Raw genomic sequence first — 55,960 nt, forward strand, 5'->3', positions numbered from 1 at the left:
GTTCTCGTTCGTCTATTCGCGCCGCCCCGGCACGCCGGCGGCCGACCTGGCCGACGATACGCCGCAGGCCGTCAAGCTGGCGCGCCTGCAGCGCCTGCAGGCGCTGATCAACGACCAGGCCGCGGCCATCAGCCAGGGCATGGTCGGCACCACGCAGCGGGTCATCGTCGAAGGCCCGTCGCGCAAGGATCCCAACGAACTGATGGGCCGCACCGAGAACAACCGCATCGTGAACTTCCCCGCACCCGCGCGGCTGGTCGGCCAGGTGGCCGATATCCGCATCACCACGGCGCTGTCGCACACGCTGCGCGGCGAGGTCGTGACGCGCGAGACGGCCGGGGGTGTGCCCGCATGACGGCCGCCTCCCGCGCTTCCCACCGCCGCGCCGCGCCGGTCGTCGTATCGCTGGGCGACGACAACGCCCGGCTGTCGAATCTTTGCGGCCCGCTGGACGAGAACCTGCGCCAGCTGGCCGCCGCCTATGGCGTCGAACTGGCGCGCCGCGGCCACCGCATCACGCTGGAAGGCGAACGCGCCGACGCGGCCTCGGCGGCGCTGCAATACCTGTATGAGCACGCGGACCAGCCGCTGTCGGTGGACCAATTGCAGTTGAACCTGGTCGAGCTGGGCGCGATGACCGCCGCCCACGACACCGACGAGGACACGCCGCCGCAGGGCGCCCCGGGCGAGGCCGAGGTGGTGCTGCGCCTGCCGCGCCGGCAGGACCTGCGCGGCCGCACCCCGCGCCAGCGCGACTACCTGCGCAACATCCTGGCGCACGACATCTCGTTCGGCATGGGCCCGGCCGGCACCGGCAAGACCTATCTGGCGGTGGCCTGCGCGGTCGACGCGCTGGAGCGCGAGTCGGTGCGCCGCATCGTGCTGACGCGGCCGGCGGTCGAGGCGGGCGAGCGGCTGGGCTTTTTGCCGGGCGACCTGACGCAGAAGGTCGACCCCTACCTGCGTCCGCTGTACGACGCGCTGTACGACCTGATCGGTTTCGAACGCGTGACCAAGCTGTTCGAGAAGCAGACGATAGAGATCGCGCCGCTGGCCTACATGCGCGGGCGCACGCTGAACCACGCCTTCGTCATCCTGGACGAGGCGCAGAACACCACGCCCGAGCAGATGAAGATGTTCCTGACGCGCATCGGCTTCGGCAGCAAGGCGGTCATCACCGGCGATCCGTCGCAGGTGGACCTGCCCAAGGGCCAGCGCAGCGGCCTGCTGGACGCCTCGCAGGTGCTGGCCTCGGTGCAGGGCATTTCGTTCACCCAGTTCACCAGCGGCGACGTGGTGCGGCACCCGCTGGTGGCGCGCATCGTCGACGCCTACGAGAAGCATGGCCAGCAGAACGCCCCGGGCCGCTAGCGCGCCCGCCGCCGGGCCGGCGCTGTCCCTGGCCGTCCAGTACGGGCAGGAAGAGGCCAGGCTGCCGCGCTGGCGGCTGCGGCGCTGGGTGGCCCAGGCCCTGCGGGCCCCGGAACTGGCCCATGTGGCGGGGGTCGCCCTGACGCTGCGGCTGGTGGGCGCCGCCGAGGGCCGGCGGCTGAATCGCGATTTCCGCCAGCGCGACTACGCCACCAACGTGCTGACCTTCGAATACGGCGCGGACCCGGAGGGCGTGGTGGGCGGCGACATCGTGCTGTGCCTGCCGGTGCTGGCGTCCGAGGCCCGGGCGCAGAAAAAGCCGTTTTTGCATCACGCCGCCCACCTGGTGATCCACGGCGTACTGCATTCCCTGGGCTACGACCACCTGAACGATCGCGACGCCCGGCGCATGGAGGCCCTGGAGACTCGTATCCTGGCCGAGATGGCAATACCCGACCCGTATCGGGTATCCTAAACTTTTGCAACACTTGTCCTATTGGACGATGTCAGACACCTCGCCTAGTCCGGCGTACGTTTCGCGTACGCCCAAACACCCACCCAGAACCTTCTTCGAACGGCTTTCGGCGCTGATCCACCGCGAACCGGAAGACCGCGAGGACCTCAAGGCCGTGCTCGAGGCGGCCTACAGCCGCGACCTGCTCGACGCCGAGGCGCTGTCCATGATCGAGGGCGTGCTGGCCGTTTCCGAGCTCACCGCGGGCGACATCATGATCCCGCGCTCGCGCATGGACATGCTGGAAGTCCTGCAGCCCATCGACGTCCTGCTGCCCACCATCATCGAGACCGCCCACTCGCGCTTCCCGGTATACGAGGACAGCCGCGACAACGTCATCGGCATCCTGCTGGCCAAGGACCTGCTGCGCTACATGATCGACCGCGAACTGGACCTGCGCACGCTGCTGCGGCCGGCGGTCTTCATCCCCGAATCCAAGCGCCTGAACGTGCTGCTGCGCGAATTCCGCAGCAACCGCAACCACATCGCCATCGTCGTCGACGAACATGGCGGCACCGCCGGCCTGATCACCATCGAGGACGTGCTCGAGCAGATCGTGGGCGAGATCGAGGACGAGTTCGACGACGCCGCCGTCGAGCAGTCCATCTTCCCCGACGGCAAGAACCGCTGGCGGGTCATGGCGCTGACCAACATCCGCCGCTTCAACGAGACCTTCGGCTCGTCGCTGGACGACGACGAATACGACACCGTGGGCGGGTGGATGGCCGGCACCCTGGGCCGCATTCCCCGGCGCGGCGACCGCATCGAACGCGACGACCTGCGCATAGACGTGATCCGCGCCGACGCCCGCCGCGCGCTGTGGCTGCGCGTCTCCCGCCTGGCGGCTGGCGCCGCGCCCGCGGCCCCGCTTCCCAACCAAGGCTGAGCCCGCCCGTGCCCATGCCCTATGCCGCGCTGGCCGGAGCGCTGATCCTCGGCATGCTGCAGGGGCTGGCCTTCGCGCCCACCCCGTTTCCCGCCTGGTTCCTTCCAGTGCTGCAGCTGTCCACCTTCGGCGGCATGAGCTGGCTGACCTGGCGCGCCGAGGGCCTGCGGGGCGCCATCTGGACCGGCGCGGCCTTCGGCGCCGGCACCTTCCTGGTCGGCGTGTCCTGGATCTACATCAGCCTGCACGTCTACGCCTTCATGGCGGCGCCGCTGGCCGCGCTGGGCGTCGGCCTCCTGGCCGCCTATCTGTCGCTGTATCCCGCGCTGGCCACCGGCGTGGCGTGGTGGCTGTCGCAACGGCCGGCCACCGCGGGCCGCCCCGCCCGGCTGGCCTCGCCGCTGACCTGCGTGCTGGCGATGGCGGCGGCCTGGACCGGCTCGGAATGGCTGCGCGGCATCCTGTTCACCGGCTTCCCCTGGCTCAACATCGGCTATGCCCACGTCGACGGCCCGCTGCAAGGCTGGGCTCCGCTGCTGGGCGTCTACGGCGTCGCCTTCGCCGCCGCGCTGACCGCCTCCGGGCTGGTCTGGGCGGCCAGCGCCGTGGCCGAACGCGGCACCGCCGGCGTCGCGACCGCGCTGCGCCCGGGCTGGCGCGCGCCCGCGGCGGCACTGGCCGCGCTGGCCGTCGGCATGGCGGGCGCCGCCTGGAACTGGGTGCAACCCTACGGCGCGCCGCTGACCGTCCGGCTGGTCCAGGCCAATATCCCGCTGTCCGACAAGTTCGACCCGGCGCAGATCTGGCAGGGCATGGACCGGCACCGCGACCTGGCCGAGCCCCCGCGGGCCGACGGCAAGCCCATCGCCCTGACGCTGCTGCCCGAGACCGCCGTGCCGGTGTTCCAGGACCAGCTCAGCGCCGAGGCCTGGAAGGAATGGGTGGACAGCGCCGCGCTGCGGGGCGGCACGTTCGCGCTGGGCGTGGCCATGCGCGACATCCATCCCGACCGCGACTACTACTACAACAGCGTCATCTCGCTGGATGGCCGCAGCTCGCCCGAACAACTGGTCGCCGGCCGCGTCGCGCACCGCTACGACAAGCGCCATCTGGTCCCCTTCGGCGAATTCGTGCCGCCCGGCTTCCGCTGGTTCGTGGACGAGATGGTCATGCCGCTGGGCGACTTCGACCGGGGCCGGGAACGGCAGAAACCGTTCGACATCGGCGGCCAGTACATCGCGATGAACATCTGCTACGAGGACGTGTTCGGCGAGGAACTGCTGCCCGCGGTCCGGCCCGGGCCGGCCGACCCGGGGGCCACCATCCTCGCCAACGTCAGCAACCTGGCCTGGTTCGGCAATTCGCTGGCGCTGCCCCAGCACCTGCAGATGTCCCGCATGCGGGTGCGCGAGACCGGTCGCCCCATGCTGCGCGCCACCAACACCGGCATGACGGCGGTGGTGGACGAGCGGGCGCAGGTGGTGGGCGAACTGGCGCCGCACACCGCCGGCGCGCTGGACGCCACGGTGCAGGGCACCACGGGGCTCACGCCTTACGCCCGCACCGGCAACGTGCCCATCCTGTTCATCGTCGCGGCCCTGCTGGCGGTGCTGGGCTGGCTGCGGGTCCGGCGCGTGGACTGACCCCGCCGCGGCACCGTCCGTCCGTATTTCGCCCGGGCCAGTTAAAATCCAGGGTTTGGCCGTGCCGCAAGGCCGCCCGCGGCCGCATCTACTCCAACACCATGCTGACATTTCAACAAATCATTCTCCGACTCCAGGAATACTGGAGCCAGCAAGGCTGCGCCCTCCTGCAGTCCTACGACATGGAAGTCGGTGCCGGCACGTCGCACACCGCCACCTTCCTGCGGGCGCTCGGCCCCGAGCCCTGGCGCGCGGCCTACGTCCAGCCCTCGCGCCGCCCCAAGGACGGCCGCTATGGCGAGAACCCCAACCGCCTGCAACACTACTACCAGTACCAGGTGGTGCTCAAGCCCTCGCCCCCGAACATCCTCGACCTGTACATCGGTTCGCTGCAGGCGCTGGGCATCGATCCCCAGGAACACGACATCCGCTTCGTCGAGGACGACTGGGAAAACCCCACGCTGGGCGCCTGGGGCCTGGGCTGGGAGGTCTGGCTCAACGGCATGGAAGTGACGCAGTTCACCTACTTCCAGCAGGTCGGCGGCATCGACTGCAAGCCCATCATGGGCGAGATCACGTATGGCCTGGAGCGCCTGGCCATGTACCTGCAAGGCGTGGAAAGCGTCTACGACCTGGTCTGGACCGAAGCGCCGGACGGCACGCGCGTCACCTACGGCGACGTCTACCACCAGAACGAAGTCGAGCAGTCCACCTACAACTTCGAGCATTCGTCGGCCGAGACCCTGTTCCGCCATTTCAACGACTACGAGGCCCAGGCCAAGCGCCTGGTGGAAGTGCCGCTGGCGCTGCCGGCCTACGAGATGGTGCTCAAGGCGGCCCACACCTTCAACCTGCTCGATGCCCGCGGCGCCATCAGCGTCACCGAGCGCGCCGCCTACATCGGCCGCATCCGCAACCTGTCGCGCGCCATCGCGCAGGCGTACTACGAATCACGAGAACGACTGGGCTTTCCCATGCTTGCACGCAAGGAGGCCGCGTAAATGCCGGCCGCTCAACCCCTCCTGCTGGAACTGTTCACCGAGGAACTCCCGCCCAAGGCGCTCAACCGCCTGGGACAGGCCTTCGCCGAAGGCATCGCCGCCGGCCTGAAGAGCCGGGGTCTGTTGGCCGAGGGCAGCACCGCCACCGCCTATGCCACGCCGCGGCGGCTGGCCGTACGCCTGTCGGCCGTGCTGCCGCAAGCGGCCGACAGCGAATTCTCCGAAAAGCTCATGCCCGTGAGCGTGGGGCTGGACGCCACTGGCCAGCCCACCCCCGCGCTGCTGAAGAAGCTCGCGGCCAAGGGCCTGGAAGGCGTGGACGTCTCCGGGCTGGCGCGTGAGTCGGACGGCAAGAACGAACAGCTCGTGTACCGCGGCATCGCCAAGGGCGCGGCGCTGGCGCCCGCCTTGCAGGCGGCGCTGGAAGATACGCTGGGCAAGCTGCCCATCCCCAAGGTCATGAGCTACCAGTTGGCCGACGGCGTCACCACCGTCCGCTTCGTGCGCCCCGCGCACGGCCTGGTCGCGCTGCACGGCGACACGGTGGTCGACATCTCCGCGCTGGGCCTGCGCGCCGGCCGCAACACGCGCGGCCACCGCTTCCAGTCGCAGGCGACGATCGAACTGCCCTCGGCCGACGCCTACGAGGCGCTGCTGCACGAGCCGGGCCGCGTGATCGCCTCGTTCGAACAGCGTCGCGCCGCCATCGAGCGCCAGCTGCGCGACCAGGCCGCGCGCCTGCAGTCGTCGCTGGGCGACGAGGCCGACGTGGCCTCGCTGCTGGACGAGGTATGCGCGCTGGTCGAGTACCCCACGGTCTACGTGGGCGAGTTCGAATCCGAATTCCTTGCCGTGCCCCAGGAATGCCTGATCCTGACGATGCGGCTGAACCAGAAGTACTTCCCGCTGTTCGACGCCGCCACCGGCAAGCTGACGCATCGCTTCCTGATCGTCAGCAACATGGCGCTGGCCAACCCGTCCAACATCGTCGAAGGCAACCAGCGGGTCGTGCGGCCGCGCCTGGCCGACGCGCGCTTCTTCTTCGAGACCGACAAGAAGGTGCCCCTGGCCCAGCGGGTCGAGCAACTCGCCACCGTCGTCTATCACAACAAGCTCGGCACCCAGCTCGAACGCGCGCAGCGCGTGCGCGCGCTGGCGCGCTGGGTGGCCGGCGCGATCGGCGCCGACCCCGAACGCGCGGACCGCGCCGCCCTGCTGGCCAAGGCCGACCTCGTCACCGGCATGGTGGGCGAGTTCCCGGAACTGCAGGGCGTCATGGGCGCCTACTACGCGGCGGCGGACGGCGAAGCCCCCGACGTGGTCGAGGCCATCCGCCAGCAGTACCGCATCCGGCTGGACCGGCCCGTCGACGCCGACGGCGCCACGGCGGCCGCGCTGTTCGTGGCCGAACGCGCGGAAACGCTGCTGGGCATCTGGAGCATCGGCCTGGTGCCCACCGGCGACAAGGACCCCTACGGCCTGCGCCGCGCGGCGCTGGGACTGATCAGCGCGTTCGAGCAGCTCGATGCGGGTGGGCGCCTGCCCGCCGACGGCAGCGGACTCACGCTGGACGGCCTGCTGGCGCGGGCGGCGGAAACCTTCGCCACGCCGCCCACGGCGGCCCAGATCGACGAGGTCCGCGCCTTCGTGTTCGAACGCTACCGCAACCAGCTGGCCGGCCAGTTCGACCGTGCCGCGGTCGATGCCGTGGTCGCCGTGACGCCGCCGCTGGCCCAGGTGCCGGCGCGGGTGCGCGCGGTGGTCGCCTTCTCGGCGCTGCCCGAGGCCGCCGCGCTGGCGGCCGCCAACAAGCGCATCGGCAACCTGCTCAAGAAGGTCGAGGGCGAACCCGGCGCGGTCGACGAAGCCCTGCTCAAGGAGCCGGCCGAACAGGCGCTGGCGCAGGCCGTGCGCACGCTGCGGCCGCAGGCCGAAGGCAAGTTCGCGCAGGGCGACTTCGGCGGCGCCCTGACGGTGCTGTCGCAGGCCCGCGAACCGGTCGACGCCTTCTTCGCCGACGTCATGGTCATGGCCGAGGATCCCGCCGTGCGGGCCAACCGCCTGGCGCTGCTGGCCGAACTGCATCGCACGATGAACCACGTGGCCGATCTGTCCCGTTTGGCAACCGCCTGACATGATGAGCCCCCCGCTACGCGCTGACGCGCGCCCCCCAGGGGGCGACGCAGGCGGACCGGCAAAGCCGGATCCGCTGCGTCCCGGATCGAGTCGCGCTCGTTTCATGCGATGCGCATCGTGCCACACCATGGATACCTGACATGCCCACCACTCCTGCCCGCCCCAAGCTGGTGGTCCTGGACCGCGACGGCGTCATCAACCAGGACAGCCCCGACTTCGTGAAGTCGCCGGACGAGTGGATTCCGCTGCCCGGCGCGCTCGAGGCCATCGCCCGGATCAACCAGGCCGGCTATCGCGTCGTGGTCGCCACCAACCAGTCGGGCCTGGGCCGAGGCCTGTTCGATGCGGCCACGCTGAACGCGATCCACGCCAAGCTGCGGGCGTCGCTGGCCAAGCATGGCGGCGCCATCGACGCCATCTTCGTCTGTCCGCATGCGCCGGATGAAGGCTGCGACTGCCGCAAGCCGCTGCCCGGCCTGTACCGCGAAATCGCCCGGCGCTTCGAGGCCGACCTGCACGGCGTGCCCTCGGTGGGCGACTCGGCCCGCGACCTGGAAGCCGCGGCGGCCGCGGGATGCACGCCCTGGCTGGTACTGACCGGCAACGGCCCCAAGACCCTCGCCAAGGGGCAATTGCCGGCCGGCACCGTGGTCTGGAACGACCTGGGCGAGGTGGCCGACGCGCTCGAAGCCGCGGCCCAGGCCGAGGAGCACTGATGCGCTGGCTCCGGTCGCTGCTGTTCTCGGTTTTCTTCATCGCCACGGTCATTCCCTACGCCATCGCCTGCGTGCTGTGGCTGCCGCTGCCCCTGCGGTGGCGCTACCGGCTCACGATAGGCTGGCCGCGCCTGATGATCTGGGGTGCCCGCTGGATCGTCGGCATACGGTGGCGCGTCAAGGGCTGGGAAAACCTGCCCGATCAACCGGCCATCCTGCTGCCCAAGCACCAGTCGACCTGGGAAACCATGTTCCTGGCCGGCTGGATGCCGCGCGAGATCTGCTACGTGTACAAGCGCGAACTGAACTGGGTGCCGTTCTTCGGCTGGGGCCTGGCGGGGCTGCGCATGATCGCCATCGACCGCAAGAAAGGCAGCGACGCCTTCGAGCAGGTGGTGGCGCAGGGCCGCGAGCGCCTGGCCGCGGGCCGCTGGATGGTGATGTTCCCGGAAGGCACCCGCATCGCTCCGGGCAAGAAAGGCAAGTACAAGAGCGGCGGCGCTCGCCTGGCCGCCCGAACCGGCGCCCTGGTGGTGCCCATCGCCCACAACGCGGGCGAATGCTGGCCGCGCAAGGCCTTCGTCAAGCGCCCCGGCCTGGTCACCGTTTCCATCGGCCCGCCTATCGATCCGCAGGGTCTGACCGCCGACGAGATCAACCGCCGCGTCGAGGACTGGATCGAAGCCGAGATGCGCCAGCTCAACCCCGAGCGCTATCCGGAGGCCCGGGGCGCCGAACGCGCCGCCGGTTGACCGCCATGGCCACACGTCCCGCTACCGATCCCGGCGCGCCTCCGGCTCCGCAGCGAGAGACCGCTCCACAGTCCGCGCAGCTCGACCTGTTCGCCGAGCCTCCCCCCCAGGCCGTGGCCGCGCCCGCGGCGGCCGCGCCCGCCGTCCTCGCGCCCGCCGCGCCGGCGCCCGCCTCCCCGGCCATCCAGTTGCCGCCCGGCGCGCGCTGGCACGAAGTGGTGGCCGAGGGACAGCGGATACGATTCGTCCTGCAACGCTCGCGCCGCCGCACCATAGGTTTCCTGATCGGCGACGACGGCCTGCGCGTGACGGCGCCACGCTGGGTCGGCCTGGCAGAAATCGACGGCGCGGTCCGCGAGAAGGCGCGCTGGATCCTGTCCAAGCTGCACGAGTGGCAGCAGCGCCGGGAACGGCTCGCGCTGAACCAGACGCGCTGGGAAGAAGGAGGCGACCTGCCCTACCTGGGCCGCCGCATCGTCATGCGCCTGGACGCGCAACGCGACACCGGGCTGGCTACGGCCGACCTCGACGCGCCGGCCGATGGCGACGTGCTTTGGCTGGGCCTGCCGCCCGACGCGACGGCGGCCCGCATCCGCGATACCGTCCAGGCCTGGCTGCAAGGCCGTGCCCGCGTCCTGTTCGACGTCCGCCTGCGCGACTTCCTGGCCCGCACCGGGCTTTCCATCAGCCGCTGGCGCCTGTCGTCGGCCGCCACGCGCTGGGGATCGTGCACCAGCGAGGGCAGCATCCTGCTGAACTGGCGCCTGATCCATTTCCCGGTCGACATCATCGACTACGTCATCGCGCACGAGCTGGCGCACCTGCGCGAGATGAACCATGGCCCGGGCTTCTGGGCCGAGGTCGGCCAGCTGATGCCCGGTTTCGAGAACGCCCGCGACGCCCTGCGGCGCCACGATCCAGGCAGCCTGCCGCGGTTCGACTAGGCCTGTTTACACTAAGGGGCCGGATTCCCCTTCCCACGATTAGCGAGGTCATCCATGCGACTACTCCACACCATGCTCCGGGTCGGCGACATGCAACGTTCGATCGACTTCTACACCAAGGTCCTGGGCATGCGCCTGCTGCGCAGCAAGGACTATCCCGACGGCAAGTTCACGCTGGCCTTCGTCGGCTACCAGGACGAGAAGGACGGCGCGGTGATCGAACTCACGCACAACTGGGGCGTGGACAAGTACGACCTGGGCACCGGCTACGGCCACATCGCCGTGGCGGTCGACGATGCCTATGCCGCCTGTGACCGGGTGCGCGAACTGGGCGGCAAGGTCACGCGCGAGGCCGGCCCCATGAAGCACGGCTCCACGGTCATCGCCTTCGTCGAGGACCCGGACGGCTACAAGATCGAGTTCATCCAGACCAACACCCACAAGGACTGACGCGCGGCCGCGCGGCGCGCCGCTATCGGCCCGCCGTGCGCAGGCGCTCCAGTTCGGCGAAAAAGCCGTCCACCTTCGCCTGCCCTTCCCGTCGCAGTGCCTCGTCGCGGCGCGCGCAGCCTTCGGCGTCCTCCAGCGCGCCCGCCTGTCCCACCTGCCGCGAGACCTCCTGCACCAGCCGGCACATGGGATGGCGGCGGCGGCCGAACGCCAGCAAGGCCTGGTCCAGCGTCCCTTCCGATCCCAGCGACTCGGCCAGCACCACCGCATCCTCGAGCGCCATCGCACCGCCCTGCCCCATGAAGGGCGTCGAGGCATGCGCGGCATCGCCGATCAGCAGCACCCGCCCGCGGTGCCAGGGCAAGGGCGCGATCACCTCCTCCACGCCGGTGTACAGCACCTCGGCCCCCTCGCCCAGCTGATCCAGGAAGGGCGCCGCCGGCCCCCCGAACTCGGCGAAGCGCTCGCGCATCAGTGCCGGCCACGCCGCGCGCTCGTACCAGCAGTCCCGGGGTTCGAGCATGACGCCGAACAGATAGAGCTTCTCGTCGCTGATGGGCATGATGCCCAGGCGCTTGCCCGTGCCCATCATCATGATCTTGGCGTCGAGCTCCCGCGGACGATCGTGCACGCTGCGCCAGACGCCAAAGCCCGAATAGGTCGGCGCCAGCTCCGGGAATGCCTCGGCCCGTACCTGGGATCGAATGCCGTCGGCGCCGATGACCAGGTCGCAGGCGGCTCGCGTGCCGTCGGACAGGACCACGCGCACCGGACCGTCGTCCTGGGCGGACGACAGGCTGGCCAGCGTCGTGCCGAGCTTGAGCGCGATGCCCAGCTCCTGGATGCGGCCGGCCAGGATGCGATGGAGTTCGGCACGCTTGATGCCGAGGATGGCAGGCAGTCCCTCCGGCGAGGGATAGACCGTCTCGACGATGAACGAGCCGTCCGGGCCGAAATAGCGGTTGCGCCCGCCCGGCACGGCAAAACCCGCCTGCAGGATCTGCGCAAGCACGCCGATTTCCCGCAACGCCCGCAGGCCATTGCTGTAGATGAACAGCCCGGAACTCTGGAACTGCCAGGCCTGCTGCTTTTCCACCAGGGTCACCCGCGTGCCTTGCTGCGCGAGCGCGATCGCCGCCGAGCAACCGGCGATGCCGGCGCCGACGATCAGGGCGTGGTCGATTCGAGGCATGATAATCTCCGTGTCGATTCCATGAGTGTCGATGCCGGCGGCTCCCGCCTCAACCCTCGAGACGCCGGATCCGGGCACCAAGCGTCCGGAAATCCGCCACGCGGCGCGTCCCGACTTCCGATTCCGCATGCACGCTTCCGGAGACCTTCTGAGCCGCCTGCTCGCCCACTGGCGATCCGATCGCGCGGTGACGGCCCGTTTCGCGCTGTCCGCGCCCTGGGCCTTGCGGTCCGATGGCGTCGAGGGCGCGCTGATCAGGATGGCGACCGGGACTCCCTACTGGATCGCCGTCGGCCAGGACGAACCGCAAAGGATCGAGGCCGGCGACATCCTGATGCTGCCCCACGGCGACACGCATACCATCTCGTCCACGCCCGGGCTGCCCGCGCGTCCGTTCCAGCCGCTGATCGCGGCGCACCAGGTCGGCGCCCACGGCGAACGGCCCATCGTGTTCTCGCACGGCGGCGACGGCGCGGTCACGGGCATGTTCTCGCTCCACCTGTGGATGCCGGAGAGCGGCGTGGGCACGCTGGTCGACACCCTGCCCCGGCTGATCGTGATCCGCCGGAGCGAGGCGCCGATGACCGCCGCGCTGGCGCAGACGATGGAGTCGCTGGTCGACCAATCGCTGCTGCAGCCCCCGGGATGGCAGCTGGCGACGGCCCGCATGGCCGACCTGTTGCTGGCGCACATCCTGGGGGAACACCTGCGAGCCTCGGCCGAACGGGGCGCCGGCATGCTGCGCGGCATGGCGGACCAGGGCATCGCGCGCGCCATGCTGGCCATCCATGACCATCCCGGGCGCCCCTGGACCGTGGCCACGCTGGCCTCGGCCTGCCATCTCTCGCGCACGGTGTTCAGCGAACGCTTCCGGCACCTGGTGGGCATGACGCCCATGCAGTACCTGGCCTCGTACCGCATGGCCGTCGCCGCCGAGAAACTCAAGGATCCCGCCCTGACCCTGGACGACATCGCCGCCGCCGTGGGCTACGAATCGGACAAGGCGTTCGCGCGCGCCTTCCGGCGCTGGAACGGCATGACGCCCGCGGCCTACGCCCGCCGCCGCTGACCGGCAGCCGGACGAATCGCTACAATCAGCGGGATTTGCCGCGCTTCCCGGGCCGGCGCCTTGTCCTCTACTCCTGTCGCGCATGCTGAACAAACTCTGGCTGGGATTTTTCATCGCCGCGGCAGCCGCCGCCCTGGCGCGCTGGGGCATCGCCCACGATCCGACGGTCTTCCAGGCCATGGTCGCCTCGCTGTTCGCGATGGCCAAGCTGTCGGTGGAAGTCATGGTGCTGCTGTTCGGCACCATCGCGCTGTGGCTGGGTTTCCTGAAGATCGCCGAACAGGCCGGGCTGGTCGACGCGCTGGCGCGGATCCTGGGACCGCTGTTCGCGCGGCTCATGCCCGAGGTACCGCGCGGCCATCCCGCCATCGGCCTGATCACGCTGAACTTCGCCGCCAACGTGCTGGGCCTGGACAACGCCGCCACGCCCATCGGCCTGCGGGCGATGAAGTCGCTGCAGACGCTCAACCCCAGCGGCACCACGGCCAGCAACGCGCAGATCCTGTTCCTGGTCCTCAACGCCTCGTCGCTGACGCTGCTGCCGGTCACCATCTTCATGTACCGCGCGCAGCAGGGCGCGGCCGACCCCACCCTGGTGTTCCTGCCCATCCTGCTGGCGACCAGCGCCTCGACGCTGGCCGGCTTCCTGTGCGTGGCCGCGGTGCAGCGACTGCGGGTCTGGGATCCCGTGGTGCTGGCCTGGGTGGGCGGCACCGCGCTGCTGCTGGGCGGCTTCATGGCCTTCCTGTCCACGCTTTCGGTGGCGGCGCTGGGCGCGCTGTCCTCGCTGCTGGGCAACCTGACGCTGTTCGCGCTGATCCTGTTCTTCCTGGTCGTGGCCGCGATCCGCAAGGTTCCTGTCTACGAAAGCTTCATCGAGGGCGCCAAGGACGGCTTCGACGTGGCCAAGGGGTTGCTGCCCTATCTGGTCGCCATGCTGTGCGCGATCGGCGTGCTGCGGGCCTCGGGCGCGCTCGACTTCGCGCTGGACGGGCTGCGCCTGGCCATCCAGTGGCTGGGTTTCGACACCCGTTTCGTGGACGCCCTGCCCACCGCGCTGGTCAAGCCTTTCTCCGGCAGCGCGGCCCGCGCGCTGATGATAGAGACCATGCAGAACCACGGCGTGGACAGCTTCCCCGCGCTGCTGTCGGCCACCATACAGGGCAGCACCGAAACCACTTTCTACGTGGTGGCCGTGTACTTCGGCGCGGTCGGCATCCAGCGCACGCGGCATGCCGTGGGCTGCGCGCTGCTGGCCGACCTGGCCGGCGTGCTGGCCGCCATAGGCGTGTGCTACTGGTTCTTCGGCTGACCCGCCGGCGCGGCGATCGGCCGCGCGCCTTTGGCCTGCGCGAAGGCCCGCAGCGAATCGAGCATGAGCGCCAGCATGTGCGCCGCCGCCGGCGACAACGACCGGCCCTCGCCATGCAGCACGCCGACACGGCGCTCGATGCGCGGCGCCGCCAACGGCACGAACGCCAGGTCGTGCTCGACCGCCGGCCGCGCCAGCGTCGGCAGCACGGTAATTCCCAGGCCCGCCTTCACGGCGGCGATCAGCGACGTCCGGTTCTTGATGACCAGGTGGGGCCGTTGGAGCAGCGCCGCCACGCGATGCCCGCGCAGCGCATGGAAAGTGGTGTTCTCGATGATGGGTTCGCCTTCCAGGATCCGCCACGGCACCGGTCTCCCGCGCCCGGCGATGGGATGGTCGCGGCGGCAGACGACGCCGAACGTGTCCTGGGCCACGGGCATGCAGCGCAGGCCCGCGAGGTCCGCGCCCACTCCGGCGATGCCGAGCTGGGCCTCGCCGCTGGCCACCATGGGGCCGACCTGCGGCGAGGACACGTCGGCGATTTTCAGGCTGACGCCGGGATGATCCGCGGCGAACCGCCGCAGCACCCGTGGCAGCCATTCCTCCGCCAGCGACGGCATGACGGCCAGGGCGATCGACCCCTGCTCGCCCGACGCCAGCAGGCCGACCTCGTTCTGCACGCGGTCGTGCAGCGCCACCAGTTCCCGCAGCAGCGGCAGCACGGACTCGCCCAGGGGCGTAAGGCGGGCCTGGTGCCCGTGCTCGAACAGGCTGCCGCCTACCTGGGCCTCGAGGTTCTGCATGGCCAGCGTGACCGCGGCCTGGGTGCGGTGGGTTTCCTCGGCCGCGGCCCGCAGGCTTTGCCGCGTGGCGGCGATGACGAACTGACGAAGCTGGGGGATCTTGAACGCCTCGGGCATGGGGACGTGGCCGGTTTTCCAGTAAGTCTTAATTTTAATTAAAAAAGTTAAAATTGTTAAAAGTCCGGGAAGAACGGATAGTGGGCGGCATCACCACGGCAAGACCGTGGGCAACGTCAACCGGAGACTTCATGTCCACTTCCGCATCCATGTGGCCGGGCGGCGCGCGCATCGTCGTGGCGCTGACCTTCCTGGTCGAAAGCTGGTCCGAGGGCAAGGCCCCGCCCTACTCGCCCATGACGAGTCCCCCCAAGCCGGGCGCGAAGGACCTGGCCGGCATCACCTGGTCGGAATATGGCGCGCGGGCCGGCGCCTACCGGCTGATGCGGCTGGCGCGCGACCGCGGGCTGCCCGCCACGTTCTGCGTCAACGCGCGGGTGGCCGAACTGTTCCCCGAGGTCATCCACGCCATCGTCGGCCAGGGCTTCGAGCTGGCGGGCCACAATTACGCGCAGGACGAGGTGCTGCCCGGCCTGGACGAAGCGGAGGAACGCGCCCTGATCCGCAAGAGCCTGGACATCCTGCATCGCACCGCCGGGGTGCGGCCCCAAGGATGGCTGAGCTCGACCATCGCGACCACCGAGCGGACGGCGGACCTGCTGGCCGAGGAAGGCATGCTCTGGCATGGCGACTACAACTACCTGGACCTGCCCTGCCAGATCCAGACCCGGCACGGCGGCATGGTCGCCATCCCGCACAGCGATTTCGCCGACAACCGGGTGCTGCGCGCCGCCCCGCGCGACTTCTTCCAGTGCTACCGGGACACCTTCGATTTCCTGTATCGCAAGGAACCCAACGCGTTCATCAACATCACCGTGCATGGCCACTTCGGCGGGCGGCCGCTGATCAGCGCGATGCTGGACGAGGTGCTGGGCTACATCGCCGCCCATCCCGGCGTCTGGTTCCCCCGGCACGATGAGCTGGCCCGCTGGGTCAACGAAAACCGCATCGGATTCATTCCTTATTCCGAGCGCTTCCCGCCCGCGGCCTGACACGGCGACGGCCGCCTCTCGCGCGGCCGCGACCACGAACATCAAGGAGACACCATGAACCCGATGAGGCGGGCGCTGGCCGCCCTGTGCCTGATGCCCCTGCCGGCCCTGGCCGGCACCTATCCCGACCGCCCGGTCCGGGTGGTCGTGCCTTTCGCGGTGGGCGGCGCCGCCGACACCGTGGCCCGGGCCGTGGCCCACAAGCTGGGCGAGGCGCTGGGGCAGACCTTCATCGTCGACAACCGCGCCGGCGCCAACAGCATGATCGGCTCCGAACTGGTGGCGCGGGCCGCCCCGGACGGCTACACGCTGCTGATGCAGCTCGGGCCGCCCCACAACACGCTGCCATTCTTCTCGCGCAACGTCCCCTACGATCCGGTCAAGGACTTCACGCCGGTGGCGATGATAGGCACGGCGCCGCAGGCCATGGTGGTCAACGCCGCGCTGCCCGTGAAGGACCTGAAGGAATTCCTGGCCTATGCCAAGGCGCGCCCGGGCAAGCTCTCGTACGGGACATCGGGCGTCGGTTCATCCCAGCAACTGGGCGGCGAACTGCTCAAGGCCTCGACCGGCATAGACATGATCCACGTGCCCTACAAGGGTGGCGCGCCGGCGCTCAACGACGTAGTGGGAGGACAGGTGCCCGTGGGCATCCTGGTCCTTTCCAACGTCCTGCCGCACGTGAAGGCGGGCAAGCTGCGTCTGCTGGGGGTGCTGCAGGCCGAGCGCGCCAAGGCCGCGCCCGAGGTCCCCACGCTGGCCCAGGCGGGCCTGGCGGGCTTCGCCGTGCCGGACACCTGGGTGGGACTGCTCGGCCCGGCGGGCATGCCGCCCGCCGTGGTCGAGAAACTGCGCGGCGGCATCGAAGACGCCCTGGCCTCGCCGGACCTGCAGGAACGCCTGGAGACCGCGGGCTTCGAGGTCGCGGCGCATCCTTCGTCGGCGACATTCGCGTCGCTGCTGGCCAGCAGCGTGGACACCTACCGGGGCATCGTCGCCAAGGCGGGCATCCAGCCCGAGTAGCGCGCCGCGCCGCCGGATGGCGGCGCGATCAGACCACGCCGGCCTCGTGCAGCACGTCGGCCAGCGCGATGAACTGCGCCACCGACAACGCCTCGGCGCGCGCGGTTTCCGGTATCCCCAGTCGTTCCCAGGGCACCAGCCCCGCCCAGTCGCCCAGCCCCCGCCGCAGCATCTTGCGGCGCTGGGCGAACGCGCGGGCCACGGTGGCCGACAGGGCTTCCTCGCTGCGCGCGCGCGGCCGGTCGGCCGGCAGCGGGATCATGCGCACGACGGCCGAGACCACGCGTGGTGGCGGATCGAAGGCCTCGGGCGGCACGTCGAACAGCTTCTCCATGTCGTAGCGCGACTGCAGCATGACCGACAGGCGCCCGTAGTCGGCATCGCCCGGCCGGGCCACCATGCGGTCGATGACTTCCCGCTGCAGCATGAAATGCTGGTCGCGCACCTGGTCGGCATAGGCCATCAGGTGAAACAGCAGCGGGCTGGAAATGTTGTAGGGCAGGTTGCCCACCACGCGCAGCGCCTGGCCGAACGGCGCGAAATCCACCGTCAGCACGTCGGCCTCGGTCACCTGCAGGCGCTCGGGCGGATACTGCCCCCGCAGCCGCGCCGCCAGGTCGCGGTCGATCTCGACGACCTTCAGGCAATCGAGCCTGTCCAGCAGCGGCCGGGTCAGCGCCGACAGGCCGGGACCGATCTCGACCACGTTGTCGGACCGGCGCGGGTTCACCGCGCGGACGATGGAATCGGTGATGCTTTCGTCGACCAGGAAGTGCTGGCCGAAGCGCTTGCGCGCCTGATGTTTCATGCGGAAACTCCGGAGCCGGCGGCCTGGGCGCCCGCTCGTATCATCTGGAGGGCCGTGACGATGGCCTCCTGCAAACTGCCGGGATCGGCCTTGCCCGTTCCCGCCAGGTCCAGCGCGGTGCCGTGGTCCACCGAGGTCCGCACATAGGGCAGGCCCAGGGTGATGTTGACGCCGTGCCCGAAACTCGCGTGCTTGAGCACGGGCAGGCCCTGGTCATGGAACATGGCCAGGGCCGCGTCGAACTGCGCGACGTGCGCGGGCACGAACAGCGTATCGGCGGGCAGCGGCCCGCGCGCGTCGATACCCGCGGCGCGGGCCCGCGCGATGGCAGGTTCGATGACCTCGATTTCTTCACGCCCCAGGTGGCCGCCTTCGCCGGCGTGCGGATTCAGGCCGCACACGGCGATGCGCGGGTTCGCCAGCCCGAAGCGCCGGCGCAGGTCGGCGTCCAGGATGCGCAGGACCTGGTCCAGCGTCTGCGCGGTGACCGCATCGGGCACCGCCCGCAGCGGCAGGTGCGTAGTCGCCAGCGCCACCCGCAGGCCGCCGCCGGCCAGCATCATGACGACCTTGTCGACGCCCGCCCGCTCCTGCAGATATTCGGTATGCCCCGAGAAGGCCACGCCGGCATCGTTGATCACGCCCTTGTGGACCGGCGCGGTAACGATGGCCTGCGCCCGGCCATCGGCCACCATGGCGATGGCCGCATCCAGCGTGTCGAGCACGTAGCGCCCATTGGCCACCGCCAGCCTGCCCGGCTCGGACGGCACGCGCAGCGGCACATGATGCACCGCCACCCCCGCCAACGCCGCGGCATCCCGCCCGCCGCGCTGCGCGAGCAGATCGCGATCGCCCACCAGCACCAGCTCCACGTCCGCCGGCACCCGCCCCGCCCCGCGCTCGCCCGCGAACCACGCCGCGGCCGCGACCGACAACTCAGGCCCGATCCCCGCCGGTTCGCCGGTCGTCAAGACCAGCCTGCGCATCGCACTCATCTCACTCATCCGCCAGCCCAACGACCGGCCATCACAAAAAAACAAAAAACGGCGCCCAAGACGCCGTCCCCCACCCGCCGGGTAGTACCCCAGGGCACCGCGGATCCGGCTCCGCCGGTCCGCCAGTGCCGCCCCCTGGGGGGCGCCCGTCAGGGCGTAGGGGGGGGATTCAGTCTCATTTCGACATAGGCCTTGTCCCGCAACTGCCGCGCCCAGTCTTCGTACGCCTGGTCCAGCTTGCGCTGGAATAGCGTCTGGCGCGCCTCGGCCCGCTGCCGTTCGCGGCCGACGTCCTGCGTGCGGCGCTCGACGACCTGGATCAGGTGCCAGCCGAACGGCGACTGCACGGGCTCGCTCACCTGGCCGGGCTGCAGCGCGTCCATGGCGCGCTCGAACTCCGGCACGGTTTCCTGGGGCGACAGCCAGCCCAGGTCGCCGCCCTGCGGCGCCGACGAATCGTTGGAATACTGGCGGGCCATGTCGGCGAAGTTCGCCCCGCCCTGCACGATGCGCTGGCGGATGTTCACCAGCCGCTCGCGCGCCTGCTCGGCCGTCAGCACCTCGGTGGGCCGGATCAGGATGTGGCGGGCATGGGTCTGCCGCACCGGCATCGCGCCGCCCGTGCCGCCGCCGGACGACTTGCGGTCGACCAGCTTGATGATGTGGAAGCCGTTGCCGCTCTGGATGATCTCGCTGATGCCGCCGGGGCTCAATTGCGCCACCGCGTCGACGAACATCGACGGCCAGCGGTCGGCGGGACGGGAACCGAGATCGCCGCCGCGCAGGGCCTCTTCGCCATCCGAGGACGACGCCGCCAACTGGGCGAAGTCGGCGCCGCCGCGCGCCTGCTGGAGCAGGGTCTCCGCCTTGCGGCGCAGGCGCGCCACCATGTCCGACGAGCTGCCCTCGGGCACGCGCACCAGGATCTGCGCCAGCGCCAGGTCGGAAGGCGCGGCTTCGTGCTGCTCGGACAGATAGGCATCGATCTCGGGTTCCGAGATCTGGATCTGGCTGTCCACCGCCCGTTCGCGCAAGCGCAGCAGCGTGATCTCCTGCCGCAGGTCTTCGCGATAGACCGAGAACGGCAGCCCGTCGCGTTCGATCTGGTCGCGCATCTGCGACACGGACACGTTGTTCTGCTGGGCGATGCGGCTGATGGCGCGGTCCAGTTGCAGGTCGTCGATGCGGATGCCGGTCTGCGCCGCTTCCTGCAACTGGGTCTTCTCGACGACCATGCGTTCGAGGACCTGCCGCTCGAGCGTGGCCGCGTCCGGCGGCGCGATCTGCTGGCGCGCCAGCGTGGCCTGGGCGGCGTGCACGCGGGCGTCGAGTTCGCGGCGGGTGATGACGTCGGTGTTGACCACCGCGACGATGTTGTCGCCCATCTGGATGCGCGAACCGTTCGTGCTGCGCGGCGCCTGCGCGGCGGGAGCCGCCGGGGCCGCGGGAGCCTGGCTGGCGGGCGGCGCAGATTGAGGTCCGAGCAGGGTGGGACCGTTGCCGCCCGGCGAGCCGCCGAGGTCGCCGGGCATGCGCAGCCCCTGGGCCACCGCCGAACCGCCCGCCAAAGCGGCCAGGCAGCAAAGGGCGACGCCGTGGGCCGCTTTCGTCATTCTGGGCAATACCTTGGAAACCATCATTCGTACCTTTCGAACACCGTCCCTTTCTCAGGCGGCGGGTTGATTACCTGATAACCCGGGATGCTCCGGCGCAGCGTCGTCATCGGGCTCGCCCCGATGCCGCCGAATCCGGTCAGCTCGAGCTGGAAGAACATCGCGGTCGTGGCGTTGTCCTTGGCCACCGCGTAGCGCTGGCCGACCAGGCGGAAAGCCCAGCAGCACCCGCCGTTGTATTCGATGCCGGCCACCGCCTCGGCGATCCGGTTCTCGAGCAGCGAATAGTTGATGCGCCCGATGCCGAACCAGCGGGGCGCGAGCGGCCACTGGAAGGCGATGTCGATCAACTCCTGCCCCGGCACGCTGATCGTCTCCCGCTTGTAGCGGTAGGCCAGCGATATCGTGCTGAGGCGTTGCGGGCTCCATCGCGCGCCGATCGTGGACCGGGTCACCCGCTCGATCTTGGGATTGTATTGCACCGTCGTCTCGCCGCTGAGCGTGGACGTCAGCGCGCCATAGACCGACACCAGGAAATCGGAACGGCCGTCGGAACTGGGCTCCTCGCCCGGCAGCGTGACCCGCTGGTCGCTGAAGTACAGCCGCTGGGCGCCCATGATGCGCGCGCGCTCCACGCCGGTCTTGGGATCGAGCCAGCGCGTGGTCAGCGCCGCGGTCAGCTGGTTGGCCTCGGCGATCCGGTCCCAGCCCGAGTAAAGGTTCTCGGAGAAGATCTGGGCGAAGTTGAAGTCGGCCAGCGCCGTGTCGTAGATGGGCAGGTTCGACTGGTTGCGGTACGGCACCCGCAGGTAGTACAGGCGCGGCTCCAGGGTCTGGCGGGCTTCCTTGCCGAGCAGCGTGCTGTCGCGCTCGAAGATCAGGCCGGTGTCCAGCGACATGATGGGCACCGTCCGGTTCGCGGTGTAGGACGCCGCGCCCTGGTAGGAATCGGTGTTGTAGCGGGTGGAATGGATGCCGATCTTGGGAATGAAGAAACCGCCCGGCCGGATGATGGGGTACGACACCGACGGATACGCATAGGCGCGCGAACCGTTCACCAGCGTATTGCTGCGAAAGCGCGTGGCGTCGGCGTCCATGCGCACGTCGAAACCGTTCCAGTCGTAGCGCTGGCCGGTCAGGTGCAGTTGCGGCTCGCGGCCGTACGGCGGCACGATGGGCGCCAGCGGATCCTGCAAGGTCTGGTAGCTGATCACGCGGCCATAGGCTTCCCAGTATCCCTGCTGCCAGTTCAGCGAGAACGAGCGCTCCAGCGTCGCGGTCGAGGCCAGGCCCGTGCCCAGCACGGACAGGTCGCGGAAATAGGCGTCGTCCGAGGCCTTGGAGACGTTCCAGTTGAAACCCAGGTTGGGCGTCAGTTGCTGCCGGTGCTGCGAACTGAACAGATAGCGGTCGCGCTGCGCGACCCGGTCGTCGGGCAGGTAGCTCAGCCGCGTCACCCCGCTGAACGAAGGCTCCAGGTAGCGGAACTCGCCCGACAGCTGCAGCCCGCGGCGGGTCATGAACTTGGGCGTCAACGTGGCGTCGCGGTTGGGCGCGATGTTGAAGTAGTACGGAATCGAGAATTCCGGACCGCTCTTGCTGGTCAGGCCGAACGTGGGCGACAGGAAGCCCGACTTGCGCTCGTTGTTCAGCGGGAAGGAAATGATGGGCGAAGCCAGGATGGGGACGTTCTTGAAATAGAGCACCCCGCCGTAGCCCACCCCGGTGCCGGCGTCATAGTCGAAGTCGGCCCGCCGGGCGCGAAGCTCCCAGTCAGGCGTCTCGCACGCGCATCCCGAATAGCGCACCCTGTCGGCGCGGACCCGGTTCTGCCCCAGCATGCGGATGCGCTCGGCCGAACCGCTGCCGCCATTGAGGCCGAAGAAGAACCGGGCGTTGTCGATCTCGCCCGTGCCGCTGCTCATGTTGAGCTTGAGCCTGGGGCCGGTCAGCAGGTTGCCGTCGCGGATCAGCCGTACGTTGCCCAGCGCGTCCAGTTCGTCCTCGACCTGGTCGTACTCGATGGCGTCGCCCTTCAGGATGATGTCCTGGCGCCGCACCTGCGCCTTGCCTTCCAGCCTGAGCTTGTCCTGGTCCTCGGCCGTGAGCGTGTCGGCCTGCATGAACACCGGCAACTGGTCGGGATCATAGGTATGTTCGCGCAGGCCCGGCGACAGGCGCAGGCCGGGGCCGGATACCGGCCCGGCACCGGCCGGGGACTCGGACGGACCGTCTTGCGCATAGGCCAGCGGCGCTACCGCAAATGCTGCAAACAGGCTGAACCACCGGATCAATCGCACGGGCCTCGAGGAATGAAAAAACGGAAAGTCGAAGAATACGCGAGCCGGCGGCCGCGCGCGGTAAAAAAAGATAGCGGCCCGCCGGCTTTCGCCGGGGGCGCCGGACCCCGCCGAAAAGGGGCCGGTTCGTTCCGGGAACCGATATCGGTCGGTATTATAGGAGGCATGAATGCCATCCCCGATCAAGCCGCCGGCCAGGCCGGCGCCGACCCCCGGCGAGCCCAGGCCGCCGCCTGGCTGTCCAGCCTTCCCCCCGAGCTCGAACTCGACCCGTCCAGCCTCCAGCCCGCCTCCAGCGACGCCAGCTTCCGGCGGTATTTCCGGGTCGCCATGGGCCCGGGCACCGCGGTCGTGATGGACGCCCCGCCCGACAAGGAAGACTGCCGCCCCTTCCTGCACGTGGCCGGACTGCTGCACGACGCCGGGGTGCACGTGCCGCGCGTGCTGGCGCAGGACCTAGGCCAGGGCTTCCTGCTGCTGTCCGACCTGGGGCGCACGACCTACGTCGATTACCTGCGCGGCACGCCGACCCCGCACGATACCCACCGCATCTACATGGACGCGCTGGCGGCGCTGGTGAAGTTGCAACAAAGCGCAACCACCGGCCTGGTGCGCTATGACAAGGCCCGCCTGGCAACCGAACTCGAGCTGTTTCCCGACTGGTACGCCGCGCGCTACCGCGGCCTGCCCCTGGACGCGGCCGACCGGACCGCGCTCGACGCCGTGTTCCAGACGCTGATCGATGCCAACCTGGCCCAGCCCTTCGTGCTGGTGCACCGCGACTACCACTCGCCCAACCTGATGCTGACCGACCTGCCGGCGGGCGGCCCCGACTACGGCCCCAATCCCGGCGTCATCGACTTCCAGGACGCGGTCGTGGGCCCCATCACCTACGACCTCGCCTCGGTGCTGACCGACGCCCGCACCACCTGGGACGAGCCGCAGCAGCTCGACTGGGGCATCCGGTACTGGGAAATGGCGCGCAAGGCCGGCCTGCCGGTGGCGGCCGACTTCGCCGATTTCCATCGGGCCTACGAATGGATGGGGCTGCAGCGCAACCTGCGCATCCTGGGCGTCTTCTCCCGCCTGGCCCACCGCGACGGCAAGCTCGGCTACCTGGACCACATGCCGCGCGTGAACACCTACGTGCGGCAGGTCGCCGGCCGCTACCTGGCCTTCAAGCCGCTGATGAAGCTGCTGGACAAGCTGGACGGGCGGACTCCCGACACCGGGTACACGTTCTGATGCGTGCCATGATCCTGGCGGCCGGACGCGGCGAACGCATGCGGCCGCTGACCGACACCACCCCCAAGCCGCTGCTGCCGGCCGGCGGCAAGCCCTTGATCGTCTGGCACATCGAACGGCTGGCGCGCGCGGGACTGCGCGACATCGTCGTCAATCATGCCTGGCTGGGCGCGCGCATCGAGGAAGCGCTGGGCGACGGCTCGCGCTGGGGCGTGCGCGTGCGCCATTCGTCCGAGGCCACCGCGCTGGAAACGGCCGGCGGCATCCGCCAGGCCCTGCCCCTGCTGGGCGACGAGCCCTTCCTGGTGATCAACGGCGACATCTGGACCGATTGGGATCCCGCCCTGGCACAGGCCGCCGCCGGCGACCTGTCGCGGCAGGACCGCCTGGCCTGGCTGGTACTGGTCGACAATCCCGCTCACCATCCCACCGGCGATTTCCACCTGGCGCCCTGCGGCCTGGTCCGGGACGGCGATCCGCGGCTGACCTTCGCCGGCATCGGCGTCTACCAGCCGGCCTTGTTCGCCGGCCTGCCGGCGGGCGAGCCGGCCAGGCTGGCGCCCCTGCTGCGCGCCGCCATGGCCCGCGGCCAGGTCGGCGGCATGCACCACCGGGGGCGCTGGACCGACGTGGGCACGCCGCAGCGCCTGGCCGACCTCGATGCCAGCCTACAATAAACCCTGGTCATTCCCGCGCACGGATCCATCGCCATGAGCATTCCCGCCCAGGACCTCTCCCCCTTCGCCGCGCGCCGCCGCCGCGTGCTGGACGTCATGCGCGCCCGAGGCGGCGGCATCGCGATCCTGCCCACCTCGCGCGAGCTCGTCCGCAACCGCGACGCCGAATTCCCGTTCCGCTTCGACAGCGATTTCTTCTACCTGACCGGCTTTCCCGAACCCGAGGCCTGGCTGGTCCTGATCGCGGGTGCGCAAGACCGCAGCATCCTGTTCTGCCGCAGCAAGAACCTGGAACGCGAGATCTGGGACGGCTACCGGGTCGGCCCGGACGCGGCCGCCGAGCAGTTCGGCTTCGACCGCGCGCTGCCGGTCGAGGCGCTGGCCGACGAACTGCCCAAGCTCATCGCCGACCAGCCCGCGCTATTCGTGCCCATGGGCAGCGACCGCCTGTTCGACACCCACCTGCGCGGATGGCTGGAGCGGGTGCGCGCCATGGGCCGGTCCGGCGCCACCGCGCCCGCCAGCAGCTACGACCTGCGGGCCATCCTGGCGGAAATGCGCCTGGTCAAGGACGCCTTCGAGATCGAAACCATGCGCCGGGCCGGCGCCATTTCCGCGGGCGCCCACGTGCGCGCCATGCGAGCGTCGCGCCCGGGCCTGCGCGAATACGAGATCGAGGCCGAACTGCTGCACGAATTCCGCCGCCACGGCTCGCAGTCGGTCGCCTACAACTCCATCGTCGCCACCGGCCACAACGCCTGCGTGCTGCACTACCGCGCCGGCGACGCCGAGCTCAAGGACGGCGACCTGCTGCTGATCGACGCCGGCTGCGAACTGGATGGCTACGCGTCGGACATCACCCGTACCTTCCCCGTCAACGGCCGCTTCAGCGGACCGCAGCGCGCGCTGTACGACCTGGTGCAGGAAGCGCAGAACGCCGCCGCCGCCCTGACCCGTCCCGGCGCGCGCTGGAACGAGGGCCACGACGCGGCGGTCCGCGTGCTGGCCCAGGGCATGATCGACGAGGGCCTGCTGACCGGCACGCTGGACGGCGTACTGGAATCCCAGCAGTACACCCGCTTCTACATGCACCGTACCGGCCACTGGCTGGGCATGGACGTGCACGACGTGGGCGACTACCGCGAACCGGGCGCGGCGGCGTCCGCGGACGAGCCCCGCCCATGGCGCGAGCTGCGGCCGGGCATGGTGCTCACCATCGAGCCGGGCATCTACGTCCGCCCCGCGGCCGACGTGCCCGAGCGGTTCTGGGACATCGGCATCCGCATCGAGGACGATGCCGTCGTGACCGAATCCGGCTGCGAACTGATCACCCGCGGCGTCCCCGTTGGCGCCGACGAGATCGAAGCCCTGATGCGGGGCTGAAGCGGGCATGCAGGCGGACGTCACCATCCTGGGCGGCGGCCCGGTCGGGGCCACGCTGGCGCTGCTCCTGGCCCGGGCGACCTCCCGGCCAGAGCGCATCGTGCTGTGCCGGCCCCGGCGCCCCGCGGTCGTCTCCGCCGACACGACGGCCGACCCGCGCTCGATGGCGCTCAATCATGGCAGCCGGGTGCTGCTGGCGTCGCTGGGCGCCTGGCCGGCCGGCGGCGCCGACATCCTGCACGTCCACGTCTCGCAGAAGGGCCGACTGGGCCGCACCCACATCTCGCACGCCGATTTCGGCGTGCCGGCGCTGGGCACGGTGGTGCCCTATCCGGGCATCGTCGAAGCCCTGGACGCCGCGCTGGCGCTGTCGGGCATCACCATCCGCGCGGGCGAGCCTGCCGCCATCCTGCGCCAGGAGGGCGACGCCGCGGTGGTCGGCCAGGACGGCCAGGAATGGACCACCCGGGCCTGCGTCCACGCCGAAGGGGGTACCTTCGACCACCAGGCCCGCAACGACCTGCACCGCGACTACGGCCAGCATGCCGTGCTGGCCATCGTCCGCGCCAGCCGCCCGCGCCCGGGCTGGGCCTGGGAACGCTTCACCACCGAGGGCCCGCTGGCGCTGCTGCCCTACCCCGCCGGCCCCGCCCACGACACCGGCCGCTACGCGCTGGTCTGGTGCTGCCGCCCCGGCCATGCCGAGCGCCTGGCGGCCCTGGACGACGGCGCCTTCGCCGACGCCCTGGGCCGGACCTTCGGCACCCGGCTGGGCGGCTTCGCCGCCGCCGGCCCGCGCCACCGCTATCCCTTGGGCATCAATCTGCGCCGCCACGTGGTCGATGGCGCCACCGTGGCCATCGGCAACGCCGCCCAGACCCTGCACCCGGTGGCCGGCCAGGGCATGAACCTCGGCCTGCGCGATGCCGCCCGGCTGGCCGAAAGCCTCGCGCCCCTGCTGCGCGACCCGTCCGCCCGCGCGGCGCCGCTGCTGTCGGCCTATGCCCGCGCCCGTGGAGCCGACCGCTGGCTGACCAGCGGCCTGACCGATTTCATGCCGCGCATCTTCGCGACCGGCCTGGCACCGGTCGAGCATGCCTGCGGCCTGGCCTTGCTGGGCCTGGACGTGTCGCGCACCCTGCGCGGGCCGCTGGCGCGACAATTGATGGAAGGGCTGCGGGCCTGATCGCCGGGGCGCCCCGACAGCGGTACAATCCCCGCCTTCCTCGGACATTTTTGCCCACGCGCCGCAACCCCCATGAATGGGGCTGACGGCGCATCCAGCCATGCGCATCGGCCCCTACGACCTTCCGAACAACGTTTTCGTCGCTCCCATGGCCGGCGTGACGGACCGTCCGTTCCGCCAGTTGTGCAAGCGGCTGGGTGCCGGCCACGCCGTGTCCGAGATGGCCGCCAGCAACCCGCGCCTGTGGAACAGCGTCAAGACTTCGCGCCGCCTGGACCACGAGGGCGAAAGCGACCCCATCGCCGTGCAGATCGCCGGCAGCGATCCCGGGATGATGGCGCAGGCCGCCGTCTTCAACGTCGGCAAGGGTGCCCGCATCATCGACATCAACATGGGCTGTCCGGCCAAGAAGGTCTGCAACGTGGCCGCCGGCTCGGCCCTGCTGCGCGACGAGGATCTGGTCGCGCGCATCCTGGAAGCCGTCGTGCGCGCCTGCGAGCCGCTGGGCGTGCCCGTCACGCTCAAGACCCGCACCGGCTGGCGCCGGGCCGACCGCAACGTGCTGCGCGTGGCGCGGCGCGCGCAGGACATCGGCATCGCGGCCCTGGCCCTGCACGGCCGCACCCGCGAGGACCTGTACATGGGCGAGGCGGAGTACGAGACCATCGCCGCGGTCAAGGCCGAGCTCGCCATTCCCGTCATCGCCAATGGCGACATCGACTCTCCCGAGAAGGCGCGCAGCGTGCTGGAGGCCACCGGCGCCGACGCCGTCATGATCGGCCGGGCGGCCCAGGGCCGGCCCTGGCTGTTCCGGGAAATCGACCACTACCTGCGCACCGGAACCCGCCTGCCCGCTCCCACGCAGTCGGAGATGCGCGAACTGCTGCTGCAGCACCTGGACGACCACTACCGTTTCTACGGCGAGTACACGGGCGTGCGGACCGCGCGCAAGCATATCGGCTGGTATCTGGGCTCGCTGCCGGGAGGGCCGCAGTTCTGTGCGCAGCTGAATTTGATAGAAAACACGCGCGACCAATGGCAGGCGGTGGCCGACTGGTTCGATCGCCCCGCAACGCCAGCCTCGCGGCTGGCCGCCTAGGCCGCGCATCAAGGAAACAACCAATGAAAGAACATACGCTTGAAGAGTGCGTACGCCACACCCTGGACCGCTACTTCAAGGATCTTGAAGGCGAGACGACCAGCGGCATCTGGGACATGGTGCTGACGGCCGTCGAGCGTCCCATGCTGGAGGTCGTGCTGGAGAAGGCCGACCGCAACCAGTCGCGCGCCGCCGAGATGCTGGGCATCAACCGCAACACCCTGCGCAAGAAGCTCGACCACTACCAGATCAAGGTCTGACGCGGCCCCCTCATCCCCATTGTTCCGTGCCGGCCCTGGCACGCCATTCTGCCCCACACTCATGAAAATCGAACGCGCGCTTCTTTCCGTTTCCGACAAATCCGGCATCGTCGACTTCGCCAGGGCCTTGCACGACCGCGGCGTGCAACTGCTGTCCACCGGCGGCACGGCCAAGCTGCTGGCCCAGGCCGGCCTGCCCGTGCAGGAAGTTTCCGACTACACCGGTTTTCCCGAGATGATGGACGGCCGCGTCAAGACGCTGCATCCGAAGATCCACGGCGGCCTGCTGGCCCGCCGCGACGCCCAGGCGCACCTGGACGCCATCGCCAGCCACGGCATCGGCCGCATCGACCTGCTGGTGGTGAACCTCTATCCCTTCCGCGAGACCGTCGCCAAGCCCGGCTGCACCTTCGCCGACGCCGTCGAGAACATCGACATCGGCGGACCGGCCATGCTGCGCGCGGCGGCCAAGAACCATGGCACCGAAGCCGGCGGCGTCACGGTCGTCATCGATCCGGCCGACTATGCCCAGGTGCTCGAGGAAATGGACGCCACCGGCGCGACCTCCTACGCCCTGCGCCTGAACCTGGCCAAGAAGGTGTTCGCCCATACCGCCTCGTACGACGGCGCGATCGCCAACTACCTGACCAGCCTGACCGACGCGCCGGCCCAGGAGGCCGTGCCCGTGCGCGAGGCCTACCCCCAGACCCTGAGCTTCCAGGCCACCAAGAGCCAGGCCATGCGCTACGGCGAGAACCCGCACCAGTCCGCGGCCTTCTATCGCGACACCGCGCCGGCAGCCGGCCTGCTGGCCAACTACCGCCAGCTGCAGGGCAAGGAACTGTCCTACAACAACATCGCCGACGCCGACGCCGCATGGGAATGCGTACGCACCTTCGATGCGCCGGCCTGCGTCATCGTCAAGCACGCCAATCCTTGCGGCGTGGCGGTATCCACCGACGCGCTCCACGCCTACCAGCAGGCGTTCAAGACCGACCCCACGTCCGCCTTCGGCGGCATCATCGCCTTCAACCGTCCGGTGGACGCCGCCACCGCGCAGGCGGTCAGCAAGCAGTTCGTCGAAGTGCTGCTCGCCCCCGCCTACGAGGCCGGCGCGCTGGAGATCTTCGCCGCCAAGCAGAACGTGCGCCTGCTCGAGATCCCGATGGGCGACGGCGTGAACGCTTTCGACGTCAAGCGCGTGGGCGGCGGCTGGCTGGTGCAGCAGCCCGATTCGTTCAACGTCGCGCGCGACCAGCTCAAGGTCGTCACCAAGGTCGCGCCCACCGAAGCCCAGATGGACGACCTGCTGTTCGCCTGGAAGGTGGCCAAGTTCGTCAAGTCCAACGCCATCGTGTTCGTGGGCGGCGGCATGACGCTGGGCGTGGGCGCCGGCCAGATGAGCCGCGTCGATTCCGCCCGCATCGCGTCGATCAAGGCCGAGAACGCCGGCCTGTCGCTCAAGGGATCGGCCGTGGCTTCCGATGCCTTCTTCCCGTTCCGCGACGGCCTGGACGTGGTCGTGGACGCGGGCGCGAGCTGCGTCATCCAGCCCGGCGGCAGCATGCGGGACGCGGAAGTCATCGCGGCGGCCGACGAACGCGGCATCGCGATGGTGCTGACGGGCACCCGCCACTTCCGCCATTGAAAATGCCCCCCCCCTACGCGCTTACGCGCGCCCGGCATGGTGAGCCCCCAGCCGCTACGCGACAGCCCCCCGAGGGGGCCGGGACCCGCCTTGGGGCGGCCCGGCGCCGGGTCCCGGGGGCGGCGCTGGCGGACCGGCGGAGCCGGATCCGCGGCGCCCTGGTTATGGGGTAGGCTGACGTTATGCGTATTCTGGGGGTGGATCCGGGATTGCGGCGTACGGGGTTCGGCGTGATCGAATCGGAGGGGCCGCGGCTGCGCTATGTCGCCAGCGGGACCATCGTGGTGCCCGCCGACGACGACCTGTCGGCGCGGCTCAAGATCATCCTGGACAACCTGCGGCAGGTCGTGCGCGACACCGCGCCCGACTTCGCCGCCGTCGAGAAGGTATTCGTCAACACCAACCCCGCCTCGACGCTGCTGCTGGGCCAGGCGCGCGGCGCGGCGCTGTGCGCGCTGGCCGACACCGGGCTGCCGGTGCACGAATACACCGCGCTGCAGATCAAGAAATCGGTGGTGGGCACCGGGCGGGCCGCCAAGACCCAGGTACAGTCCATGGTGCAGCACCTGCTGTCGCTGGACGGCGCCCCCGCGGCCGATGCCGCCGACGCGCTGGCCTGCGCCATCTGCCATGCGCACATCTCCCCCATGGCCGACCGCCTGCGGGAGCATGGCAGCCATCCCGCCTTCGCCCGCCGCGGCACCCGGCTGCGGGCCGGAAGATTAGTATGACGCGCGACGACAAGTCGCCAAGGTGAATTCATGATCGGACGCCTGACCGGAACGCTGGTCGAGAAACAACCGCCCACCGTCTGCCTGGACGTGAACGGCGTGGGCTACGAGCTGGACGTGCCGATGAGCACGCTGTATTCCCTGCCCGAGCTCGGCGCCCGGGTGACGCTGCTCACCCACCTCGCCATACGCGAGGATGCCCACGTGCTGTACGGCTTCGGCACCGCGGCCGAACGCGCCACTTTCCGCGAACTCATCAAGGTCAGCGGCGTGGGCGCCAAGATCGCGCTGGCCGTGCTGTCGGGCATGACGGTGGCCGAGCTGTCGCAGGCCGTCACCCTGCAGGAGGCCGGCCGCCTGACCCGCGTACCGGGCATAGGAAAGAAGACGGCCGAGCGGCTGCTGCTGGAACTCAAGGGCAAGCTGGGCGCCGACCTCGGCGCCGCGGCCGGCCACGCGGTGGCGGACGGACAGACCGACATCCTCAACGCCCTGGTGGCGCTGGGCTATTCCGAACGCGAGGCCGTGGCCTCGGTGAAGAACCTGCCGGCCGGCGTGGGCGTCTCGGAAGGCATCAAGCTGGCGCTCAAGGCGCTGGCACGCTAGGGCCGGCGGAGGCCGCATGCTCAGGATCTGGGGACGGCGCAGCTCCTTCAATGTACAGAAGGTGCTCTGGTTCGCGGGCGAACTGGGCCTGGCCTACGAGCACATCCCCGCCGGCGGCGAGCACGGCCTGGTCGATACGCCGGCGTTCCGGGCCCTGAACCCGCACGGCAAGGTACCGGTCATCGACGACGACGGCACCGTCGTCTGGGAATCGCACACCATCCTGCGCTACCTGGCGGCCCGCCACGGCGCCCCGGCCTTCTGGCCGGCCGACCCGGCCGCGCGCTCTCGGGCCGAACGCTGGATGGACTGGGCCCACACCGCGCTGCAACCCGCCTTCCTGACCGGCGTGTTCTGGGGCTACTACCGGACGCCCGAGCCCTTGCGCGATCTCGATGCCATCCGCGCCCGCGTCGAGGAATGCGCCGGGTATTTCCAGTTGCTGGATGCGCGACTGGCGAACCGGCCGTTTCTGGAAGGCGAACGGCTGACGCTGGCCGACATTCCCGCCGGCACGGCGCTGTACCGCTATTTCAGCCTGGACATCGCCCGGCCCGAGGTGCCCCATGTCAGGGCCTGGTACCAGCGGCTGCAGCAGCGGGCGCCCTATCGCGAGCACGTCATGGTGCCCTTCGGCGAACTGTACGGGCGGCTGGACTACTGAACCGGCGGCGCCCTCCGCAGGCCGGCGCGGAACGGGCTAACATACCAGCAGTTCAAGGCAGAATACCTCCATGGCGATCCAGCCCGACAAGCTTTCCATCCGAGACGACGCCCCCGACATGCGGGTGATCTCTCCGCGCGCCTCGTCTCCCAACGAAGAGGCCATCGAACGCGCGCTGCGCCCCAAGGCGCTCGACGAGTACGTCGGCCAGCGCCGCATCCGCGAACAGCTCGAGATCTTCATCGCCGCCGCGCGCAACCGCCAGGAGTCGCTGGACCACGTCCTGCTGTTCGGCCCGCCGGGCCTGGGCAAGACCACGCTGGCCCACATCGTCGCGCGCGAGATGGGCGTCCAGCTGCGCCAGACCTCGGGCCCGGTGCTGGAGCGGCCGGGCGACCTCGCGGCGCTGCTGACCAACCTGGAACGCAACGACGTCCTGTTCATCGACGAGATCCATCGCCTGTCGCCGGTAGTCGAGGAAATCCTCTACCCCGCGCTCGAGGACTTCCAGATCGACATCCTGATCGGCGAAGGTCCCGCCGCCCGCAGCGTCAAGCTGGACCTGCAACCCTTCACGCTGGTCGGCGCCACCACCCGCGCGGGTATGCTGACCAATCCGCTGCGGGATCGCTTCGGCATCATCGCCCGGCTGGAGTTCTATACCGCCGACGAACTGTCCTCCATCGTGACCCGCAGCGCCGGCCTGCTCAACGCCGCCATCGCCGAGGACGGCGCCCGCGAGATCGCGCGCCGTTCGCGCGGCACGCCCCGCATCGCCAACCGGCTACTGCGCCGGGTGCGCGACTACGCCGAGGTCAAGGCCGGCGGCCGCATCACCGGCGAAGTCGCCCACGCCGCCCTATCCATGCTGGACGTCGATCCGGCCGGCCTGGACATCATGGACCGCAAGTTGCTGGAAGCGATCGTCTACAAGTTCGACGGCGGCCCCGTCGGCCTGGACAGCCTGTCCGCGGCCATCGGCGAGGAACGCGACACCATCGAGGACGTGATCGAGCCCTACCTGATCCAGCACGGCTACGTCCAACGCACCCCGCGCGGCCGCATCGCCACCCAGGGCACCTACCGCCACCTGGGCCTGACCCCGCCCGCGCAAACCGGTGGCGATCTGTTCTCCAGTTGATACGGAAATGATACAAGGCGGATCCCGGCCCCCTTGGGGGGCTGCCGCGTAGCGGCTGGGGGCTCACCCTACTGGGCGCGCGCAAGCGCGTAGGGGGGTACAAAAACAAAACCCGTGCCTGGGCATCCCCCAGGTCACGGGTTCTACTGTGCAGGGCACAGCGACATCAAGTCGGACGAAATCATGAACGGCGTCGATGACGCAGCCATTACAGCACGAAGCGGAATCGTCCAACCATAAAAATAAAGGGTGGAAGCGTCGATAACCCGGACGGCGCCACCCACGCACCCGAAGCCGCACAGGCTTGCAATCAACGCTTCCTGGCGTCTGACGGCGCCGGCGCGCTAAAGTTTCCCGCTTTACAAGCCGTCACATTTGGCACAATGCCCGGATGGCGGCCGGGTGCCCAGGGCCGGCGGGTTGTTTACAATTTCGCCCCAGGGCCTCATCGGCCTCCAAGCTTGCTCGACTCATCCAAGGTTCGCCTCGTGCCCCAACCCGCCAGTGCAGATTTCCGGTTCCCCATCCGGGTCTACTACGAAGATACCGACGCCGGCGGCGTGGTCTACTACGCCAACTATCTCAAGTTCTTCGAACGCGCCCGCACCGAGTGGCTGCGCGCGCTGGGCGTGGAACAGCGCGCGCTGGCGGACGAAACGGGCTGCATCTTCGTCGTGCGCAGCATCGATACCCAGTACCGGCGGCCGGCCGCCCTGGATGATTCCTTGACCATACGCAGCCAGGTCTCCCGCCTGGGCAAGGCATCGATCGATTTCCTGCAGTTTTGCGAACGCGGCGATGAACTGCTCGCAACCGGCAAGGTCCAGGTAGGATGCGTCGATCGCGCGACGCTGCGTCCGCGCGCGCTGCCGTCCGGACTCGTCCGGACGCTGGCGCCGCTGGCGGCCGGACCCGCAACCGATTAACCCCGACATCAACCCCCAGGCATTCTCTTTCGCCCCCCAAAGGACTCTGCATGAACGTCAACCAGGACATGTCCATCCTGTCCCTGATCACCCAGGCAAGCTTTACGGTCCAGTGCGTGATGGCCATCCTTGCCATCGTGTCGCTGATGTCCTGGACCTACATCTTCCGCAAGCATTTCGCCATCAAGCGCGCCAAGCAGCAGACCGAGCGCTTCGAGGCCGACTTCTGGTCCGGGGGCGACCTGAACATGCTGCACCAGGCCGTCGCCACCCGGCGCGGCGAACAGGGCGCGCTGGCGCGCATCTTCGAGGCCGGCATGGCCGAATTCGTCAAGGGCCGCCAGAGCAAGCTGAGCGACGTCAACACGCTGCTGGACGGCTCCCGCCGCGCGATGCGGGCCGCCTACCAGCGCGAGATGGACTCGCTCGAATCCCACCTCGCCTTCCTGGCCTCCACCGGCTCGGTCAGCCCCTACGTCGGCCTGTTCGGCACGGTCTGGGGCATCATGCACGCCTTCCGCGGCCTGGCCAACGTCGAACAGGCCACCCTCGCCAGCGTCGCGCCCGGCATCGCCGAAGCGCTGGTGGCCACGGCCATCGGCCTGTTCGCCGCCATCCCCGCGGTGGTCGCCTACAACCGGTTCTCGCACGACATCGACCGGCTGTCCATCCGCTTCGACAGCTTCATCGACGAGTTCCTGAACATCCTGCAACGACAGGTGCGCTGATGCCCTCGATCCGCTCCAGCAACCGCGGCGGCCGAGGCGGGCGCCGCTCCATGAACGAGATCAACGTCGTCCCGTACATCGACGTCATGCTGGTGCTGCTGGTGATCTTCATGGTCACCGCACCCATGATGTCGCCGGGCGTCATCGACCTGCCCACGGTGGGCAAGGCCTCGCAGGTGCCGGTCAAGCCGCTCGAGGTCATCCTGGCCGCCGACGGCAGCGTCACCATCCGCGACCGCGAACGCGGCGACAGCACGCCGCACGCCATCCCGCGCAACGACCTCGCGCGCCTGGCGCGCGAACGCCAGTCCGAACATCCCGACCAGCCCGTCGTCATCTCCGCCGACCGCAAGGCGCAATACGAGTCCGTGCTGAAAGTCATGGACGACCTGCAGCGCCAGGGCGTCAAGCGGGTCGGCCTGCTGGTCAAGCAACAAGGCTCCTGATCGCCCATGGCGCCCAACGACCGATCCAACCGACCTCTCCGACGACCGCCGGAACCCGGCAAGTGGAAAGCCTTCGCCCTGGCGGTGCTGATGCACCTGCTGCTGGCCGCCGCCCTGATCTTCAGCCTGGACTGGAACCGGCGCGCGCCGGGCCCGGTCCAGGCCGAACTGTGGACGGCGCTGCCCGCGCCCAACCAGCCCGAGCCCGACCCCACCCCCACGCCCGAACCGCAGCCAGAACCGGTCAAGCCTCCCCCGCCGCCGCCTCCGCCACCCGAACCCAAGGTGACGCAGGAGAAACCCGACATCGCCATTGAGCAGGAAAAGAAGCGCCGCGAGGCTGAACGGCGCGAGGCCGAGGAGCGCGAGGCCGAGCGCAAACGCGAGCAGCAGAAGCTGGAAGAAAAGAAGCAGGCCGAGAAGCGCGCGCAGGAAAGGAAGGAAGCCGAGCAGCGCGAGGCCGAGAAGAAGAAGGCCGAGCAACTGGCCGCCGACAAGGCCGCGGCCGAAAAGAAAGCCGCGGCCGAGAAAGCCGCGGCGGAGAAGAAGGCCGCCGCCGAGAAGAAAGCCCAGGCCGAGCGCGATCGCAAGCTGCGCGAAGCCTTCCGCAACGACACCGCGCGCGCCGCCGGCCTGGAAGGCGGCCGCGAGGGCGGCACCGCCAGCCGCAACCAGGCGGGCGGCGGCGGGGGCGATCCCGGCTATGCGGACCTGGTGCGCGCTTGCATCAAACCTGGAGTCATTTATAGTGCAAGTGGCAGTTCCTCCGACGGGAACCCCACAGCCGTGTTCCGGGTCCAGTTGCTACCCACCGGGGACCAGGCGGGCGCGCCGCGCCTCCTCCGCTCCTCCGGCGTCCCGGCTTTCGATCGCGCGGTCGAGACCGGTATCCGGCGTTGCGACCCCTTCCCGCGGCCGTCCTCCGGCCGGTACGAGTCCAACATAGAAGTTCAATATCGGATGTTCGACTGATGACATTTGCAAATCCCGCTTTCCCCCCCTCGTCCGCCCTGTCCGGCAGCGCCCGCCTGCGTGACCTCGGCAACCGGCTAGGACGGCGGCTCCTGCAATGCGCCGCGGCCCTGGCCGCGACGGCGTTCGCCCTGGGCTCCGCTCCGGCCCGGGCCCAACTGACCGTCCAGATCTCCGGGGCCGGCGCCAACCAGTACCCGGTGGCCATCGCCAACTTCGAATCGGCCGACCCGCAGGGCAAGGCGATCGCGGAAATCATCCGCGCCGACCTGAACCGCACCGGCCTGTTCCGCATCATCGATGCCGGGGAAACGCCGCTGTCGGACTCGGCCGTCATCGGTTTCGCGGCCTGGAAGACCCGCGGCGCCGACGCACTGGCCGTGGGCAGCGTGCAGCGCACGGGCGACGGCCGCTACGACGTGCGCTACCGCCTGGTCGACACGGTCAAGCAGGCACAGATCGATGGCGTGGCCTTCGCGTCGGGCGCGAACGAGATGCGCCGTACCGCCCACCAGATCGCCGACCGCATCTACGAGAAACTGACCGGGGATCGTGGCATTTTCGCAACACGCATCGCCTACGTCCTCAAGCGCGACAACATCTACGAACTGCAGATCGCCGACGCCGACGGCCAGAACGCCCAGACCGCCCTGCGCTCGCGCGAGCCCATCATCTCGCCCGCCTGGTCGCCCGACGGCACCCGCCTGGCCTATGTCAGCTTCGAATCGCGCAAGCCTGTTGTGTACGTGCACACTATCACCACGGGCCAGCGGATACCGGTTGCCAATTTCAAGGGCAATAACAGCGCCCCCGCATGGGCGCCCGATGGCAACCGCCTGGCGGTCGTTCTGACCCGCGACGGACTGTCCCAGCTCTACATGCTGAACGCCGACGGCTCGGGTTTGCGCCGCCTGACCCAGTCTCCGGGCATCGATACCGAACCCACTTTCACGCCCGACGGCCGCGCCATTCTGTTTACCAGCGACCGCGGCGGCAGCCCGCAGATCTACCGCATGAACGTGGACAGCAATCAAGTCGAGCGCGTCACGTTCAAAGGGACTTACAATATTTCTCCCCAGTTGTCGCCTGATGGCAAAACCTTGCTGTACGTCACCCGCCGCGCCGGCTTCCAGATAGCTTCCCTAGACCTCGCCACCGGTAATGAGCTCGTCCTCACCAACGGCGGCCGGGACGAATCCCCCAGCTTTGCCCCCAACGGAAAGATGATTCTTTATGCAACATCGCAGTCCGGCCGCGGTGTGCTGGCTGCGGTTTCGAGCGACGGTCGCGTTACCCAGACTCTGTCGGTGCTCAACGGTGACGTACGCGAACCCACCTGGGGGCCTTTCCTGAACAATTGATTACCTGAAACGGGCCTCGCTGTCGCGGCGCCGCATCGTTGTCACGTCTTGCAACCTTGCGCGCCGTGGGGCTCATGTGACACTTTAGGATCACGTTTCGGTCTGGTCATCGTCTTTTCCAACCCACTATCGTCCCTCGGAACCCAAGGAAAAAATCATGTCTACTCGTGCATTCAAAATGTTCGTCGTGGCGAGCGTTGTCGCGGTAGTCTCGGCTTGCAGCAGCCCCGTCAAGCTCGATGAGAGCAGCAACGTCCCGGTCGAAGACCGCTCCGGCCAGAACACCGGCGCCAACGCCAACGGCGTCGCCCGTGTCGATACCACCCAGCAAGGCCTGGATCCCCTGAACGATCCGAAGGGCGTGCTGGCCCAGCGCTCGGTGTACTTCGATTTCGACAGCTATGTGGTCAAGGACCAGTACCGTCCCATCGTCGAAAACCACGCTCGCTTCCTGAACAACAACCGCAACCGCAAGGTCGTGATCGAGGGCAACACCGACGACGTCGGCAGCAGCGAATACAACCTGGCACTGGGCCAGCGCCGCTCCGAAGCCGTGCGCCGCATGATGCTGCTGCTGGGCGTGCGCGACGACCAGGTCGAGGCCATCAGCTTCGGCAAGGAAAAGCTCAAGTCCACCGGCACCGATGAAGCCTCGCGCGCCGAAAACCGCCGCGCCGACATCGCCTACCGCTAAGGATCTGCCCTCATGACGCTCCGCACTTCCCGCCTCCGGCTGCTGGCCGCCACCGCCTGCATCGGCGCCAGCTTGACGGGTTTCTCGGCCCACGCGGCCCTGTTCTCCGACGACGAGGCGCGCCAGGCCATCATCGACCTGCGCAAGGAAGTGCGCGAGCGGTCCGATCAGCAAAGCCGCAAGCTGGCCGACGACCTGGCGCAGAGCCAGCGCAGCCAGCTGCAGCTTGCATCGCAGATCGAGCAGTTGCAGCAGGAAATCGCCCGCCTGCGCGGTCAGATCGAGATCCTGACCAAGCAGGTGGCCGATACCCAGCAGGCCCAGAAAGACATCTACCTGGACGTCGACACGCGCCTCAAGCGCCTCGAGCCCCAGACGGCCTCGATAGACGGCCAGCAGGCCACCGTGGGCGCCGACGAAAAGCGCGCCTATGACGCCGCCATCGACCTCTTCCGCAACGGCAACTACGCCGACGCCATTCCCGCCCTGTCGAACTTCGTCCGCCAGTATCCCCAAAGCCCCTATGCGCCCGCCGCCCAGTTCTACATCGGCAGCAGCCACTACGCGCTCAAGGACTACAAGGCGGCCATCGCGCAGCAGCAGGCCCTGGTCAAGAACTTCCCCACCAACGTCCGCGCGCCCGACGCGCTGCTGGTCATCGCCGGCAGCCAGGTCGAACTGAACGACCGGCGCGGCGCGCGCACCACGCTCGAACGCATCGTCCGCGACTATCCTGGCGTACCCGCCGCGCAGACCGCGAAAGACCGTCTCGAATTGCTGAAGTGACGCGAGATCCGTTCAAGACGAAAAGGGCCGGTGCATACCGGCCCTTTTCATTTGACAAAGCGTCGTCAGGTTGCCATAATTTTGGGCTTCGGGTCGCAAGCTCGGCTTAGCCGGGCAGCGAACTCCGTGAGTACGGGGGGTGGTAACTCAGTTGGTTAGAGTATCTGACTTTTAATCAGAGAGTCGAGGGTTCGAGTCCCTCCCACCCTACCAACCATCTTGCGATGGTTGCAAAGAAAAGCCTCCCGAGCGGAGGCTTTTTTGCATCGAACCCACCCGCCGGCTACTCGTTCGTGACCGCCTTCGGATGCAGCCGCAGCGTCGCCTGCGAACCTCCGGCCTGGCCCCCATACGGACGCATGGCCCGCACGTCGGTGACGTTCTCGATGCCTTCTTCCTTGACCCGCTTCAGGAAGCTGACCCGCTCGCGGTAGTACTCCGCGTACATGATCGCATCGCGAACCCGCTGCTCGGCGCGATACAGCGCCAGCCGCGCCTCGTTCAGCGCTTTCTCCGCTTCTCTTTCCGGGGTTGGGGCGTGACTCAGTACCCACCTACGAAGCCACTCGAGCATCATGCCCTCCAATTGAAGTGAGGCTGAGCCAAGCTTAATCCAAGGCATCCGCTGCCAGCCGACTTTCGCGAATGTTTTACCTTCTCAGATGTAACGCTTTCCACCGGAACGGCGGGAAACGGGAGGCATGTGCGGATTTCTTGCGGGTTCTGCGTCAGGGGGTTACCGCCGCATGACGGTGGGCGTGTCGGCAACGCAACAAGGGGTCCGGCGCGGTGGCGCCGGACCCCTCGTCTGGCCGCTGCGGAAAGCAGCGTCAGTCCACCTTCACGCCGCCCTTCTCGATGACCGGCTTCCAGCGGGCGATTTCGGAAGCGATCAGCTTGGCGAAGACCTCGGGCGGGTTGGGCGTGGCTTGCGCGCCTTCGCTGGCCAGGCGCTGCTCGATCTCGGGCGAGGACAGCGACTGATTGATCTGCTTGTTCAGCTTGGCCACCACTTCGCGAGGCGTGCCGGCCGGCGCGACCACGCCATACCACTGATCGGCCTCGAAGCCCGGATAGCCGCTCTCGGCCACGGTAGGCACGTCGGGCAGCATCTTGATGCGCTGCGGCGAGGATACGGCCAGCGGCCGCAACTGGCCGGCCTTGATCTGCGCGATCACGGCCGGCACGCCGGTGAACATCACCTTGATATGGCCGGCGACCAGGTCGTTCACCGCCGGGGCCGTGCCCTTGTAGGGCACGTGCTGCATGCTCGCGCCGCTCTGCAGCTTCAGGTATTCGGTGGCGATGTGCGCGGCGCTGCCGTTGCCGCCCGACCCGTAGTTGATCGCATCGGGGTGGGCCTTGGCATAGGCGATCAGTTCCTGCAGGCTCTTGGCCTGGACCGAGGGATGCACCACCAGCACGTTCGGCACGCGCGCCACCCAGGCCACGGCGGCGAAGGCCTTGATCGGGTCGTAGGGCAGCTTGGCGTACAACGAGGGCGTCACGGCCAGCGTGCCGATGTGGCCCATCAACAGCGTATAGCCGTCGGCGGGAGCCTTGGCGACCTTGTCCGCGCCTATGCTGCCGCCGGCGCCCGGCACGTTCTCGACCACCACGGCCTGGCCCCAGGCCTGGTTCAGTTGCTGGCCGATGGTGCGGCCCAGGATATCGGTGGAACCACCGGGAGTAAAAGGCACCACGAGACGCAGCGGCCGGTTGGGGTAGCTGCCGGCGGCATCCTGCGCGTGGGCGGCGCCGGCGGCCGCCAGGCCGGCCATGACGAAAATCGTTGCGTACAAGCTATTCCCCATACTGTCTCCCTCCTGTTTTCCCATCATGGCCGTCGGTCGCGCGGCGCCTGAACCGGCAGCGCGTCGACGAAGATTTTCCTTGCCGGCCAGTATACGAATTGCCCCGGCGCCGATGCGGGCCTAGCCTTGCGTGTTGGGGCATCCGCATTGCGTTTTACTTATCGCAAGACGTCCCGATGGCCTCGGCCGCGGCCTGACGCAGCGCCTCCATCGCCACCACACAGGCGGACGATGCCAGGGCGTCCCGCCGCTGGGTGATGCCTATGCCGCGCTCGGTACCGGCCAGCGGACCGCTTGCGTGGACCAGCAGGCCGGCCTCGACTTCCGCCCGGACCTGCAGCGGGGAAACGAGCGCCACATGGTCGCCGGACAACAGCAGCGACCGCACCACCGCCGTGCTATGGGCCTGCATGGACACGCCCGGCATCGCAATACCCGCCCGCGCGAACAGGCGGTCGAAAACCCGCTGCGCCGGCGTGCCGGGCAAGGGCCCGACCCAGGGATAGGCGGACATCCGCCGCAGCGAGGGGCGACGGCGACGCGCCAGCAGCGGATGGCCGGCGCGCACGACCGCGACGAAGCGGTCGACGAACAGCACCTCTTCGATCAGGTCGGCGGCAAGCGCGGAACCGCGCAGGGGACCGACCATGAAGTCGATGTCGGCGGCGCGCAGCATTTCGGTCAGCGCCTCGTAGGTGCCGCCCTTGATGGTCAGCGACAGGCCGGCCTCCGCGCCGATCGCGAGCGCGGCCGCGCGAGGCACCAGCACGTCGCCCGCCATCGGCAGCGAGCCGATCGACACGCGCCGCCCGCCCAGGCCGCGCCAGCGCGCCAGCTCTTCGTGGCCGATCCGGATTTCTGCGACCGCCCTGCGGGCGTGCAGCAGCAGCCAACGGCCCGACTCGTTGAGCCGCGTGCCGACCCGCGTCCGCTCGAACAACGGGAGTTTCGCCAAGTGCTCGAGCCGCCGCAGCGCCTGATGCAGCGCGGACTGGGAAATGCCCAGCGCCTCGGCCGCCGCGTCTTCGGTCGCATGTTCGGCGCGCAGGGCCAGCGCCGCCAGCGAGGTGTCGCCGACCAGCCGCGGCAGCGCCATGACGGACACCGGAGCGCCGCGCAGTCTCAGCCCCTCGGCCGCCGCCCGCAGCAGGGCCGTCGCGCGCGCCATCCTCAGCGCCAGGATCTCGCCGGCCGCGGTAGCCGCCATGCCGCGCGCGCCGCGATCGAACAGCCGTATGCCGAGTCGGGCCTCCGCCTCCTGGATGGCCCGGGTCACGGACGATGCGGACTGGTGCAGCATGGAGGCGGCCCGGGTCACGCCCCCGGCCTCGGCCACCGCGGCCACCGCGCGCAGCACCCGCAACGGCACGGGCGCATCGTTTTCTTCGTTCCGCGTCATGTCCGTCCGTGTCCCGTGGCAGCGCCTGGATTGTAGGGGCGCCGCTCTTCGCACGGACGTTACAGCCGCTTGCGATTCCCGCCCGGCCCGGGCACGGCCGCCGGCGTTAAGCTACTCGGTCGAGTCAACCCGGAGGCGTTCATGAAAAAATCGGCTTCGGCCGTCTGGAAAGGCGGCATCAAGGACGGCAAGGGCACGCTCAGCTCCGAGAGCGGCGTGCTGTCGCAAACCCCCTACAGCTTCCATACCCGCTTCGAAGGCGGCAAGGGCACCAATCCCGAGGAACTGATAGGCGCAGCCCACGCCGGCTGCTTCTCCATGGCCCTGTCCGCCGAGCTGGGCAAGGCGGGCATGACCGCGGAAAGCATAGCGACCACCGCCACGGTCACGCTGGACAAGGTGGGCGACGGCTTCTCGATCACGGCGGTGCACCTGGACGTGGAGGCCGCCATTCCCGGCGCCGCCCAGGCCGCCTTCGAGGCGGCCGCCAACGCGGCCAAGGCGGGCTGCCCGGTGTCCAAGCTGCTCAACGCGCAGATCACGATGGATGCCCGGCTGAAAACCTGAGGCCCGGCGGCAAAAAAGTCGGGCCCCCGGAACGCGCCACCCAGGGAGATCCCTGAAAAGCCGTGGCGCGGCGCCATCATCGCCTGCCGCGCCCTGGCCTCTTGTGATTCAATAGATGCCGTGCCGGCGGGGCCGGCACGACAGAATGTCCTGGTCGTGGAGGAATGAGACCGTGCACAACGATGCGGGCGCCACGACGGCGTGGTCCGCTCAGCAATGGACCGCCACCGCCTATCAACTGGCGATGCAGTCGGCTCCCTGCGGCATATTCATGTGCGATGCGCATGGCGTGTTCACCATGGTGAATCCCGCCTACGAGCGCATCACGGGCTATTCCGCCAGCCAATTGGTCGGCAAGCTGCGTTTCGACGCCCTTCACGACCCGTCCGAACTGGCCCTGCGCCAGGGCGAGCTGGCCTCGCCCCCGGTGCGCGACATCGTCGGCCTGCATCCCGACTCCGAAATGATCGCCAGCCAGGGAACGGAAGCCGACTGGACCTACCTGCGCCGCAACGGCGCCCGCGTCACCGTCACGCTGGCCCTGAGCCGGCTGACCCAGGCCGACGGCCAGACCGCCGGCTACGTGGGTACCGTCTTCGACAATTCCCGCCGCCCGCGTAATGGCCTGCAGCTCTGGCACCTGCTGCACCACGATCCCCTGACGGGCCTGCCCAACCAGGAATTGCTGGAAGAGCGCCTGGGGCTGGCGCTGGAGCGCGCGAAAACCGGCAGCGATCCGGTCCTGCTGGTACTGCTGGAACTGGACAACCTGCGCAAGCTGCGCGACACCCTCGGCCATGCCGCCGCCGACACCGCCATCAAGCAGGTGGCGGCCCGCCTGAAGCGCCTGTGCGGCGACGAGCACGTGCTCGGGCTGATGCGCGGATCGCTGTTCGTCATGATCTCCACCGGCCGCAACACGCTGTCGGCCGAACGCGAGGCCGCGCTGCTGGCTGAGGTTTCCCGCCCCATCCCCTTCGCCTCGGCGACCCTGCACGTCAGCGCCAGCATCGGGGTCAGCTCCCATCCCACCGCCGGCAACGACGCCCGGGCCCTGCTGCAGCGGGCCCTGCTGGCCTTGCATGCCGCCAGCCGCAGCGGCGGTGGAACCGCCCGTCATTTCGACTTCGGCATGCAGACGCAATCGGCGCGCCGCAACCATCTCGAAACCCTGCTGCGCGAGGCGGTGGAAACGCGCCAATTCTCGCTGGCCTACCAGCCGCAGGTCGACCTGGGCACCGGCCACATCACCCGTGCCGAGACCCTGCTGCGCTGGCAGCACCCCCGGCTCGGCGCCGTGGGCCCTTCCGAATTCGTCCCCATGGCGGAAGACCTGGGCCTGATGGACGAACTGGGCGCTTGGGTGATCGACACCGCCTGCCAGCAGGCCGTGCGCCTGCACGCCAAGTTCGGCCAGTCGCCGTGCATGGCCATCAATATTTCCCCCACCCAGTTGCGCGACCGCAAGCTGTACGGCGTGGTCGCCTCCGCGCTCGAACGCTGGCGGCTGCCTCCTGGCTGCCTCGAACTGGAGATCACCGAAGGGCTGCTGCTGGACAACACCCGCCAGGTGTCGGATACGCTGCAAAGCCTGCGCAAACTGGGCGTGGCCATCGCCATCGACGACTTCGGCACCGGCTATTCCAGCTTCGCCTACCTGGCGCGCTTCCCGGTCAACCGCATCAAGATCGACCGTTCGCTGGTGCGGGCGATTTCGTCGGTCAAGAACGGCGACGCCATCATCAGCGCCATCATAGGCATGGCCCACGCGCTGGGCATCAAGGTCACCGCCGAAGGCGTGGAAACCGCCGCCCACGCCCGGCGGCTGGGCGAACTGGGCTGCGACGAAGCGCAGGGATTCTGGTTCTCGCGGCCGCTTACCGCCCAGGCGCTGGAGAACGCGCTGACGCCCATCGGCTAAGGCCGGTTCTCCGCTAATCCGGCTCGGCCTGCCCGCCCTGCGCCTGCGCCAGGGTCTGCGCCGAGGCAGGCTCATGCACCGACTTGTAGGGACCGTGCCCCGCCGCCAGCGGCGGTTCGGAACGCATCGGCGATTTGCCCAGGGGTAGCGCCGAGACCGGCGCCCATTGCGGATCGGGGATCTCGGCGAACACCTGCCGGAGCCGCTCCCCCCACGACGAATGGATCATCCTGAAGTAGTCGTTGTCATGATCGATCAGCGCGAATTTGGTCACGCGCAGGCTGTCCTTCTCGTACACCAGCAGGTCCAAGGGCAGGCCGACCGACACGTTTGAACGCAGCGTGGAATCCATCGAGATCAGCGCGCACTTGGCCGCCTCGTCCAGTGGCATCGACGGCGTCAGCACCCGGTCCAGAATGGGCTTGCCGTACTTGGCCTCGCCAATCTGGAAGTACGGACTCATGGTCGAGGCCTCGATGAAATTGCCGGCCGCGTAGATCTGGAACAACCGCATGGGCTGCCCGGCGATCTGGCCACCCAGCACGAAGCTGCAATTGAACTCGATGTTGAAATCGCCCAGCGCGCTGCCGTGCATGCGGTGGACTTCGCGTACCGCCCGCCCCACCAGGCAGGCCGCCTCGAACATGTTGGGCACGTTCCATGGCGTGGGCAGGTCCGGATCGGACGGCTCGGACAGGAGCTGCACGACCGACTGGGTCAATGCCAGGTTGCCGGCGGTCAGCAGCACCATGACGCGTTCGCCGGGCTGCTCGAACACGGTCATCTTGCGGAAGGTGCTGACGTGGTCCACGCCCGCATTGGTACGCGTGTCCGCCAGGAACACCAGGCCCTGGTCCACGCGCGTCGCCACACAATAGGTCATACCGGCATCACGTTGGTCGGAATATCCAGCGATTCTAGCGCCGGCGGCCGGCCGGCGCATGGATGGGCAGGCCCCGGCCGGACGCGGGTTATTGTTCCGCCCCCACTCTTACATCGACCGTCATCGCCTCCCCGCCGCCACCCACGCGCATGCCACGGACCGGCGCGGCGCGGTCGTAGTCGGCGCCGACCGCGATACGGCAATAAGGACCGGACGCATAGCGGCCATGGGTCACATCCACGGATACCCAGCCGCCATCCAGCCAGACATCGGCCCAGGCATGGCTGGCCGCATGCGGAACGTCGCCCGGATCGATGTAGCCGCTGACATAGCGGGCAGGTACGCCCTGGGCGCGGCAGCAGGCGATGAACAGATGGGCATGGTCCTGGCAGACCCCCTGCCCCAGCGCCAGTGCCTCGGCCGCGGTGCTGGTCACCTGGGTGATTCCGGACCGGTAGGCGACACGCTCCTGGATATGCCGCGCCAGCTCGAGCAAGGCCGACGGCCGATCCAGCGACCCGCAGCCGCGGGCCAGGTCGCCCACGGCGGCATCGGCCTCGGTCAGGCGCGTCGCGCAGGTGAAATGCTCGAGCGGGATGCGTCCCGGCCCTTCCTCCAGCCGGCCGTCGCGCAGCGACGTCGTCTCGACCTCGCCGCGCACGACGAATCGCATCTCCGACAGGGGCCGCGTCATGACCAGCATCCGCACCGCATTGCCATAGGCATCGGTGGCTGCGTCGAGCTTGCCGGGTGCGTTCAGATCCCAATGGACGACGACCTGCGCCGGACCGGACCCCGGCACCAGCCGCAGTTGCTGGATCGAATAGTGCACCGGCGCATCGTAGCGATAGGTGGTCTCGTGGTGGATGAACAGACGCATGGAACACCCCCGTCAGGCGGTCAAGGGCAGGAGGAAGGCCGAACTGATCCTGTTGCCCAGGATGGCGATCCGCCCCAGGAACTCGGTCAGGTACTGGTGCAGGCCGCGCGCCAGGATGGGCCGTATCTCGGCATACAGCAATTCGGCGCGCAGCTTGCCGGCCTCTCGCTCGCACTCGCGGGAGTTGTCGGTCCTGAGCATGGCGAGGTTCTCGCACACGTGCTCGAGCGATGCGAGCAGCGATCGCGGCATGGATGGATTCAGGATGAGCAATTCGGCCACACGCTCGGGAACCAGTACGTCGCGATAGACCTGGCGGTAGATCTCCAGCCCCGACACGGAACTCAGAATGGAGGTCCAGTAATAGAAGTCGTCGAGCTGGGCCCCGGCCAAGGCGCGCGAACCCCGCGAGCCGTCTGCGAAACGCACGTCCAGGATGCGCGCGGTATTGTCGGCGCGCTCCAGGAACGTTCCCAGCTGGGTGAAATAGAAAGCCTCGTCCTTGAGCGCCGTCCCCAGCGTCACGCCACGCGACAGATGCGACCGCAACTTGACCCACTCGAACACCGAATCCGGGTCCACCGCCAGCATGCCTTCGTCGATCTGGCGATTGAAGTCCAGCCAGGTATGGTTGATGGTTTCCCACGACTCGGTCGTCAACGCCCCCCGCACCGCGCGGGCATTCTCGCGGGCGGCGCGCAGACACGACAGGATGCTGGAGGGATTGCCGGGATCGGCCACCATGAAGCGCAGCACGTTGTCCGCCGTCACCGCGTCGTAGCGGCCGGCGAAGATCTCGTCCAGCTCGGAGATCGCCAATACGGCCCGTTGGCTGCGCAGGGCGCTTTCGTCGGTCTGCGGCAGCAGCAGCGCTTTCATGGTCACGTCCAGCATGCGGACGGTATTTTCTGCCCGCTCCATGTAGCGGGCCATCCAGAACAGATGATCGGCGGTGCGGCTCAGCATGCGGCATTCTCCTCGGCGGCGCCTTCGGCGGAATCGAGCACCCAGGTGTCCTTGGTTCCTCCGCCTTGCGAGGAATTCACGACCAGCGATCCCTCTCGCAGCGCGACCCGGGTCAGGCCGCCGGCCACCATGGCGACATTGCGGCCCGACAACACGAACGGCCGCAAGTCGATGTGGCGCGGCGCGACGCCTTGCTCGACGAAGGTCGGACACGTCGACAGCGCCAGGGTGGGCTGGGCGATGTAGCCATGCGGCCTGGCCAGCAGGCGGGCGCGGAAGGCCTCGATCTCGGCGCGGCTGGCCGTCGGGCCCACCAGCATTCCGTAGCCGCCCGCGCCGTGCACCTCCTTGACCACCAGTTCCGGCAGGTGCGCGAGCACATGCGAGAGCTCGTCCGGCTTGCGGCATTGCCAGGTCGGCACGTTCTGCAGGATGGGCTCTTCCGACAGGTAGAAGGCGATCATGTCGGGCACGAAGGGGTAGATGGACTTGTCGTCGGCCACGCCTGTGCCGATGGCGTTGGCCAGCGTGACCCGCCCCGCGCGGTACACCGACAACAGCCCCGGCACCCCCAGCGCGGAATCGGCGCGGAAGGCGAGCGGATCCAGGAAATCGTCATCCAGCCGGCGGTAGATCACGTCCACGCGCTGCGGCCCGCGCGTGGTGCGCATGAACACGGTATTGTCGGCCACGAAGAGGTCGCTGCCCTGCACCAGTTCCACGCCCATCTGCTGCGCCAGGAAAGCATGCTCGAAGTAGGCCGAGTTGTAGATGCCCGGCGTCAGCACGACGACCGTGGGATCGTCCACGCCCATGGGCGCCACCGAGCGCAGGTTCTCCAGCAGCAGGTCCGGGTAGTGGGCCACCGGCGCGATCCGGTTCTGCACGAACAATTCCGGAAAGAGCCGCATCATCATCTTGCGGTTCTCCAGCATGTAGGACACGCCCGACGGCACCCGCAGGTTGTCCTCCAGCACATGGAACGTGCCGCCGCTGTCGCCCCCGGCCTTGACGATGTCCACCCCCGCCACATGCGCGTAGATGTCGCGCGGCACGTCCACGTCCTGCATCTCGGGACGGTACTGGGCATTGGTGTAGACCTGCTCCGCGGGCACCACGCCGGCGCGCACGATGTGGCGCTCGTGGTAGACATCGTGGATGAACATGTTCAGCGCCCGTACCCGCTGCGCCATGCCCCGCTGCAACAGTTCCCATTCGTCGGCCGGGATGATGCGGGGAATCAGGTCGAACGGTATCAGACGCTCCACATCGCCGGCATCGCCTCCCAGCGCGAAGGTGATGCCGACCCGCCGGAACACGAGGTCGGCCTCGGCGCGCTTCCTGGCCAGGGTGTCGCCGCTCTGGCGGTCCAGCCAGGCGCAGAACCGCTTGTAGTGCCGGCGCACGGCACCGGTCTCGAACTGCATTTCGTCGTAGGACAGCATGGGCACCTTCGTTCCTGGCAGCATCCGCCCTTGCTCAAGCAAGGGCCGTACCGGGCGCCGATGCACGCTCATCGTGCACGCGGGAAGAGCCATCGGCGGCTGCGCCGCGCACCATATCCGGGCCCGCGCGCGCCATCCCGGGGCGCCCGGCGGACACCGGAATGGTGCCCTTCGCCGGCCAGGGCGGCTGGCCCTGACACGGCAAGGCATATTTTTATTGATATGGTTGATAAGATAATTTCATATCGTTTTGCATACCTCGACGCATACAATGGCCGAAACCACGGCTGCGGGGGCACTCCGCGCCATTCCCGCCAGACACGGAGACCCCATGCTCGACAAGACCGCTCCCGATGCCGCGCGCCGCGCCTATTACGACCGCATCGCGCAGAAGAACCTGAGCCCCCTCTGGGAATCCCTGCACACCCTCGTCCCGCCCCAGCCGCAGCCGCGATGCGTGCCCGCGATCTGGAAGTACGAGAAGCTGCGCGCCGACGTCATGGAGTCGGGCTCCATCATCAGCGCCGAGGAAGCCGTGCGCCGGGTGTTGATCCTGGAGAACCCCGGCCTGAAGGGCCAGTCGGCCATCACCCAGACGCTGTACGCGGGCCTGCAACTGATCCTGCCCGGCGAGATCGCTCCCAGCCACCGCCACACCCAGTCGGCCCTGCGCTTCATCGTCGAAGGCAAGGGCGCCTACACGGCGGTCAACGGCGAACGCACCACCATGCATCCCGGCGACTTCATCATCACGCCGTCCTGGACCTGGCACGACCACGGCAATCCCGCCGAAGCCGAAGGCGGCGAGCCGGTGGTGTGGCTGGACGGCCTGGACATCCCGCTGCTGCGGTCGCTGGATGCCGGCTTCGCCGAGAACTATCCCGAGGCCTCGCAGCCCGTCATGCGTCCCGAGGGGGACAGCTTCGCGCGCTACGGCTACAACATGGCGCCCGTGCGCCACACCTTCAGCGGCACGTCCTCGCCCATCTTCAACTATCCCTACGAGCGCTCGCGCGAAGCGCTCGACCAGCTGGCGCGCCGCGGCGAACTCGATCCCTGGGACGGCGTCAAGCTGCGCTACGTGAACCCCGCCACCGGCGGCTACCCCATGCCCACCATGGCGACCTTCATGCAATGGCTGCCGGCCGGTTTCCAGGGCAAGACCTACCGCACCTCGGACTCCACCGTGTTCAGCGTGGTCGAGGGCCAGGGCAGCGTGCGCATCGGCGACGAAGTCTTCCAGTTCGGACCGCGCGACGTGTTCGCGGTCCCGCCCTGGAAGCCGGTGCAACTGGCCGCGCTCGAAGACGCGGTGCTCTTCAGCTATTCTGATCGTCCGGTGCAGGCCGCGCTGGGGCTGCTGCGCGAAGAGCGCATCGCCTGATCTCCTTTCCCATCCCTACACCCAAAGGTTATCCGCCCATGTCGTACGTATTCCAACCCGAAGCGGTCACCACGCTGCCCGTCGCCGGCAGCAACGAACAGTTCCCCGTGCGCCGCGTCTACTGCGTCGGCCGCAACTACGCCGCCCACGCGCGCGAAATGGGCTTCGACCCCGACCGCGAACCGCCGTTCTTCTTCTGCAAGCCGGCCGACGCCGTAGTGGCCGTGCCTTACGGCACGACGCTGGACCTGCCCTACCCGTCCGAGACCTCGAACTTCCACTACGAGATCGAACTGGTCGCCGCCATCGGCAAGTCCGGCTCCAACATCCCCGTCGAACAGGCACTGGAATACGTCTGGGGCTACGCCGTCGGGCTGGACATGACCCGCCGCGACCTGCAGATCAAGATGCGCGAGGTCGGCCGTCCCTGGGAACTCGGCAAGGCCTTCGACCAGAGCGCGCCCACCGCTCCCCTGCACAAGGCCTCCGACGTCGGCAACATGGACGACGCCGAGCTGTGGCTCAAGGTGAACGGCCAGGACAAGCAGCGCAGCGACACTTCCAAGCTGATCTGGTCCATCGCCGAGACCGTGGCCTACCTGTCCAAGTACTTCCGCCTGGAACCGGGCGACCTGATCTTCACCGGCACCCCCGAAGGCGTGGGCCCGGTGGTCAAGGGCGACCTGATGGAAGGCGGCGTGGCCGGCCTGGGCGAACTGAAGGTCCGCGTGGTCTGAGGCCGGACGAGCCGACATGGAACTCTACAGTTTCTTCAACAGCTCGACCTCGTACCGGGTCCGCATCGCGCTAGGGCTCAAGGGCCTGGCCTACGAGTACCGCGGCGTCAACATCCGCAAGCTGGAACACCGCGCGGCGGACTACGTGGCCAGGAACCCCTCGGCCAACGTCCCGCTGCTGGTCGACGGCGAGGTGCAACTGGGGCAGTCGCTGGCCATCATCGACTACCTCGACGCCACCTATCCCGAGCCGCGCCTGATCCCCCAGGACAAGATGCGGCGCGCCCGCGTGCTCGAGGTCGCGCTGGCCATCGCCTGCGACATCCATCCGGTCAACAACCTGCGCATCCTGAAGTACCTCACCGACGTCATCGGCGTCACCGAGGAACAGAAGAAGGCCTGGTACGACCACTGGATCCAGGACGGCCTGGCCGCCGTCGAGCGCCTGCTCCAGGCCCACGGCTCCGGCCCGTACTGCTTCGGCGACGCGCCCACGCTGGCCGACTGCTGCCTGGTCCCCCAGGTCGGCAACGCCCAGCGCATGGGCTGCGACACCTCGGCCTACCCCCGGGTGATGGCCGTGTACGAGCACTGCCAGCAGCAGCCGGCCTTCCAGCAGGCCGCGCCGGCCAAACAGCCGGACTATAGTAGTTAGTTACCCCCCCCTACGCCCTTACGGGCGCCCCCCAGGGGGCGATGCGGGTGGACCGGCGGAGCCGGATCCACCGCATCCTGGGTCTAGTACCGCTATCTTGGGGTGTGGCTCCGGTGCTATCGCTGGCTGCCAGCGGTAGCAACGGTGTGGCGTACCAAAAAACCGGTACTAGACCCAGGGCGCCGCGGATCCGGCTTTGCCGGTCCGCTAGTGCCGCCCCCTTGAGGGGGAGCGGCCGAAGGCCGCTTGGGGGTGGGTTTCCCCGACCGGCGGAGCCGGATCCACCGCATCCTGGGTCGTGGGGCGCTACCGCACGGAGTCGAGCGCCGTCTTCACCACGGAAAACAGCACGCCTATCTGCTCTTCATCGATGATGAGCGGCGGCGAGAACGCCAGGATGTCGCCGGTGAATCGCACCAGCACTCCCGCCTTCAGGCAGGCCAGGAACGCCTCGTAGGCGCGCGCTCCCGGCTGTCCCGCGCGCGGCTCCAGCTCGATCGCCGCCGCCATCCCGATGTTGCGGATGTCCTTCACGTGCGGCGCTCCCCGCAGGCCGTGCACCGCGGACTCGAACACCGGCTCCAGGCTGGCCGCGCGCGCGAACAGCCCTTCCTTCTCGTACAGGTCGAGCGTGGCCACCGCGGCCGCCGCCGCGGCGGGGTGTCCCGAGTAGGTGTAGCCGTGGAAAAGCTCGATCGCGTTGCCCGGCCCCGCCGCCATGATCGTGTCGTGGATCTCCCGCGACACCGCCACCGCGCCCATGGGAACGGTGGCATTGTTGACGCCCTTGGCCATCGTCAGCAGGTCCGGCGTCACCCCGAAGCGTTGCGCCGCGGTGGCCGCGCCCAGCCGGCCGAAGGCGGTGATCACTTCGTCGAAGATCAACGGAATGCCATGGCGTGTGCACAGCTCGCGCAGGCGCTCCAGGTAGCCGACCGGCGGCACGATCACACCCGCCGAACCGGCCATGGGCTCGACGATGACCCCCGCCACCGTGGAAGGATCGTGCAAGGCCAGCAGCCGCTCCAGGTCGTCGGCCAGGTGGGCGCCCCAGGCCGGCTGCCCGCGCGTGAACGCGGCCTGGGCGATGTTCAGCGTGGCCGGCAGGTGGTCCACGCCGGGCATCAGGTTGCCCGCATAGGCCTTGCGGTTGGCGCCGATGCCGCCCACCGACATGCCGCCGAAGCCCACTCCGTGATAGCCGCGTTCGCGGCCGATGAAACGGGTGCGCTGGCCTTCGCCGCGCGCGCGGTGGTAGGCCAGCGCGATCTTGAGCGCGGTATCGACCGATTCGGACCCCGAGTTCGTAAAGAAGATGCGGTCCAGCCCCGGAGGCATCAGCGCGGCCAGCCGGCCGGCGGCCTCGAACGCCAGCGGATGCCCCATCTGGAAAGGCGGCGCATAGTCCAGCGCGCGCATCTGCGCGTGCACGGCTTCGATGATCTCCTCGCGCCCGTGCCCGGCGTTGCAGCACCACAGGCCGGCCGTGCCGTCCAGGACCCGGTGGCCATCGGCATCGGTGTAGTACATGCCCTTGGCCGACACCAGCAGCCTGGGCGCGGCCTTGAACTGGCGATTGGCGGTGAAGGGCATCCAGAGGGATTGCAGGTCGGGCAACTCGGCGGGCATGCGGGGCTCCTGGTTGGGCGGCAAGGGTAAACTTGCCGGGATACCCACGAGGATACTCCGCCATGATGCTGACCCTTCCCGACGTGCTGACGGCCGAGCAGGTGGCGCGCTGCCGGCAGGCGCTGGCGGGCGCCTCCTGGACCGATGGCCGAACCACGGCCGGCCACATGGCGGTCCACGCCAAGCACAACCGGCAACTGGCCGCCGACGACCCGCTGGGCGCGCAACTGGGCAACCTGATCCTGGACGCGCTGGGCGCCAATCCGCTGTTCATTTCCGCCACGCTGCCGCTGAAGGTGCTGCCGCCGGCCTTCAATCGCTACGAAGGCGGCGGCAACTACGGCAATCACATCGACAATGCCATCCGCAGCCTGCCCGGCACCGCGCACCGCGTGCGCACCGACATCTCCGCCACGCTGTTCCTGACGCCGCCCGAGGACTACGACGGCGGCGAGCTCGTGGTCGAGGACACCTACGGCGCCCACCGCGTCAAGCTGCCCGCCGGCCACCTGGTGATCTATCCCGGCACCAGCCTGCACCGGGTCACCCCCGTGACCCGCGGCGCCCGCGTCTCGGCCTTCTTCTGGGTGCAGAGCCTGGTGCGCGACGAAATCCGGCGCGAAACTCTGTATCGAATGGACACGGCCATCCAGCAGTTGTCCCGCGAAGTCCCGGGCAGCGATGCCCTGGTCCAGTTGACCGGCATCTACCACAACCTGCTGCGGCAATGGTCGCAGACCTGACCCGGCGCCCGGGAACCGACATGCCGCTGCCTCCCCTGACGCAGATTCCGCCGCAGATCGCCGCCGTGGCCGACTACGAGGACTATGCGCGCGAGCGCATGAGCGATGCCGCCTGGGCCTATCTGTCGGGCGGCGCTGCCGACGAACACACGCTGCGCGCCAACCGCGAAGCCTATGTCCGCGTGCGCATCCAGCCCCGGGTGCTGCGTGACCTGGCCGGCGGCGGCACCGGACTCGATCTGCTGGGCACGCCGCTGCCCTTCCCCGTCCTGCTCGCCCCGGTGGCCTACCAGAAGCTGGTCCATCCTCAGGGCGAACTGGCCAGCGTGCTGGCGGCATCGGCCATGAAAACCGTGATGGTGGCCAGTACGCAGTCGAGCATCGGCCTCGAGGACATGGCGCGGGCGGCCGAGGCGCCGCTGTGGTTCCAGCTTTATTTCCAGCGCGAGCGCGACGATACCCTGCGGCTGGTCCGGCGCGCCGAAGCCGCCGGGTACCGCGCACTGGTGGTCACCGTGGACGCGCCCATCAACGGCGTGCGCAACCGCGAACAGCGGCTGGGCTTCGGCCTGCCGCCGGACGTGGAAGCCGTCAACCTGCGGGGCATGCGCCCCATGGCGGGCGCCGTGGCGCGGGCCGGCGAAAGCGCCATCTTCGGCAGCGGCGCGCTGGACGGCGCCCCGTCCTGGGACGACATCGCCTGGCTGCGCTCGGCCACCCGGCTGCCCCTGGTGCTCAAGGGCATCCTGGCGCCGGCCGATGCCCGGCTGGCGATCGACGCCGGCGCGGCCGCCATCGTCGTGTCCAATCACGGCGGCCGCGGCCTGGACACGGTGCCCGCCACGCTGGAGGCCCTGCCCTGGGTCGCGGCCGAAGTGGCCGGCCGCCTGCCCGTCCTGATGGATGGCGGCATCCGGCGCGGCACCGACGTCTTCAAGGCACTGGCGCTGGGCGCCACCGCCGTGATGGTGGGCCGGGGCTACGTGCATGGATTGGCGGCGGCCGGTGCTGTCGGCGTCATCCACGTGCTGCACATGCTGCGCACCGAGTTCGAGATCGCGATGGCCCTGGCTGGCTGCCGCACGCTGCAGGACATCGGCCGCAACGCGCTCTGGCCCCACCCGGCCATCGCCTGAAGCCTTACATCGGCTCGATGCCCGCGGCCTTCACGAGCTGGGCGTTCGACTCGATTTCATCCTTGATGTAGGCATCGAACTTCTCGGGCGTCAGCACGAAGGCATCGGCGCCCACCGCGGCGAAGCGCGTCTTGACTTCTTCCGTGGCCAGCGCCTTGGCGACCTCGGCCTGCAGCTTGTTGACGATGGAGCGCGGCGTCTTGGACGGCACCATCATGCCTATCCAGAAGTTGAACTCCGATCCCGGCACGCCCGCTTCCGCGGTGGTCGGCACGTCGGGCAGGATGCTGGAGCGGCGCGGCGACCCGACCGCCAGCGGCACCAGGTGGCCTTCCTTGATCTGGCCGATGACCGGCGCCACCGGCGAGAAGTAATAATCGACGCGGCCGCTGATGACCTCGGCGACAGCCTCGGGCGATCCCTTGAAGGGGATGTGCGTGGCATCGATCTTGGCCTGCAGCCGGAAGCGCTCGGCGTTCAGGTGCGTGGCGCTGCCGGTGCCCGACGATGCGTAGTTGAGCGTGCCCGGGCGGCTGCGCGCGGTGGACAGCAGTTGCGACAAGGACTTGATGTTCTTGGACGGCGCGATCACCAGCACGTTGGGCAGCGTC

The 55,960-nt window shown here is 69.0% G+C and carries 55 protein-coding genes and 1 tRNA gene (2 of these 56 only partly in view); 41 read left to right on the plus strand and 15 right to left on the minus strand.

Annotation, left to right across the window (positions count from 1 at the left end; translation table 11 throughout):
* The 11 genes from miaB to gloA form a co-directional block, all read left to right on the plus strand.
* A protein-coding gene (gene miaB / locus R4823_RS20830; RefSeq protein ID WP_243724459.1) for a tRNA (N6-isopentenyl adenosine(37)-C2)-methylthiotransferase MiaB crosses the window boundary here: on the plus strand, window positions 1-355 show its end. Its footprint begins 1,013 nt before the window's first position; the window shows 355 of its 1,368 coding nt (coding positions 1,014-1,368); its start codon lies off the left edge, out of view; its stop codon occupies window positions 353-355.
* Window positions 352-1,371 (plus strand): PhoH family protein, encoded by a 1,020-nt coding sequence (locus R4823_RS20835; RefSeq protein ID WP_338615976.1) that lies wholly within the window; start codon window positions 352-354, stop codon window positions 1,369-1,371. The genes miaB and R4823_RS20835 overlap by 4 nt, the downstream gene beginning before the upstream one ends.
* Window positions 1,343-1,846 (plus strand): rRNA maturation RNase YbeY, encoded by a 504-nt coding sequence (gene ybeY, locus R4823_RS20840; protein WP_338615977.1) that lies wholly within the window; start codon window positions 1,343-1,345, stop codon window positions 1,844-1,846. Before R4823_RS20835 ends, ybeY begins: the two co-directional genes overlap by 29 nt.
* A 28-nt stretch (window positions 1,847-1,874) precedes the next feature.
* Window positions 1,875-2,771: a transporter associated domain-containing protein gene (locus R4823_RS20845; protein WP_087837348.1), complete on the plus strand. Its 897-nt coding sequence runs from the start codon at window positions 1,875-1,877 to the stop codon at window positions 2,769-2,771.
* 14 nt (window positions 2,772-2,785) lie between these two features.
* Entirely contained in the window at window positions 2,786-4,414 is a 1,629-nt protein-coding gene (lnt, locus tag R4823_RS20850) for an apolipoprotein N-acyltransferase (RefSeq protein ID WP_338619217.1), read from the plus strand.
* A gap of 101 nt (window positions 4,415-4,515) precedes the next feature.
* A complete protein-coding gene (gene glyQ / locus R4823_RS20855; protein WP_087837688.1) occupies window positions 4,516-5,415 on the plus strand; it encodes a glycine--tRNA ligase subunit alpha in 900 nt (299 codons plus the stop codon).
* Entirely contained in the window at window positions 5,416-7,548 is a 2,133-nt protein-coding gene (glyS, locus tag R4823_RS20860; protein ID WP_279820913.1) for a glycine--tRNA ligase subunit beta, read from the plus strand.
* Window positions 7,549-7,691: 143 nt separating this feature from the next.
* A complete protein-coding gene (gene gmhB / locus R4823_RS20865; protein WP_087837690.1) occupies window positions 7,692-8,267 on the plus strand; it encodes a D-glycero-beta-D-manno-heptose 1,7-bisphosphate 7-phosphatase in 576 nt (191 codons plus the stop codon).
* Window positions 8,267-9,019: a lysophospholipid acyltransferase family protein gene (locus R4823_RS20870; RefSeq protein ID WP_087837691.1), complete on the plus strand. Its 753-nt coding sequence runs from the start codon at window positions 8,267-8,269 to the stop codon at window positions 9,017-9,019. Before gmhB ends, R4823_RS20870 begins: the two co-directional genes overlap by 1 nt.
* A 5-nt stretch (window positions 9,020-9,024) precedes the next feature.
* Complete coding sequence (locus R4823_RS20875) at window positions 9,025-9,963, plus strand: SprT family zinc-dependent metalloprotease (protein ID WP_087837692.1); 939 nt, start codon at window positions 9,025-9,027, stop codon at window positions 9,961-9,963.
* Between the two features lie 54 nt (window positions 9,964-10,017).
* Window positions 10,018-10,413, plus strand: coding sequence for a lactoylglutathione lyase (gene gloA, locus R4823_RS20880; RefSeq protein WP_279820467.1), 396 nt, complete (start codon window positions 10,018-10,020; stop codon window positions 10,411-10,413).
* A 22-nt stretch (window positions 10,414-10,435) separates the two neighbouring features.
* On the opposite strand, the gene R4823_RS20885 is transcribed toward gloA, so the two are convergent.
* Entirely contained in the window at window positions 10,436-11,605 is a 1,170-nt protein-coding gene (locus R4823_RS20885) for an FAD-dependent oxidoreductase (RefSeq protein WP_338615979.1), read from the minus strand.
* 127 nt (window positions 11,606-11,732) lie between these two features.
* On the opposite strand from R4823_RS20885, the gene R4823_RS20890 reads away from it, so the two are divergent.
* Both R4823_RS20890 and R4823_RS20895 read left to right on the plus strand, forming a co-directional pair.
* Window positions 11,733-12,674, plus strand: a complete 942-nt coding sequence (locus R4823_RS20890) for an AraC family transcriptional regulator (protein WP_338615980.1) — start codon at window positions 11,733-11,735, stop codon at window positions 12,672-12,674.
* Window positions 12,675-12,756: 82 nt separating this feature from the next.
* On the plus strand, window positions 12,757-13,986 hold the full coding sequence (locus R4823_RS20895) for a spore maturation protein (protein WP_087837695.1): 1,230 nt from the start codon (window positions 12,757-12,759) through the stop codon (window positions 13,984-13,986).
* Here R4823_RS20895 and R4823_RS20900 read toward each other — a convergent pair.
* Entirely contained in the window at window positions 13,968-14,906 is a 939-nt protein-coding gene (locus tag R4823_RS20900) for a LysR substrate-binding domain-containing protein (protein WP_338615982.1), read from the minus strand. The two genes, R4823_RS20895 and R4823_RS20900, sit on opposite strands and share 19 nt — an antisense overlap.
* Before the next feature lie 131 nt (window positions 14,907-15,037).
* Here R4823_RS20900 and R4823_RS20905 point away from each other — a divergent pair, with 131 nt between their 5' ends.
* Complete coding sequence (locus tag R4823_RS20905; protein WP_338615984.1) at window positions 15,038-15,898, plus strand: polysaccharide deacetylase family protein; 861 nt, start codon at window positions 15,038-15,040, stop codon at window positions 15,896-15,898.
* 54 nt (window positions 15,899-15,952) lie between these two features.
* Window positions 15,953-16,921, plus strand: a complete 969-nt coding sequence (locus R4823_RS20910; protein WP_338615985.1) for a tripartite tricarboxylate transporter substrate binding protein — start codon at window positions 15,953-15,955, stop codon at window positions 16,919-16,921.
* A gap of 28 nt (window positions 16,922-16,949) precedes the next feature.
* Here R4823_RS20910 and rsmA read toward each other — a convergent pair whose 3' ends face one another.
* The 4 genes from rsmA to R4823_RS20930 form a co-directional block, all read right to left on the minus strand.
* On the minus strand, window positions 16,950-17,729 hold the full coding sequence (rsmA, locus tag R4823_RS20915) for a 16S rRNA (adenine(1518)-N(6)/adenine(1519)-N(6))-dimethyltransferase RsmA (RefSeq protein ID WP_087837699.1): 780 nt from the start codon (window positions 17,727-17,729) through the stop codon (window positions 16,950-16,952).
* Window positions 17,726-18,724 carry a 4-hydroxythreonine-4-phosphate dehydrogenase PdxA gene (pdxA, locus tag R4823_RS20920; protein WP_338615986.1) on the minus strand — a complete coding sequence of 333 codons (999 nt, stop codon included), beginning with the start codon at window positions 18,722-18,724 and terminating at the stop codon, window positions 17,726-17,728. The genes rsmA and pdxA overlap by 4 nt, the downstream gene beginning before the upstream one ends.
* A 149-nt stretch (window positions 18,725-18,873) precedes the next feature.
* Window positions 18,874-20,337 (minus strand): peptidylprolyl isomerase, encoded by a 1,464-nt coding sequence (locus R4823_RS20925; protein WP_338615987.1) that lies wholly within the window; start codon window positions 20,335-20,337, stop codon window positions 18,874-18,876.
* Window positions 20,338-20,360: 23 nt separating this feature from the next.
* Window positions 20,361-22,637: an LPS-assembly protein LptD gene (locus R4823_RS20930; protein ID WP_338615989.1), complete on the minus strand. Its 2,277-nt coding sequence runs from the start codon at window positions 22,635-22,637 to the stop codon at window positions 20,361-20,363.
* 165 nt (window positions 22,638-22,802) lie between these two features.
* On the opposite strand from R4823_RS20930, the gene R4823_RS20935 reads away from it, so the two are divergent.
* The 19 genes from R4823_RS20935 (at window position 22,803) to R4823_RS21025 (ending at window position 39,403) form a co-directional block, all read left to right on the plus strand.
* Complete coding sequence (locus tag R4823_RS20935) at window positions 22,803-23,882, plus strand: phosphotransferase (protein WP_279820482.1); 1,080 nt, start codon at window positions 22,803-22,805, stop codon at window positions 23,880-23,882.
* The gene (gene murU, locus R4823_RS20940) at window positions 23,882-24,559 is read left to right on the plus strand and encodes an N-acetylmuramate alpha-1-phosphate uridylyltransferase MurU (RefSeq protein ID WP_338615990.1); all 678 of its coding nucleotides are present in this window, start codon (window positions 23,882-23,884) and stop codon (window positions 24,557-24,559) included. The genes R4823_RS20935 and murU overlap by 1 nt, the downstream gene beginning before the upstream one ends.
* A gap of 33 nt (window positions 24,560-24,592) precedes the next feature.
* Window positions 24,593-25,942: an aminopeptidase P N-terminal domain-containing protein gene (locus R4823_RS20945; protein WP_338615991.1), complete on the plus strand. Its 1,350-nt coding sequence runs from the start codon at window positions 24,593-24,595 to the stop codon at window positions 25,940-25,942.
* Window positions 25,943-25,949: 7 nt separating this feature from the next.
* On the plus strand, window positions 25,950-27,128 hold the full coding sequence (locus R4823_RS20950; RefSeq protein ID WP_338615992.1) for a UbiH/UbiF/VisC/COQ6 family ubiquinone biosynthesis hydroxylase: 1,179 nt from the start codon (window positions 25,950-25,952) through the stop codon (window positions 27,126-27,128).
* Window positions 27,129-27,228: 100 nt separating this feature from the next.
* A complete protein-coding gene (gene dusB, locus R4823_RS20955) occupies window positions 27,229-28,227 on the plus strand; it encodes a tRNA dihydrouridine synthase DusB (protein ID WP_087837707.1) in 999 nt (332 codons plus the stop codon).
* Between the two features lie 23 nt (window positions 28,228-28,250).
* Window positions 28,251-28,487: a helix-turn-helix domain-containing protein gene (locus R4823_RS20960; protein ID WP_087781600.1), complete on the plus strand. Its 237-nt coding sequence runs from the start codon at window positions 28,251-28,253 to the stop codon at window positions 28,485-28,487.
* 61 nt (window positions 28,488-28,548) lie between these two features.
* Window positions 28,549-30,135 carry a bifunctional phosphoribosylaminoimidazolecarboxamide formyltransferase/IMP cyclohydrolase gene (purH, locus tag R4823_RS20965; protein ID WP_338615996.1) on the plus strand — a complete coding sequence of 529 codons (1,587 nt, stop codon included), beginning with the start codon at window positions 28,549-28,551 and terminating at the stop codon, window positions 30,133-30,135.
* Window positions 30,136-30,317: 182 nt separating this feature from the next.
* A complete protein-coding gene (gene ruvC / locus R4823_RS20970; protein ID WP_279820493.1) occupies window positions 30,318-30,866 on the plus strand; it encodes a crossover junction endodeoxyribonuclease RuvC in 549 nt (182 codons plus the stop codon).
* Between the two features lie 30 nt (window positions 30,867-30,896).
* A complete protein-coding gene (gene ruvA / locus R4823_RS20975) occupies window positions 30,897-31,472 on the plus strand; it encodes a Holliday junction branch migration protein RuvA (protein ID WP_338615997.1) in 576 nt (191 codons plus the stop codon).
* Between the two features lie 16 nt (window positions 31,473-31,488).
* Window positions 31,489-32,136, plus strand: a complete 648-nt coding sequence (locus tag R4823_RS20980) for a glutathione S-transferase (protein WP_338615999.1) — start codon at window positions 31,489-31,491, stop codon at window positions 32,134-32,136.
* A 70-nt stretch (window positions 32,137-32,206) separates the two neighbouring features.
* Window positions 32,207-33,277: a Holliday junction branch migration DNA helicase RuvB gene (ruvB, locus tag R4823_RS20985; RefSeq protein ID WP_087837712.1), complete on the plus strand. Its 1,071-nt coding sequence runs from the start codon at window positions 32,207-32,209 to the stop codon at window positions 33,275-33,277.
* A 488-nt stretch (window positions 33,278-33,765) separates the two neighbouring features.
* Window positions 33,766-34,203 carry a tol-pal system-associated acyl-CoA thioesterase gene (gene ybgC, locus R4823_RS20990; RefSeq protein WP_338616001.1) on the plus strand — a complete coding sequence of 146 codons (438 nt, stop codon included), beginning with the start codon at window positions 33,766-33,768 and terminating at the stop codon, window positions 34,201-34,203.
* A 50-nt stretch (window positions 34,204-34,253) separates the two neighbouring features.
* Window positions 34,254-34,931: a protein TolQ gene (tolQ, locus tag R4823_RS20995; protein WP_087837714.1), complete on the plus strand. Its 678-nt coding sequence runs from the start codon at window positions 34,254-34,256 to the stop codon at window positions 34,929-34,931.
* A complete protein-coding gene (gene tolR / locus R4823_RS21000) occupies window positions 34,931-35,377 on the plus strand; it encodes a protein TolR (RefSeq protein ID WP_087837715.1) in 447 nt (148 codons plus the stop codon). The genes tolQ and tolR overlap by 1 nt, the downstream gene beginning before the upstream one ends.
* A gap of 6 nt (window positions 35,378-35,383) precedes the next feature.
* A complete protein-coding gene (gene tolA, locus R4823_RS21005) occupies window positions 35,384-36,349 on the plus strand; it encodes a cell envelope integrity protein TolA (RefSeq protein ID WP_087837716.1) in 966 nt (321 codons plus the stop codon).
* Window positions 36,349-37,710 (plus strand): Tol-Pal system beta propeller repeat protein TolB, encoded by a 1,362-nt coding sequence (gene tolB / locus R4823_RS21010; RefSeq protein ID WP_338616003.1) that lies wholly within the window; start codon window positions 36,349-36,351, stop codon window positions 37,708-37,710. The genes tolA and tolB overlap by 1 nt, the downstream gene beginning before the upstream one ends.
* A gap of 157 nt (window positions 37,711-37,867) precedes the next feature.
* Window positions 37,868-38,404: an OmpA family protein gene (locus R4823_RS21015; protein WP_279820501.1), complete on the plus strand. Its 537-nt coding sequence runs from the start codon at window positions 37,868-37,870 to the stop codon at window positions 38,402-38,404.
* Between the two features lie 12 nt (window positions 38,405-38,416).
* Window positions 38,417-39,190, plus strand: coding sequence for a tol-pal system protein YbgF (gene ybgF / locus R4823_RS21020; protein WP_087837719.1), 774 nt, complete (start codon window positions 38,417-38,419; stop codon window positions 39,188-39,190).
* 136 nt (window positions 39,191-39,326) lie between these two features.
* A tRNA-Lys gene (locus R4823_RS21025) sits at window positions 39,327-39,403 on the plus strand.
* Window positions 39,404-39,473: 70 nt separating this feature from the next.
* Here R4823_RS21025 and R4823_RS21030 read toward each other — a convergent pair.
* The 3 genes from R4823_RS21030 to R4823_RS21040 form a co-directional block, all read right to left on the minus strand.
* Complete coding sequence (locus R4823_RS21030; RefSeq protein WP_338616005.1) at window positions 39,474-39,767, minus strand: hypothetical protein; 294 nt, start codon at window positions 39,765-39,767, stop codon at window positions 39,474-39,476.
* A gap of 253 nt (window positions 39,768-40,020) precedes the next feature.
* A complete protein-coding gene (locus R4823_RS21035; RefSeq protein WP_338619218.1) occupies window positions 40,021-40,971 on the minus strand; it encodes a tripartite tricarboxylate transporter substrate binding protein in 951 nt (316 codons plus the stop codon).
* A gap of 187 nt (window positions 40,972-41,158) precedes the next feature.
* Entirely contained in the window at window positions 41,159-42,403 is a 1,245-nt protein-coding gene (locus tag R4823_RS21040) for a LysR family transcriptional regulator (protein WP_338616006.1), read from the minus strand.
* Between the two features lie 141 nt (window positions 42,404-42,544).
* On the opposite strand from R4823_RS21040, the gene R4823_RS21045 reads away from it, so the two are divergent.
* Both R4823_RS21045 and R4823_RS21050 read left to right on the plus strand, forming a co-directional pair.
* Window positions 42,545-42,970: an OsmC family protein gene (locus tag R4823_RS21045; protein WP_338616007.1), complete on the plus strand. Its 426-nt coding sequence runs from the start codon at window positions 42,545-42,547 to the stop codon at window positions 42,968-42,970.
* Window positions 42,971-43,142: 172 nt separating this feature from the next.
* Entirely contained in the window at window positions 43,143-44,891 is a 1,749-nt protein-coding gene (locus tag R4823_RS21050) for an EAL domain-containing protein (protein WP_338616008.1), read from the plus strand.
* Window positions 44,892-44,904: 13 nt separating this feature from the next.
* On the opposite strand, the gene R4823_RS21055 is transcribed toward R4823_RS21050, so the two are convergent.
* From R4823_RS21055 to R4823_RS21070, 4 genes are all read right to left on the minus strand, one after another.
* Entirely contained in the window at window positions 44,905-45,774 is an 870-nt protein-coding gene (locus R4823_RS21055; RefSeq protein ID WP_338616009.1) for a proteasome-type protease, read from the minus strand.
* Between the two features lie 88 nt (window positions 45,775-45,862).
* Window positions 45,863-46,654 carry a transglutaminase family protein gene (locus R4823_RS21060; protein ID WP_338616010.1) on the minus strand — a complete coding sequence of 264 codons (792 nt, stop codon included), beginning with the start codon at window positions 46,652-46,654 and terminating at the stop codon, window positions 45,863-45,865.
* Between the two features lie 12 nt (window positions 46,655-46,666).
* Window positions 46,667-47,620: an alpha-E domain-containing protein gene (locus R4823_RS21065; RefSeq protein WP_338616011.1), complete on the minus strand. Its 954-nt coding sequence runs from the start codon at window positions 47,618-47,620 to the stop codon at window positions 46,667-46,669.
* Entirely contained in the window at window positions 47,614-49,065 is a 1,452-nt protein-coding gene (locus tag R4823_RS21070) for a circularly permuted type 2 ATP-grasp protein (protein ID WP_338619220.1), read from the minus strand. Before R4823_RS21070 ends, R4823_RS21065 begins: the two co-directional genes overlap by 7 nt.
* A 331-nt stretch (window positions 49,066-49,396) precedes the next feature.
* On the opposite strand from R4823_RS21070, the gene gtdA reads away from it, so the two are divergent.
* From gtdA to maiA, 3 genes are read left to right on the plus strand one after another with little or no spacing between them, the layout of a single operon-like run.
* Complete coding sequence (gene gtdA / locus R4823_RS21075; protein ID WP_132979920.1) at window positions 49,397-50,449, plus strand: gentisate 1,2-dioxygenase; 1,053 nt, start codon at window positions 49,397-49,399, stop codon at window positions 50,447-50,449.
* A 38-nt stretch (window positions 50,450-50,487) separates the two neighbouring features.
* Complete coding sequence (locus R4823_RS21080) at window positions 50,488-51,186, plus strand: fumarylacetoacetate hydrolase family protein (protein ID WP_338616012.1); 699 nt, start codon at window positions 50,488-50,490, stop codon at window positions 51,184-51,186.
* 16 nt (window positions 51,187-51,202) lie between these two features.
* A complete protein-coding gene (gene maiA, locus R4823_RS21085) occupies window positions 51,203-51,841 on the plus strand; it encodes a maleylacetoacetate isomerase (RefSeq protein WP_087837739.1) in 639 nt (212 codons plus the stop codon).
* A 306-nt stretch (window positions 51,842-52,147) separates the two neighbouring features.
* Here the strand turns inward: maiA and R4823_RS21090 are convergent, their stop codons facing one another.
* Complete coding sequence (locus R4823_RS21090) at window positions 52,148-53,470, minus strand: aspartate aminotransferase family protein (protein ID WP_338616013.1); 1,323 nt, start codon at window positions 53,468-53,470, stop codon at window positions 52,148-52,150.
* A 62-nt stretch (window positions 53,471-53,532) separates the two neighbouring features.
* Between R4823_RS21090 and R4823_RS21095 the strand changes: the two genes are divergently transcribed.
* The gene (locus tag R4823_RS21095) at window positions 53,533-54,213 is read left to right on the plus strand and encodes a Fe2+-dependent dioxygenase (protein WP_087837741.1); all 681 of its coding nucleotides are present in this window, start codon (window positions 53,533-53,535) and stop codon (window positions 54,211-54,213) included.
* A 20-nt stretch (window positions 54,214-54,233) separates the two neighbouring features.
* Window positions 54,234-55,349 carry an alpha-hydroxy acid oxidase gene (locus tag R4823_RS21100; RefSeq protein ID WP_087837742.1) on the plus strand — a complete coding sequence of 372 codons (1,116 nt, stop codon included), beginning with the start codon at window positions 54,234-54,236 and terminating at the stop codon, window positions 55,347-55,349.
* 4 nt (window positions 55,350-55,353) lie between these two features.
* Here R4823_RS21100 and R4823_RS21105 read toward each other — a convergent pair whose 3' ends face one another.
* A protein-coding gene (locus R4823_RS21105; protein ID WP_338616016.1) for a tripartite tricarboxylate transporter substrate binding protein crosses the window boundary here: on the minus strand, window positions 55,354-55,960 show its 3' portion. Its footprint extends 374 nt past the window's final position; the window shows 607 of its 981 coding nt (coding positions 375-981); its start codon lies beyond the right edge, outside the window; the stop codon is at window positions 55,354-55,356.

The organism is Pigmentiphaga sp. CHJ604, assembly GCF_036972535.1.
In the GTDB taxonomy this organism is placed as follows: Bacteria; Pseudomonadota; Gammaproteobacteria; order Burkholderiales; family Burkholderiaceae_B; genus Pigmentiphaga; species Pigmentiphaga daeguensis.

Excerpts from the sequence above, each read along its gene's own strand:
- R4823_RS20890 (WP_338615980.1), top strand. The coding sequence starts at position 11,733 with ATGCACGCTTCCGGAGACCTTCTGAGCCGCCTGCTCGCCCACTGGCGA.
- ybgF (WP_087837719.1), top strand. The coding sequence starts at position 38,417 with ATGACGCTCCGCACTTCCCGCCTCCGGCTGCTGGCCGCCACCGCCTGC.
- ruvB (WP_087837712.1), top strand. The coding sequence starts at position 32,207 with ATGGCGATCCAGCCCGACAAGCTTTCCATCCGAGACGACGCCCCCGAC.
- lnt (WP_338619217.1), top strand. The coding sequence starts at position 2,786 with ATGCCCTATGCCGCGCTGGCCGGAGCGCTGATCCTCGGCATGCTGCAG.
- R4823_RS20845 (WP_087837348.1), top strand. The coding sequence starts at position 1,875 with ATGTCAGACACCTCGCCTAGTCCGGCGTACGTTTCGCGTACGCCCAAA.
- tolR (WP_087837715.1), top strand. The coding sequence starts at position 34,931 with ATGCCCTCGATCCGCTCCAGCAACCGCGGCGGCCGAGGCGGGCGCCGC.
- R4823_RS21035 (WP_338619218.1), bottom strand. The coding sequence starts at position 40,971 with ATGGCCGGCCTGGCGGCCGCCGGCGCCGCCCACGCGCAGGATGCCGCC.
- R4823_RS21065 (WP_338616011.1), bottom strand. The coding sequence starts at position 47,620 with ATGCTGAGCCGCACCGCCGATCATCTGTTCTGGATGGCCCGCTACATG.
- gtdA (WP_132979920.1), top strand. The coding sequence starts at position 49,397 with ATGCTCGACAAGACCGCTCCCGATGCCGCGCGCCGCGCCTATTACGAC.
- murU (WP_338615990.1), top strand. The coding sequence starts at position 23,882 with ATGCGTGCCATGATCCTGGCGGCCGGACGCGGCGAACGCATGCGGCCG.
- gloA (WP_279820467.1), top strand. The coding sequence starts at position 10,018 with ATGCGACTACTCCACACCATGCTCCGGGTCGGCGACATGCAACGTTCG.
- ruvA (WP_338615997.1), top strand. The coding sequence starts at position 30,897 with ATGATCGGACGCCTGACCGGAACGCTGGTCGAGAAACAACCGCCCACC.
- R4823_RS20945 (WP_338615991.1), top strand. The coding sequence starts at position 24,593 with ATGAGCATTCCCGCCCAGGACCTCTCCCCCTTCGCCGCGCGCCGCCGC.
- R4823_RS20885 (WP_338615979.1), bottom strand. The coding sequence starts at position 11,605 with ATGCCTCGAATCGACCACGCCCTGATCGTCGGCGCCGGCATCGCCGGT.
- R4823_RS21015 (WP_279820501.1), top strand. The coding sequence starts at position 37,868 with ATGTCTACTCGTGCATTCAAAATGTTCGTCGTGGCGAGCGTTGTCGCG.
- R4823_RS21030 (WP_338616005.1), bottom strand. The coding sequence starts at position 39,767 with ATGATGCTCGAGTGGCTTCGTAGGTGGGTACTGAGTCACGCCCCAACC.
- R4823_RS20905 (WP_338615984.1), top strand. The coding sequence starts at position 15,038 with ATGTCCACTTCCGCATCCATGTGGCCGGGCGGCGCGCGCATCGTCGTG.
- R4823_RS20980 (WP_338615999.1), top strand. The coding sequence starts at position 31,489 with ATGCTCAGGATCTGGGGACGGCGCAGCTCCTTCAATGTACAGAAGGTG.
- ruvC (WP_279820493.1), top strand. The coding sequence starts at position 30,318 with ATGCGTATTCTGGGGGTGGATCCGGGATTGCGGCGTACGGGGTTCGGC.
- R4823_RS21090 (WP_338616013.1), bottom strand. The coding sequence starts at position 53,470 with ATGCCCGCCGAGTTGCCCGACCTGCAATCCCTCTGGATGCCCTTCACC.
- R4823_RS20925 (WP_338615987.1), bottom strand. The coding sequence starts at position 20,337 with ATGACGAAAGCGGCCCACGGCGTCGCCCTTTGCTGCCTGGCCGCTTTG.
- R4823_RS20900 (WP_338615982.1), bottom strand. The coding sequence starts at position 14,906 with ATGCCCGAGGCGTTCAAGATCCCCCAGCTTCGTCAGTTCGTCATCGCC.
- tolA (WP_087837716.1), top strand. The coding sequence starts at position 35,384 with ATGGCGCCCAACGACCGATCCAACCGACCTCTCCGACGACCGCCGGAA.
- R4823_RS20870 (WP_087837691.1), top strand. The coding sequence starts at position 8,267 with ATGCGCTGGCTCCGGTCGCTGCTGTTCTCGGTTTTCTTCATCGCCACG.
- dusB (WP_087837707.1), top strand. The coding sequence starts at position 27,229 with ATGCGCATCGGCCCCTACGACCTTCCGAACAACGTTTTCGTCGCTCCC.
- R4823_RS21045 (WP_338616007.1), top strand. The coding sequence starts at position 42,545 with ATGAAAAAATCGGCTTCGGCCGTCTGGAAAGGCGGCATCAAGGACGGC.
- R4823_RS21095 (WP_087837741.1), top strand. The coding sequence starts at position 53,533 with ATGATGCTGACCCTTCCCGACGTGCTGACGGCCGAGCAGGTGGCGCGC.
- R4823_RS20835 (WP_338615976.1), top strand. The coding sequence starts at position 352 with ATGACGGCCGCCTCCCGCGCTTCCCACCGCCGCGCCGCGCCGGTCGTC.
- R4823_RS21100 (WP_087837742.1), top strand. The coding sequence starts at position 54,234 with ATGCCGCTGCCTCCCCTGACGCAGATTCCGCCGCAGATCGCCGCCGTG.
- gmhB (WP_087837690.1), top strand. The coding sequence starts at position 7,692 with ATGCCCACCACTCCTGCCCGCCCCAAGCTGGTGGTCCTGGACCGCGAC.
- tolB (WP_338616003.1), top strand. The coding sequence starts at position 36,349 with ATGACATTTGCAAATCCCGCTTTCCCCCCCTCGTCCGCCCTGTCCGGC.
- R4823_RS20960 (WP_087781600.1), top strand. The coding sequence starts at position 28,251 with ATGAAAGAACATACGCTTGAAGAGTGCGTACGCCACACCCTGGACCGC.
- R4823_RS21060 (WP_338616010.1), bottom strand. The coding sequence starts at position 46,654 with ATGCGTCTGTTCATCCACCACGAGACCACCTATCGCTACGATGCGCCG.
- R4823_RS21040 (WP_338616006.1), bottom strand. The coding sequence starts at position 42,403 with ATGACGCGGAACGAAGAAAACGATGCGCCCGTGCCGTTGCGGGTGCTG.
- R4823_RS21070 (WP_338619220.1), bottom strand. The coding sequence starts at position 49,065 with ATGCTGTCCTACGACGAAATGCAGTTCGAGACCGGTGCCGTGCGCCGG.
- tolQ (WP_087837714.1), top strand. The coding sequence starts at position 34,254 with ATGAACGTCAACCAGGACATGTCCATCCTGTCCCTGATCACCCAGGCA.
- R4823_RS20875 (WP_087837692.1), top strand. The coding sequence starts at position 9,025 with ATGGCCACACGTCCCGCTACCGATCCCGGCGCGCCTCCGGCTCCGCAG.
- R4823_RS21055 (WP_338616009.1), bottom strand. The coding sequence starts at position 45,774 with ATGACCTATTGTGTGGCGACGCGCGTGGACCAGGGCCTGGTGTTCCTG.
- maiA (WP_087837739.1), top strand. The coding sequence starts at position 51,203 with ATGGAACTCTACAGTTTCTTCAACAGCTCGACCTCGTACCGGGTCCGC.
- rsmA (WP_087837699.1), bottom strand. The coding sequence starts at position 17,729 with ATGAAACATCAGGCGCGCAAGCGCTTCGGCCAGCACTTCCTGGTCGAC.
- R4823_RS20935 (WP_279820482.1), top strand. The coding sequence starts at position 22,803 with ATGAATGCCATCCCCGATCAAGCCGCCGGCCAGGCCGGCGCCGACCCC.
- R4823_RS20950 (WP_338615992.1), top strand. The coding sequence starts at position 25,950 with ATGCAGGCGGACGTCACCATCCTGGGCGGCGGCCCGGTCGGGGCCACG.
- purH (WP_338615996.1), top strand. The coding sequence starts at position 28,549 with ATGAAAATCGAACGCGCGCTTCTTTCCGTTTCCGACAAATCCGGCATC.
- R4823_RS20895 (WP_087837695.1), top strand. The coding sequence starts at position 12,757 with ATGCTGAACAAACTCTGGCTGGGATTTTTCATCGCCGCGGCAGCCGCC.
- R4823_RS21080 (WP_338616012.1), top strand. The coding sequence starts at position 50,488 with ATGTCGTACGTATTCCAACCCGAAGCGGTCACCACGCTGCCCGTCGCC.
- glyQ (WP_087837688.1), top strand. The coding sequence starts at position 4,516 with ATGCTGACATTTCAACAAATCATTCTCCGACTCCAGGAATACTGGAGC.
- pdxA (WP_338615986.1), bottom strand. The coding sequence starts at position 18,724 with ATGAGTGCGATGCGCAGGCTGGTCTTGACGACCGGCGAACCGGCGGGG.
- glyS (WP_279820913.1), top strand. The coding sequence starts at position 5,416 with ATGCCGGCCGCTCAACCCCTCCTGCTGGAACTGTTCACCGAGGAACTC.
- ybeY (WP_338615977.1), top strand. The coding sequence starts at position 1,343 with ATGGCCAGCAGAACGCCCCGGGCCGCTAGCGCGCCCGCCGCCGGGCCG.
- R4823_RS20910 (WP_338615985.1), top strand. The coding sequence starts at position 15,953 with ATGAACCCGATGAGGCGGGCGCTGGCCGCCCTGTGCCTGATGCCCCTG.